Source organism: Streptomyces triticagri, from assembly GCF_003429565.1.
GTDB lineage: Bacteria > Actinomycetota > Actinomycetes > Streptomycetales > Streptomycetaceae > Streptomyces > Streptomyces triticagri.
Genome location: NZ_QUAK01000087.1, coordinates 1 through 55,193, shown reverse-complemented (window position 1 = coordinate 55,193; position 55,193 = coordinate 1). Strand labels below are relative to the sequence as shown.

Sequence of the window (55,193 nt, the reverse complement as noted above, 5' to 3'; positions counted from 1 at the left end):
GCCGGGCTGCTGCTCGACGACGCGCACGGGCTCGGCGTGCTCGGCACCGGCGGCCGCGGTGCGGCGCAGGCGGCAGGGCTCGCCGGCGCACCGGACGTGGTCGCCACCGTCACCCTGTCCAAGTCGCTCGGCAGCCAGGGCGGTGCCGTGCTCGGCCCCGCCCGGGTCATCGCCCATCTGCTCAACACGGCACGGACGTTCATCTTCGACACCGGCCTCGCGCCGGCCGCCGCGGGAGCCGCCCGGGCCGCCCTCGGCGTGCTCCGCGCCGAGCCGGCACGGGCCGAGCGAGCCCGGCAGGTGGCGCACACCCTGTACACCCGGCTCACCGGCGCGGGATTCGACTCGGCCCGCCCGGACGCCGCCGTCGTGTCGGTGCGGGCCCCTTCACCCGCGGCCGCGGTCCGTTGGGCTGCGGACTGCCGAGCCATGGGCCTGCTGGTCGGCTGCTTCCGGCCGCCGTCGGTGCCGGACGGCATCTCCCGGCTGCGCCTCACTGCCCGCGCCGACCTCACGGACGAGGCGATCGATCGCGTCCTCACCGTGGTCACCGAAACCGCCCCCGAAGGCGCACGCGACGTGTAGGACGCGAGACGACGAGACGCCCGCACCGCGGAAGGTGCGGGCGCCGGTGGCACCGATCTCACTCTGTGCAGGGGCCGGTTCAGTCGTACGTACGGAAAGCCTCGCCCCGGACGGCGCCGAGGAAGGTGTCCCAGGTCGTCGGGGAGAACAGCAGCGCGGGACCCTCGATGTGCTTGGAGTCGCGCACCGCGAGCATCCCGCTCAGCGGACCGCGCTCGAGACCGGCGGTCTCGATGCAGTTGTTCATGCCGGTGCTGCGGCTGCTGCGCTGCCACCGCGCACCGTGTGTCGCGCTGTTCAGAACCGTGCTGGAGAGTACGTGCCGAGGCGGCTTGGTCATCGTGCCTCCTTACGCGCCACCACCCGTGCCGGCGATGAAGTCCAACGTGTCCTCTGCCGAAAGTGCGTGCTCCTGCAGGGAGTTGAAGGCCTCGGAATAGGCCCTGAGGTCTTCTTTCCGCTCGAGGTAGAGGCTACTCGTCAAGTGGTCGAGAACCACGACGTCAAGGTCGGCGATGTTCGGAAAGGAGAAGATGACGAAAGGGCCGGTGAGGCCGATATGGGCGCCCGCGGCGAACGGCAGCACCTGCAGTCGGACATGAGGGCGCTGCGCCACCTCCACCAGCCACTCCAGTTGACGGGTCATCACTTGATAGCCGCCCACCGGTCGGCGGAGCACGGCCTCGTCGAGGACGGCGCTCAGCTCCAGCGGCGGATCCCCGTTCAGCACCTCTTGCCGCGCCAGGCGCACCTCGACGAACTTGTCGATCCGGCTCTGCGCCACCCCGTCGAGCGCAGCACGGGTGACCGCCCGCGCATAGTCGGGTGTCTGGAGCAGGCCCGGCACCACCGAGGTCTCCAGCGTGCTGATGCGGTAGGCCTGCGCCTCCAGGCTGATGAAGTCCCGGTACTCGGGCGGCAGCAGCCCCTTGTATGCGTGCCACCACTGGTGCCGGGTGCCACGCTCGTCGTCCGAACCGGCCAAGGCCTCGAGCAGCGCCCGTTCCTGAGGATCCGTCACCTCATAGACGTCGAGCAGCAGTCGTACGTCCGCGGGCTTGGCGGCACTGCGGCCGGTCTCGATCCGGCTGACCTTCGACTGGTGCCAGCCGACGAGCCGGGCGGCCGCTCCGCTGGTGAGACCGGCGCGGTCGCGCAGGGTGCGCAGTTCGGCGCCCAGCTTGCGGCGGCGCACCGCCGGACCGTAGTGCATGCCCGACTCCTTCCGGCCGCTCGATCCGCATTCCGGGCGGCGCTTCTGGGACGTCAGTCTCCCGCTCGTCCGCCGCTGCGTCAGTCCGGCGGCCAAATACGGTCTTCCGTCGCAGAGTTCACCGCTTCGAGCGACAGATATATGCATATCCTGGCGGATCGTCGCCCCCGACCGCCCCGGAGTGGGAGTCTGGCGCGAAGCACCAGTCCGGTGCCGTTCCGGCGCAACTCCGCTGCGCGCCGAGAGCCGGCTCCGGTGGGAAAGGGACAGCGTCGCCATGGCAGATCTCCAGGAAGCATCCGTCACTCTGCCGAGCGATCCGGCCTCGGTGTCCGCGGCCCGCAAGCACGTGTCGGCCGTCCTCGCCGAATGGGGCCTGCCCACCGAATCCGACGTCCTCGACACGGTCCGCCTGATCGTCTCGGAGCTGGCGACGAACGCGGTCCAGCACACCTTCGGCAAGTCGCCCACCTTCACCGTCGATCTCCAACTCGAGCGGGACGAACAACTGCGCATCGGCGTCACCGACAGCCACCCGCGCTGGCCCCAGCGACTGCCCGCCGCCGTCCAGCAGGACAACGGCCGCGGCATGGTGATCATCCGGTGGCTCACCGCGGAATGCGGCGGCCGGCTCTCCGTGACCCCCACTCCCGACGGCGGCAAGACCATCTGGATCGCCCTCCCCTGGACGGCCCCCGTCAAGGGCTGAACGAGGCCAGGGGGCGCCGGGCGTGCCCCCTGAGCGCACCGGCGTAGGATGATCAATCTGTCGTGCGGACCCGCATCGGTACGCCGCCGGGGCCTCGTGTGCGGGACAGGTCGCGCGGCTTCGAACGTGTAGCGGAGGCGGATGTGTTGATCACTGTCGCGGATGTGGAAGCTGCGGCCGAGCGGATCGCGGGGCATGTGGTGCGCACGCCGACCGTGCCGAGTCCCGGGCTGTCCGATCTGCTCGGCGCTCCCGTCACCACCAAGCTCGAACTCCTGCAGCGCACCGGCTCGTTCAAGGCGCGCGGCGCGACGTCCCGCCTGCTGACACTCGACGAGAGCGAGCGGGCCGCCGGAGTGGTCGCCGTCAGCGGCGGCAACCACGGCATCGCGATCGCCGTCATGGCCGGAGCACTCGGCATCGAGGCGACCGTGGTGATGCCCCGGTCCGCGCCCACCCGTGCCGTCGAGACCGCCGAGGGCGCCGGCGCGAGTGTGATCCTCGCCGACACCATGGACGGCGCCTTCGCCCTCGTCGAGGAGCTGCGTACCAAGGGGCTCACCCTGGTCCATCCCTTCGACGACCCCGTGGTCGTCGCCGGACAGGGCACGGTGGGCCTGGAGTTCGCCGAGGACGCAGGCGAACTGACCGACGTCGTGGTCAGCATCGGCGGCGGAGGCCTGATCGCCGGTGTGGCCACCGCCCTGCGGGCACGACGCCCCGGCCTGCGGGTCTGGGGCGTCGAGACGGAAGGTGCACTGGCCATGACCGAGGCCCTTGCTGCAGAAGGGCCGGTCCCGGTCGAACTGTCCTCGATCGTCTCGACGTTGAGCGCCCCGAGCGCCTCGCAGCTCACCTACGAACACGTCCGCGCACTGGTCGAGGACGTCCTCACGGTCAGCGACGCCGACGCGGTGCAGGGAGTGCTCGATCTCGCCGAACACGCCAAGGTCTGGGCCGAGCCGGCCGCCGGATGCCTGCTCCCGGCCGCCCGGCAGATCCTGCAGCTGGTCGGACCGGACGCCCGGCTCGGCCTGGTGGTCTGCGGAGGCAATGCGACCACCGCCGATGTGAGCACCTGGGCCGCGCGCTTCGGCCTGCGCTGAAGGCGGGGCCCGAGAAGTCCCGTACGCGGCCCGGCTGTCGAAGGGGCCGCCCGGGAGCGGGCAGTCGAGTCGACGGACCCGATCCGCCCGCCCGCGAGCGCCTCGCGTACGCCGCCGTCACCGGCGTACGGATGCCGGAGCGCGGGACCCGCGCGCCCCGGTCAGCGGACCCGGCCGTACCAGACGCCCTTGGTCCAGATCTTCTGCTTGCGCACCACGTCGCCGGTCTTCGGCGAGTGCCAGATCCGTCCCTTCCCGGCGTAGATGCCCACGTGGTACACGCTGCGGCCGGAGTGGAAGAACACCAGGTCGCCGCGTTGGCGCTGGCCGGCGGAGATCTGCCGGGTGTGGTTGTACTGCTGGGCTGCGGTCCGCGGCAGCTTCTTGCCGGCCCGCTTGAAGGCGTACAGCGTGAGCCCGGAGCAGTCGAAGCGGCGGGGGCCGGCGGCTCCGTAGCGGTAGGGGGAGCCCTTCTTCGAGGCGGCGATCTGGAGGGCCTTGGTGGCGTGCGAGGCGGCCTCGGCCTCGGTCGCGGCTCCCGGTACCGCGACGGTGCCGCCGATGGCGGCGAGAGTGAGGGCCGAGGCGGTGCCGGCCCGGGTGAGCAGGGAAGGAACACGGTGACGCGCAGTCATGCGCAACCCTTCGTCAGCCGCCTGTGAAGGATGACCTGTCGGATTCGGGCCAACGAAGATGCCCGGCCGCTGTGCGGCTTCACCCCGAGGAGCTGGACGCTCCGTGTTGCTCGGGTCCTCCACTCCTGCCGGTCCACTGCTGTCGACCTGACATCCGGGCGGCGGCAGGACTCGGCGTCCGCCCGGACCGCCCCGCCGCTGATGGCGGGGGCTTGTCGTCGGAAGGGATCCTGGCGCATCAACCGGTCCGATTCCCGGTTGAAACGGCGGTATGTGAAGCTCCTCACCGATGGCCTGAACGGGTGGACAGCAGCGCTTTGTTGATCTTCGGTGTTCGTCGGGGGAGGCCTCGACCTGCGGCGGAATGTGAGATTCCGGTCCGCCGTCTCCTGCGGGTCGCAAATCGTCTGGTCGCTCCGGACGGGACAGGAATACGTCGTGCGGGTGAGCCCGTCTGGCCGAACCGGTTGGTGGCGCGGCCGCCTGACGAGCGCTCAAACCGGCCTCGGGGGTACCCGTCTCGCCGTCGCAGGCGCGTTCGCCCGTGTTCCGGCCTGCGGCGGACGTCAGTTGGGCGGCTTGGGCGGCACCGCGACCCGCCCTGACCGCCGTTCACCGTCGAGGATGCGCAAGGCCCGGGCGAGCGTGGCGGCGTGGATCTCGGTTTCGCCGCGTGTGTGCATCCGATCCAGCGCCTCGCGCAGCGCGACGGACTTCGTGACCAGGGCCTGTGCCGCACGCAGTCCGCTGTAGGTGTCGCGGCCGCGCGCCGGGTTGATCCGCCCGATCAGGTCGAGGACTTCGAGATAGCGGTCGATCAACTCACCCTCGGCACGCGTCAGTGCGGGCAGCGCGGGCGGCTCCGGTGGCAGCACGGCGGCGTCACCCCCGGCCCGGACCGGCGAGTTGGGCGGAACGGTTCTCGACGATCCGGTCGACCAGTCCGTACTCCAGGGCCGCCGGCGCATCGAGGATCTTGTCCCGCTCGATGTCTGCGGAGATCTGCTCGGTGCTGCGGCCGCTGTGCCGGGCGAGCATCTCCTCCAGCTGCCGCCTGGTGCGCTGGAGTTCGTCGGCCTGGATGGCCAGATCGGAGGTCTGGCCCTCGATCGGTTCGCTGAACGACGGCTGATGGATGAGGACGCGCGCACTCGGAAGTGCCAGTCGTTTGCCCTCGGTTCCGGCCGCGAGCAGGACCGCGGCGGCCGATCCGGCCTGCCCCAGGCACACCGTCTCCACGTCGCAGCCGACGAACCGGATGGTGTCGTAGATCGCGGTCATCGCGCTGAACGAGCCGCCCGGCGAGTTGATGTACAGCGAGATGTCCTGATCCGGCGCGGCGTGCTCCAGGTGCATGAACTGGGCCATCACATCGTTGGCCGAGGTGTCGTCGATCGCGGTGCCGAGAAACACGATGCGCTCCTCGAGCAGCTTGGAGTACGGGTCCCTGGTCCGCGTGCCCGAGCTGGTGCGCTCGGTGAACTCGGGCAGGACGTGGCGGGCGGACGGTCGGTTCATGGCGAGGTGCCTCCTCCGTCGGTGCCGGGCTGCGACCGGATCCGGTCGCAGCCCCGGGTTTCTGTAAAAAATGTACAGGACGTACGTGACGTTATGATGGGGAGCATGGCCTACGAGATTCCGGTGACGCAAGCCCGGGCGGAGCTCGCCGACCTCATCAATCGCGTCGTGTACGGCGGTGAACGCGTCGTCGTGACCCGCCACGGCAAGCCGCTCGTCGCCCTCGTATCGGCCGCCGACCTGGAGAAACTCGAGGAGCTGCCGGGACCGGCGGAGGAAGTGGTGGTCCGCTCGGTGTCGGCCGTGGACACCTCGGGCTCTGCCGCCGGCGAACAGCAGCGCTTCGGCATCACGGCCGAGCACCGGGGGCCGGGCGCCACGTAGCGCGCGCGGACGTGTGACCGTGCCCCGGTTCGCTCAGCGAGGTGAGGCCAGTACGCGGGTGCGGTGGTGCTCGCCGTCGGAGAGGAAGCCGGCCATCGACCGGCCCGCCTCGCCCACGGCCGTACGGTCGGCCCGCGAGAAGCGGCGCAGCGGGGTGACCGTGACCGTGCCGCCCTCCGTGGTCCACGTCGCGGCGACCCGGCCGTCGAGCAGTACCACCCGCTCACCGGCCACCGAGAGGCCGCGGTGCGCGTCGTCCACGATCCGGCGCCGGTCCTGGTAGCCGAGCAGCGCATTGTCGAAGGCCGGCAGGAACCGCACCGGGGCCGGGGTGTCCGGATCGGGGCGCGGTGCGTCGGGCAGATCGAGCAGTTCGCGGCCCCGCTCGTCGCGGAAGCTCACCAGCTCGTCCCGGGCGCCCGCCACCGCGGCGGGCAGTCCGGCCAGACCGGACCAGGCACGCAGGTCGGCGGTGGCGGCAGGCCCGAACGCGGCGAGGTAGCGCAGCACCAACGCCCGGCCGACAGGGTCGCCGCCGTCCGTACCGGTCGGGTCCGCCGGGTCGATGGGGCGTCCGAGCCACGACGTCAGCAGGACGTTGCGCACGCCTGCCTTGGTACGCCACAGGCCCCGGGGCGGGATCTGGGCGACCGGGACCAGGGCCGGTACGAGCAGTTCGCCGAGCGCGCGCGGATGCGGTGCCGGACGGCTCCCGGTCACCTCGCGCACCAGTTCCGACATCGTGCGCGGCTCGCCGTCGGACATCAATTCCCGTCCGTCGGCCGCGAGTTGCTCCAGGTCCGCGCCGCGCAGTTCGTCGCGGTACGTCGCGAGGACGCGCTGCCGCAGCATCGGTTCATGGCGGGCTCGCCAGGCGAGCGCGTCGTCGGCCGTGACCAGATGGACGGTGCGGCGCATCAGATGGGTCCGCACCAGGCGCCGCTCGACCAGGAGATCCGACAGGGTCGCGGGAGCGAAGGAGCGCAGTCGCGAGAAGAGCGCGACGAAGGGCTCCTGCGGCTCCTGTGCCTGCAGCCCGCCGAGCAGCCGTACGGCGTCGTGCACCGGGACGTCGGACGGCTCGAGCAGCAACTGCCGGGCGAGGGTCGCCCGGTTGAGGGCTCGGGTGTCGAGGGCGTGCGCTGGTGCGTTGCTCATGCTGCCGGTGGGCCCTTCGGGTCGTGCCCGGTGGCCGGTGCGGCTGCCGGACGCGGACGGGAGGTCACCGTCGCAGGCAATGCGGACAGCTGGTGACCGCTGTGCGTGCGAATCCGGCCGCCGGGTGCCGGCCCGTGCGGTCCGTCCCGTACGACGAGACCGTGCGCCCCCGTCCGCTACAGCGGGGGCACACGGCCGGCTGGTGTCGAGTCCTGCGGTCGGAATGCGGCGGGGCGGGTCCGGTCAGGACACCGATACGCCCTGCTGCGTGCCTCGAACGGCGGCCTCGGGTGACTCCGCGGCGAGCGACGTGGGCCCGCTGCGACGCGTACGGGCGCCGATGAGTACGGCCGCGAGGCCGACGGCGGCCCAGATACCGAGGGTGACAGCCGCTCCGGCGCCGCCCGCGCCGTCGAAGAACGCCACCGAACGCATCAGCGTGCCACCGGCGCCGGGCGGCAGCCACTGGCCGATCAGGCCGGCCGGCTCGGGGAGGAGTTCGGGAGCGGAGGACACACCGGAGAAAGGATTGCCGAGCAGCACCATGAGGAGCGCACCCACGCCGATGCCGGCCGGTCCGGCCAGTGCCGCGAATCCGGCCACCGTCGCACTGACGGCCAGCGCGGCGAGCCCGAACGCCCCTGCTTCCGCCCACCAGTTGCCCGCGACCACGCCGAGCCAGCTGTGCGTCAGGGCCGCCGCGACGGCACCGGTCGCCGCGGCCGTGGCGACCAGTGCCAGAGCGGCCCGTACGCCTCGGAGTCCGAGCACGGTCACGACCGCACCGGCGGCCACACCTGCGATCGACATCGGCAGCACACTCGCGCCGAGGGCCGCGCCGCGCGGGTCGGCGGCCGGGGCCGCGACCACGTCGTCGGTCTGCACCTGGGTGCCTTCGGGGGCCCCTGCGGTCACCGCCTCCGTCAGCAGCTGGGCCACCACGGGTCCGGCGGCGGAGGCGGTCAGGAGCTTCGGGCCGCTCGGGGTCACCACGACCGCGCCGTATACGGTCCGGTCCTCGATCGCGTCCCGGGCGGCGGCCTCGTCCGCGTACCGGTGGACCTCGAACGCCCCGTCCCGCGCCTCGAGTTGCTTCGCCGCGCCGTCCGCTGCCGCCGCCGGTCCGGCGACGCCGACCGGCAGCTCGTGCGGCGCGGTCCGTGCCGCGGGCCAGGCGAAGGCCCACAGGGCGAGCGCGACGATCATCGGGACCAGGACGATCACTGCCGCCGTCCGGCGGCCGTTGCCGGTCAGGCGGGGGCCGTCCGGGGCCGGGGCCGGGGAGCCTGCGGGGGTAGCGGATGTGGCGGACATGGCCGGGCCTCGCTTCGGTGTATAGAGAATGATCGTTCGTTTTTTGTTCTGCCCTCACTGTCCGCGCAGAGGCGTCGCTTGTCAAGAATGAATGTTCGTTTTAGGTTGAGGTCATGGCCCGCGTATCCCAGGCACACCTCGACGCCCGCCGCAGGCAGATCCTCGACGGGGCGGCGCGCTGCTTCGCGCGCAACGGCTTCCACGCCACGTCCATGCAGGACGTGCTGCGCGAGGTGGACCTGTCCGCCGGTGCGGTCTACCGCTATTTCAGCGGCAAGGAGGAGCTCATCGGCGCGATCGTCGGCGAGGTGCTCGGCGCGATCCGCGAGGCCTTCGAGGAGGCGGCGGGGCAGACTCCGCCGCCGCCCCCGGACGTCCTCGTCCCGCAGGTGCTGACGATGGTGCTCGGCATGGGCAGGCGGATGGGCGCCGGTGACGAGTCGGCCTTCCCGCGCCTGATGGTCCAGGTGTGGACCGAGACGCTGCGCGACGAGAAGCTCGCCCGGTTGATGCACGAGGGGTACGACGCCGTGCGCGGGGCCTGGGTGCGCACCGTCGTGGCGTACCAGGAAGCCGGAGTCATGCGCAGTGATGTGCCGGCGGAGCATGTCGCCCGGACGATGATCGCCATGGCGCAGGGGTTCGCGGCGCAGCGTGCGCTGTTCGGGGAGGTGCCCGTGACCGTGCTGCAGGACGGACTGCGGGCGCTGATGTCGATGGACGCCGACGGTGCGCCGGCACGGCGGGAGCCGGCTGAGGCGCCGGCGGGGGACTGATTGGCCGGCCGGACAGTTAACGTGCCGGAAAAACTTCGGCATTAGCGTGCAACCCCTCCCGCGGGACGAGCCGTTTCGCCGCTGGATCGACGTACCGACATGACGACAGAGCCATGCCCCGGTACGGCATCGGAGCGACCGGCACGATCCGCGGATCCGCCATCGGGCGGGCACCGACGGACAATGAGGTGGCACGCGTGCAACTGACCCCGCACGAGCAGGAACGCCTGCTCATCCATGTGGCCGCGGACGTGGCGGAACGGCGCAGGGCGCGCGGGCTCCGGCTCAACCACCCCGAGGCGATCGCCCTGATCACCTCGCACCTGCTGGAGGGCGCACGCGACGGCCGCACCGTCGCCGAACTCATGGCCTCCGGCCGTACGGTGCTCACCCGCGACGAGGTCATGGACGGCATCCCGGAGATGCTGCACGACGTCCAGGTGGAGGCCACCTTCCCGGACGGCACCAAGCTGGTCACCGTCCACGACCCGATCGTCTGACGGGGAGCGCGCCATGATCCCCGGAGAGATCCTGTACGCCGAAGAGCCCGTGCCGCTCAACGAGGGCCGTCCGGTCACCCGCCTCACCGTGCTCAACTCCGCCGACCGGCCCGTCCAGGTCGGCTCCCACTACCACTTCGCCGAGGCCAACCCCGGCCTGAGCTTCGACCGCGCGGCAGCGCACGGCAGGCGGCTCGGCATCGCCGCGGGCACCGCCGTCCGCTTCGAACCCGGCATCCCCGTGGAGGTCGACCTGGTGCCCATCGGCGGACACCGCCTCGTACCCGGCCTGCGGGGCGAAACCGGAGGTGCCCTCGATGGCTGAGCTGACCCGCGCCGCCTACGCCGACCTGTTCGGCCCGACCACCGGCGACCGGATCCGTCTCGCCGACACCGATCTCCTCGTCGAGATCGAGGAGGACCGCTCGGGCGGGCCCGGCCGGGCCGGTGACGAGGCGGTGTTCGGCGGGGGCAAGGTGATCCGGGAATCCATGGGCCAGTCCGCCGTCACCCGGGCCGAAGGCGCACCGGACACGGTGATCACCGGGGCGGTGATCCTGGACCACTGGGGGATCGTCAAGGCGGACATCGGCATCCGGGACGGCCGGATCACCGGGATCGGGAAGGCCGGCAACCCGGACACCATGGACGGCGTCCACCCGGACCTGGTCATCGGGCCCGAGACCGAGATCATCGCGGGCAACGGGCGCATCGTCACGGCCGGTGCCGTCGACGCCCATGTCCACTTCATCTCGCCGACACTGGCCGACACCGCACTCGCCTCGGGAGTCACCACCCTGGTCGGCGGCGGCACCGGACCCGCCGAGGGCACCAAGGCCACCACGATCACACCCGGCTCCTGGCACCTGGACCGGATGTTCCGCGCGCTCGACTCCGTACCCCTGAACATCGGTCTGCTCGGCCGTGGCAACACCATGTCCCGCGAGGCGATGCACGCCCAACTGCGGGGCGGAGCACTCGGGTTCAAGATTCACGAGGACTGGGGAGCGACGCCCGCCGTGATCGACGCCTGCCTGAGCGTCTGCGAGGAGACGGGCGCTCAGCTGGCGATCCACACGGACACGCTGAACGAGGCAGGATTCGTCGCCGACACCCTCGCCGCGATCGACGGCCGCACCATCCACGCGTACCACACCGAAGGTGCGGGCGGCGGTCACGCCCCCGACATCATCACCGTGGTGTCCGAACCTCATGTGCTGCCGAGCTCCACCAACCCGACCCGGCCGCACACCCGCAACACCGTCGAGGAACATCTCGACATGCTGATGGTCTGTCACCATCTCAACCCGGCCGTGCCCGAGGACCTCGCCTTCGCCGAGTCCCGCATCCGGCCGACCACCATCGCCGCCGAGGACATCCTGCACGACCTCGGCGCCATCTCGATCATCTCCTCCGACTCGCAGGCCATGGGGCGCATCGGTGAAGTGGTGCTGCGCACCTGGCAGACCGCGCACGTGATGAAACGCCGCAGGGGAGCGCTGCCCGGCGACACCCGCGCCGACAACCACCGCGTACGCCGCTACGTCGCCAAGTACACGATCAACCCCGCGATCGCCCAGGGCATCGACGCCGAGATCGGCTCGGTCGAGACCGGCAAGCTCGCCGATCTGGTGCTGTGGAACCCGGCGTTCTTCGGCGTCAAACCCCAACTCGTCCTCAAGGGCGGGCAGATCGCCTACGCACAGATGGGCGACGCGAACGCCTCCATCCCCACCCCTCAACCCGTACTGCCCCGGCCCATGTTCGGCGCACACGGCAAGGCGCCCGGAGTGAACTCGCTGAACTTCGTCTCCGCCGCCGCGATCGAGGACGGCCTGCCCGAACGACTCGGCCTCGACAAGGAGTTCACCGCGATCAGCAGCACCCGCGGCGTCACCAAGGCCGACATGCGGGAGAACGACGCACGGCCCGAGGTCCGGGTGAACCCCGACAGCTTCGCCGTCACCATCGACGGCGAGCAGGTGGAGCCCGCGCCTGCCGCCGAACTCCCCATGGCCCAGCGGTACTTCCTCTTCTGAGCTGTGCGCCCCCGCTCGACCGCCGGGCACGACGTGAACACGAGGCACCACCATGAGCAGATCCGCGCTGTTGATCCTCGCGGACGGCCGTTTCCCCGCCGGCGGGCATGCCCACTCCGGCGGGGCGGAGGCGGCCGTCGCCGCCGGGCGGATCACGGACGCCGTGAGCCTGCACGCGTTCTGCCGGGGCCGGTTGCACACGGCGGGACTGGTCGCCGCCGCGCTGGCCGCCGCGGCCGCGGACGGCGTCGAACCGCTCGCGCTCGACGAGGCCGCCGACGCCCGCACCGCGTCCGCCGCGCTGCGCACCGCATCACGCAGGCTCGGCCGCCAGCTGATGCGAGCCGCCCACGCGGCCTGGCCGGATCCTCAACTCGACGCCCTGGCAGCCGCGTTGCCCCGCGGTGCACATCAGCCCGTCGTGCTCGGTGTCGCCGCGCGCGCCGGGGGTCTCGGCCCGCTGGACGCCGCCCACTGCGCCGCGTACGAGAGCGTGGGCGGCCCCGCCACCGCGGTGGTCAGGCTGCTCGGCCTCGATCCGTTCGACGCCACCGCCGTACTGGCCGGGCTGGGGCCGGACCTCGACACGGTGGCCGAACGGGCCGTCACGGCAGCCCGATCGGCCGCAGTACAGGGCGTCGAGGCGCTGCCCGCCGCAAGCGCCCCGCTGCTCGACATCGGCGCCGAGACCCACGCCGCCCGAGCCACCCGGCTCTTCGCATCCTGACCGGCAACGACTTGACGGCGCGTCATACACGGCCCTCGCAGCCGCCCGACACCCGGCCGCTGCGAACACCACCCCCGAACACCGCCCCCGAACACCGGTCCCACACAAGGAAGTTCACATGCATCTCGACCACCCCACCACCTTCCCGCAACGTCACACCCACAGCTCGCCCGTGCGCTCCGACGGCAGCAGGCGGGCGCTGCGCATCGGCCTCGGCGGGCCCGTCGGCTCCGGCAAGACCGCCACGGTCGCCGCCCTCTGCCGCGCCCTGCGCGAGGAGTTGTCAATCGCGGTCATCACCAATGACATCTACACCCGTGAGGACGCCGAGCACCTCCTGCGCGAAGCCGTACTGCCGCCCGAGCGGATCACCGCGGTGGAGACCGGGGCCTGCCCGCACACCGCGATCCGCGACGACATCTCCGCCAATCTGGAGGCCGTCGAGGACCTTGAGGACGCGGTCGGCCCGCTCGACCTCGTGCTCGTCGAGTCCGGTGGCGACAATCTGACGGCCACCTTCTCGCGCGGACTCGTGGACGCCCAGATGTTCGTGATCGACGTGGCGGGCGGCGACGACATCCCGCGCAAGGGCGGCCCCGGTGTGACGGGCTCCGACCTCCTCGTCGTCAACAAGACCGACCTCGCGCCGCACGTGGGCTCGGACCTGGACGCAATGGCGCGCGACGCCGCCGAGCAGCGCGGCGAACTGCCCGTGGTGTTCCAGTCGTTGCGTTCCGAGGACGGCGTGAAGACCGTCGCGGACTGGGTACGGGAACGGATCGCCGCCTGGATCGCGGCGTGACGGTCACCAGCACCTCCGGCGCATCCCGTACGGAACCGCCCGCCCCGCCCGGCGACACCTCCCGGGTCAGCGCAACGGCCCGTATCGAGGCCCGCCCCGACGGCCGCGGCGGGACCGCGCTGCCGCTCCTGGCCGGCGCCGGCCCGCTCGCCCCCCGGCGCACCCGCGCCCCGGTGCCCGGCGAGGCGCATGTGACGCTGGTCGGCGCGATGAGCGCACCGCTCGGCGGCGACCGGCTCGCCGTCGAGGTCGGCGTCGCGCCCGGTGCCCGCCTCCGGGTCACCGCCTCCGGCGCCACTCTCGCCCTGCCCGGAGCCGGCTCGGATCCCGCCGACTACCGCATCCGTCTGACCGTCGGCCAAGACGCCACCCTGCACTGGCTGCCCGAACCCCTTGTCTCCGTGTGCGGCAGTGCGTTGCGGCAGACAACGTGCGCCGAACTGGCCCCGGGCGCCCGGCTGTTGCTGCGCGAGGAACAGGTGCTCGGCCGGCACGGCGAGCCCTGTGGCCGCCTCACCACCAGGCTCACCGTCCGCCGCGCCGGACGCCCGCTGCTCGACCAGGAACTCGACTGCGGGCCCGGCGCCCCTCCCGGATGGGACGGCCCGGCGGTGCTCGCCGGCCACCGTGCGATCGGCCAACTGCTCCTCGTGCAACCGGAGTTCGAGTCCGGTCCGGTGCAGCCGCAGACACTCGGCGAGTACGCCGCACTCACTCCGCTCGGGGGCCCCGCGGCGCTCGTCACCGCCGTCGCCCCGGACGCCCTGACCCTGCGCACGATCCTCGACGAAGCGGCGTCCGACCTGCTCAACGACCGTTTCGAGGCGGTTCGTTCCTGACTCCTGAGCGGTACTGACCTGACCGGTTATCGGATTGGCAAAGAAGCCGTTCCCCGTCTGTTGTCAGGGACCCCACAGACGCAAGGATCCCCGGGTACGAAGTACGCAGCACATGATCAGGGGGAGGTATCACTTGAGACGCACAGCAGTGCTCGGCTCGGCCGGCACACTGCTCGCGGGCGCACTCATAGCGAGCGCGGTGGTCGCACCCACGGCGAACGCCGACAGCGACCACCACAAGGACCCGGAGCAGCGCGGAGCGGCCATCGCCGCGAAGCGCGCGGCCAAGACCGGGATCGACTGGAAGGACTGCCCCGAGGACTGGGGGCTCGCCAAGCCCGTCCAGTGCGGCTGGGTCAGCGTCCCGGTCGACTACGCCAAGCCGAACGGCAAGCAGATCAAGCTCGCCGTGGACCGGGTCGGCAACACCGGCACCAAGAAGGAGCGCCAGGGCTCCCTCGTCTACAACCCGGGCGGCCCGGGCGGATCGGGTCTGCGCTTCCCGCTGCGGATCCCCGACAAGGCCCCGCTCTGGGAGAAGACCGCCAAGGCCTACGACTTCGTGGGCTTCGATCCGCGCGGCGTCGGCCACTCGGCACCGATCTCCTGCATCGACCCGCAGGAGTTCGTCAAGGCACCGAAGGCCGACCCGGTCCCCGACTCGGAGGCCGACAAGCGCGCCCAGCGCAAGCTCGCCGCCGAGTACGCGGACGGCTGCAAGGAGCGCAGCGGCGAACTGCTGCCGCACATGACCACGCCCAACACCGCACGCGACCTGGACGTCATCAGGGCCGCGCTCGGTGAGAAGAAGCTGAACTTCCTCGGCGTCTCCTACGGCACGTACCTCGGCGCGGTCTATGCGACGCTCTTCCCGGGGCACATCCGCCGCATGGTCGTGGACAGTGTGGTCAACCCGTCGCGGGAGAAGATCTGGTACCAGGCCAACCTGGACCAGGACGTCGCCTTCCAGATGCGCTGGGACGACTGGAAGAAGTGGGTCGCCGAGAACGACGACGTCTTCGGCATCGGGGACACCCCCGAGAAGGTCGAGGACCAGTGGCTGAAGCTGCGCGCCAAGGCCAAGAAGGAGCCGCTCGGCGGCGTCGTCGGACCGAACGAGCTCATCAGCTTCTTCCAGAGCGCCCCGTACTACGACTCGGCCTGGGTACCCACGGCCGAGACGTGGAGCAAGTACCTGGCCGGTGACGAGCAGGAACTCATCGACGCGGCCTCGCCCGACCTGTCCGACACCGAGGGCAACGCGGCCGCGGAGAACGGCAACGCCGTGTACACGGCGGTCGAGTGCACCGACGCCAAGTGGCCCTCCAACTGGAAGAAGTGGGACCGCGACAGCACCCGGCTGCACGAGGACCACCCCTTCATGACGTGGGCCAACACCTGGATGAACCTGCCCTGCGCCACCTGGGGCGTCAAGCAGCAGACTCCGGTGAACGTCAAGTCCGGCAAGGGTCTGCCGCCGGTACTGATCGTGCAGGCCACCCGTGACGCGGCCACGCCGTACGCGGGCGCCGTCGAGCTGCACAAGCGGCTCAAGGGCTCCCGCATGATCACGGAGGAGAACGCCGGCTCGCACGGGGTGACCAACCTGGAGAACCCATGCATCAACAAGCGGGTCGACACCTACCTGCTCACCGGTAAGACCGACCGGCACGATGTGACGTGCGACCCGCACGCCACTCCGAAGCCGGAGAAAGCGGGCGGCAAGTCGTAGAAACGGCCTGCCAGTAGGCCGTGGGCAGGAGCCCGCTCCCGCCCGCTCTGCGCGGCACGACGAGGGGCGGCCGGTTCCAACCGGCCGCCCCTCCCGCGTACTTGGCCGTCCGTCGTCAGCGCTTCGGCAGCCGCGGGAACCTGCCACCCCGCTCCTGCTCGGCGGCCCGTGCCGCCTCCTGCTCCTCGGCCTTCACCTCGGCCGCGTACCGGTCCACGTACTCCTGGCCGGACAGCTCGAGCACCGCATACATGATCTCGTCCGTGACCGCCCGCAGCGCCGCCTTCTCGTTCGCCAGTCCCTCGTACCGGGAGAACTCCAGCGGCTCACCGAAGCGGATCGACACCCGGTGCATCCGCGGCAGTTTCTGGCCCGGCGGCTGCGCCTCGAAGGTGCCGATCATCGCGCACGGCACCACCGGCACACCCGCCTTGAGCGCCATCGCCGCCACGCCCACCTTGCCCTTGTAGAGCCGCCCGTCGTGCGAGCGGGTGCCCTCCGGGTAGATGCCGAGCAACTCGCCCTTGTTCAGCACCCCGAGGCCTTCGCGGATCGCCGCCTGGCCCGCCTCGCGGCCGGAGCGGTCCACCGGGATCTGCCCGGCACTGTGGAAGAACGCCGCGGTCAGCCGCCCCTTGATGCCCGGACCCGTGAAGTACTCGGCCTTGGCGAGGAAGGTGATCCGGCGCCGCAGGATGGCCGGCATCAGGAAGTGGTCGGCGAACGACAGGTGATTGCCCGCGACGATCGCGGCGCCCTCGTCGGGGATGTTCTCGAGCCCCTCGATCCGCGGACGGAACAACAGCCTCAACAACGGCCCGAGCAGCACGTACTTGAGCACGTAGTAGAACACGGCTTTGCTCCTCACTCTGCGGTACCGGCTCGCCGGTCGCGTCCAGGGGGCGCCGGGCCGAACATGGCCGGTCGATCCTAGCCCGAAGGCGCCGGATCGCTGAGCGGACGGGGACCGCCCGGGCGATGAGCACAGGTCCCACCGGACCCGCACTCATCGCCCCGCAGTCCTCAGTCCCGGGCCGATCCGGCCGCAGTCACCGCCTCGGCCGCCAGGTCGAAGAGCCGGGCATGCCCGGCCGGGCTGCACGGCGCCTCCGGATTCCACGGCACGATCCGGGCCCTCGCCTCGAGCGCCTGCCAGGCGGCGCTGTCCCGTAAGGCCGCGAGCGGCGTCGCATTCGCCCGGACGTCCACGAGCAGGATGTCGGGGCGCAGCGCCTCGGCCGCGTCGAGGCCGAGCGTCGCCCAGTTCGCACCCGGGCCCTCGGGCGGTGCCGCCAAGGTGACCCCACAGGCCGTCAGGGCCCGCAACTCCGGCCAGGCCCCGGGACGCGCGAGATGCGCCTGATCGTCACCCGCGGGGGAGAGGGCGAGCACCCGCGGCCCCGGGCTCACGGCGGCGGTCGCGTCCCGCAGCCGCTGCCGGGCCCGCCGCAGTGGTTCGAGCGAGTCGTCCGCATCGGTGGCACCGAGCGCGCGGGCCAGGTCCGCGAAGCGCTCGCGCACGGCATCCAGGTCATGGGCCTGACCGACGTCGATCACCGCCACCGGGACCTGCTCCTCCAGATGTTTGGCGGTGTCCGGATCGATGCCGTAGACCTGACCGCCGCCGTACGTGACCGCCACCACCAAGTCCGGCCGCTCGCCGAGGAGTCGGTCGAGGTCGATGTCACTTCCCGCGCCCAGATAGCCGATCTCGTCGAGCGGCAGTGCACCGGACTTGGCGCGGTCGGGCGCCGCACCGTCGTGATGGGAGCCGTAGATCCCCACGGGACGTATGCCGTGGTCCCACAGCGTCGCACCCGCCTGGATGTAGGCGATCACCCTCGTGGGCCGATGCGTCGACCGCGACAGCTGTCCGCGGTCGTCCTGGAACTGCCACTCGCTCTCCTGCATGGCGTCACACGCCCCCTGTCGTCCTGTTCGTCTTCGTACGCCGGAGCCCGGACCGGGATCCGGCCGTGTCCGTGAGCCTGCCCCCGGGCCGCCGGAGCCACCCCTTCCGCCGACGAGTCCCGCGCACTCGTTCGAGGGACCACGCCGTGTGGTGCCTTGCCGGCCCGCCCCGGTCGGGATCCGCTGTGCCTGCCGTACCGCAAGGAAGACCCGCAACAAGCCCCTGGAGTGCCCGGATGCGTCTGCACGCCGTCACCGCCGTCACCGCCGTCACCGCCGTCGTCACCGCTCTGCTCGCCCTGGCCGTATCGCCGGCCGCGGCTGCTGACGGGGGCGCCGCGGATCCGCAGGAGCCTGCGGGCCTGTTCCTGACCGTCTCCGGCTCCGACCGCACCTGGATCCGCGGGGTCGAGCTGCGCTGCACACCGGAACCGGCCGGCAGCCACCCTCGGGCCGCCGAGGCCTGCGCGGCGCTGCACGATGCGGACGGAGACCCCGGCGCCCTGGCCGGCGAGCCGCGACCGTGCACCAAGGAGTACGACCCGGTCACCGTCACCGCGAAGGGCACCTACGACGGGACGCGCGGGAGATACCGGATGCGCGGCACGGCACCGGTGGAGCTGGACTGGTCGAAGACCTTCCCCAACGCCTGCGCGATGCACGCCGCAGCCGACCCGGTCTTCGACTTCTGACCGGTGCCGGTGCGCCGCAGGCCGGCGAGGGGCGGAATCAGGTGGGCCGGGACACGGTCATGGCCAGCGTGACCAGGCCGAGCACGACCCAGCCGAACCACAGCCAGCCGTTGCTCCCGAGGGCGGCGGTGTACGCCGTCACGGTGACGAGACCGCCGACGGTCAGCGCCCCCATCGTCTTGGTGGATCCGGGCATCTCGAACCCTCCTCCCGTGGTCCCCGGCGGAAGCCGGGAACCGCGACCAGGACTTCATGGTCACCCGGACAGCCCACTTTCCGCTAGGCAGCGGACAGCACCCGGCGGGCGACTGCCCGCGAAGATCGGGAGACGATTGGGAGACGCCGCCTAGCGGCTGCGCGCCTGCAGGGACGCGAGATAGGCGTTGTACGCCTGCAGCTCCTGGTCGCCGTCCCGGTCCGCGGCGCGGTCCTTGCGGCGGGCCTGCCGGTCCTCGGAGCGCTTCCACTGGTAGACGAGCGCCACCAGGACCACCACGGACGGGATCTCGCTGAACGCCCAGGCGATGCCGCCCGCCGCCTGCTGATCGCCGAGCGCGTCGAGGCCGAGCGAGGCCGGCGGATGCAGATACGCGCCGACCATCGGCTCCGACGCCATCATCAGTGCGATCCCGAAGAACGCGTGGAACGGCATCCCCGCGAACAGCTCGAGGATCCGCATCACGTACCCCGGCCGGTGCGGTCCCGGGTCCACGCCCATGATCGGCCAGAAGAAGACCAGGCCGACCACGAGGAAGTGCACCATCATCGCGATGTGCCCCGGCTTCGACTCCATCAGGAAGTCGAACAACGGCGTGAAGTAGAGCCCGTACAGACTCGCGATGAACAGCGGAATGGTGAACGCCGGATGGGTGATCACCCGCAGATAGCGGCTGTGCAGCAGCAGATTGAGCAGCTCGCGCGGCCCCTTGCGGCCCCGCGGTGCCACCGGCAGTGCCCGCAGCGTCAGCGTGATCGGGGCGCCCAGGAGCAGCAGGATCGGGGAGAGCATGCTGATGACCATGTGCTGCACCATGTGCACGCTGAACATGACCATGCCGTAGTCATTGAGCCTGGTCAGCATCACCAGGGCGATGGTGAGGACGCCGGCCACGAACGCCACCGCGCGGCCCACCGGCCAGGAGTCGCCGCGGCGGGTGAGCCGTACGACCCCCCACAGATAGAGCACCAGGGCGAGCACGCAGCCCACCAGAAAGAAGCCGTCCCACGACGGCTGCAGCGCCCGGCCAAGCGTGAACGGCGGCAGATCCGTCATGCCGTGTCCGCTGTGGTCCATCCGCTCACTCCTGATTCGTGCCTGTTGTCCGCACCAGACTAGAACCGCCCCCGGCCGCTGCTGCGGGCGGGGGCGGTGCTCGGGGGCGTCTCCCCGAGGGTCAGGTCGCGGGCAGCGGCGTCACAGTACGCACTCGGCCTCGGCGTACCGCGCGTCCGGCACCGTCTTCAGCGTCTCGACGGCCTCGGCGAGCGGGGACATCACGATCTCGGTGCCCTGCAGGGCGGTCATCATGCCGAACTCGCCGCGGTGCACGGCCTCCACGGCATGCCAGCCGAAGCGGGTCGCGAGCACCCTGTCGTACGCCGTCGGCGTCCCACCGCGCTGCACATGGCCGAGGATGACGGGGCGGGCCTCCTTGCCGAGGCGCTGCTCGAGCTCGATGGACAGCTGCCGGGCGATGCCGGCGAACCGCTCGTGCCCGTAGATGTCCTTGCCGCCCTCGTCGTACTCCATCGTGCCCGCGCGGGGCTTGGCGCCCTCGGCGGCGACCACGATCGCGAACTTCTTGCCGGCCTCGAAGCGGGCGCCGACCTGCTTGGTCAACTCCTCGATGTCGAAGGGGCGTTCCGGTACGACGATGGCGTGCGCGCCGGCCGCCATGCCGGAGTTCAGAGCGATCCAGCCGGTGTGCCGGCCCATGACCTCGACGATCAGTACACGCTGGTGGGACTCGGCCGTGGTCTTGAGGCGGTCGAGGGCCTCCGTCGCGACGCCCACCGCGGTGTCGAAGCCGAACGTCACATCGGTGACGGCGATGTCGTTGTCGATGGTCTTCGGGACGCCGACGATCGGCAGTCCGCCGTCGGACAGCAGGCGCGCGGCCTTGAGCGTGCCCTCGCCGCCGATCGGGATGATCGCGTCGAGACCGAGCTCCGCGAGATGGCCCTTGGCGCGCTCCACACCGTCCCGCAGATGGGCGGGCTGGACACGGGACGAGCCGAGGATGGTGCCGCCGCGGGCCAGGATGCCGCTCACGGCGTCCAGGTCGAGCTTGCGGTAGTCGCACTCCAGGAGGCCCTTCCACCCGTCGTGGAAGCCGATGACCTCGTCACCGTGGTCGACGACGGCACGGTGCACGACCGACCGGATGACTGCGTTGAGGCCGGGGCAGTCGCCGCCGGAGGTGAGCACACCAATACGCATGGCCCAGAAACCTTTGCAACGTGGGCGGATGACCGGACCACGTCGTCCGGCTAAGACCCCGTCACCTTACTAGCGCCGGGTGACGGGGCCGAATTGGTCCACTCCGTGGGCGGCCGGGCCTCAGGCCGGCGTGGTCGCCGCGGTGATGCGCTCCGCGCGCAGCTCCTCGTACCAGCGGTCGTCGGTCGGCGGCAGTGCGTTCACATCGAGGGCCAGCTTGAGCAGCAGGTCCGCGATCTGCGGGTTGCGCGCGAGCACGGGCCCGTGCATGTACGTGCCGAACACCGTGTCGTTGTACGCGCCTTCGGTGCCGTCGCCGGTGCCGTTGCCCTGCCCGAGCCGGATCCGGGCGAACGGACGGGCGGTCGGGCCGAGATGGGTGATGCCCTGGTGGTTCTCGAAGCCGGTCAGCTGCGGAAGCCCGAGCGGCTGGTCGATGTCGCCCAGGACGTCGCCCACGCAGCGGGCGCCCTCACCGCGCGTGGAGACCACGTCGAGCAGGCCGAGGCCGGGCTCGCGCTGACCGAGGTCGTTCACGAACTCGTGGCCCAGGATCTGGTAGCCGGCGCAGACGGAGAACACGATCGCGCCGTTGGACACCGCGTGGTTCAGGCCGCCGTCCCGACGCAGCCGCTCCGCCGCGAGCCGCTGCGGCCGGTCCTCGCCGCCACCGATCAGATAGATGTCGCCGGAGGTCGGCACGGCCTGGTCGCTGCGCACGTCGTACCGCTCGACCTGCAGACCGCGCTGCCGCGCGCGGCGCTCGACCACGAGGACGTTGCCCTGGTCGCCGTACGTGCTCAGGAGGTCCGGGTAGACCCAGATCACGCGCAGGCTGTTGTCGCTCATGCTGTTTCGTCCTTACCGTCAGTTGCCGACGCGCCGGCGCAGGTCCTGGAACGCGGTGTAGTTCGCGATGGCCTCGATCCGTCCGGGCGGGGCCAACTGCACTGCCTCGTCGGCCGTTTCGCACACCCGGAAGTCGAGCCCGGCCACCTCGAGCCGGACCGCCAGGTCGAGCCGGCGGTCGCCGATCACGAAGATCGGGTGCCCCGCCAGGCGGGTGTAGTCGACGTCCCACAGCCAGGAGGTGTCGGTGCCGTCGGCGCCGCGGGCGTTCACCGAGAGGATCACCGGGGTCGGCGGCGGATCGATCAGGGAGAAGGTCTCCAGCCAGCCGGCCGGGTTCTTCGCGAGCAGCAGCCTGAGGTCGCGGCCCATGAACTGCACCACGTCGTAGCGGCCGGCGACCGCCTGCACCTGGTACATCCGCTCGAGCGCGACCTGCGGCGGTACGCCGAACACCGCGGCGACGGCGGCCGAGGTCGCGGCATTCGCCTTGTTCGCCCGGCCCGGCAGCTGGAGGTGGATGGGCCAGGCCGAGCCGTGCGGATCGAGTACGTGGTCGCCGTTCAGCGCCCAGCTCGCGGTCGGCCGGCGGAAGCCGCACTCGCCGCAGAACCAGTCGTCGCCCGGGCGCTGCATCACACCGCCGCAGGACGGGCAGGACCAGGCGTCGTCCTTCCACTCCTGGCCGGCCGCCACCCACACCACGTTCGGCGAGGAGGAGGCGGCCCAGACGACCAGCGGGTCGTCCGCGTTGGCGATGACGACCGCCTTGGAGCCGGACAGGCCCTCGCGCCAGCGCTCGGCCAGCATCCGGGTCTCGCCCGCCCGGTCCAGCTGGTCGCGGGAGAGGTTGAGCAGCGCGATCGCCTTCGGCGTGACGTCACGGGCCACGCCCGCGAGGTACTTCTCGTCGACCTCGATGATGCCGAACTTGGCGTCGGAGCCGCCCGCGAGGGCCGAGGTGATACCGGCCGGCATATTGGCGCCGAGGGCGTTGGACACCACCGGTCCCGCCGCGCCGAGTGCCTCGGCGATCAGCCGGGTGGTGGTGGTCTTGCCGTTCGTCGCGGAGACAAGCACCACGTCGAGGTGGGTGGCGAGCCGACCCAGCAGATCGGGGTCGAGCTTGAGCGCCACGCGGCCGCCGATCACCGATCCGCTGCCGCGCCCCGCGGCCCGCGACACCGCCGCGGCCGCCTTGCCCGCCGTCACGGCCAGCTTGGCCCGCGGCGACAGCGGGTCCGTGTTGCCTGCCATCGTCCCTGTTCCTCCTTGCCTCCGGCGCCGCGCCTGCCCCCGGCACTGGTCGGGGCTCAGCCTACCGAGCTCCGCACGCAAGCCCGAACGGCGCCACCGCTCACCGAGAGGAAGAGGGGGGAACGTACCCTTACGCGCATGCGACACGGTGCGATCCCGGGCAGCTCGGGACGGGTGCGGCCCCTGACCCTGTTCGGCGCATCCGCGCTGCACTCGCCCTGCGACGAGGTGACGGACTTCGGCCCCTCGCTCGCCGCCCTGGTCGAGGATCTCTTCGCGACCATGTACGCGGCACGGGGCGTGGGCCTCGCCGCCAACCAGATCGGTGTGCCGCTGCGCGTCTTCGTGTACGACTGCCCGGACGACGAGGACCGCCGCCATCTCGGCCATGTGGTCAATCCGCGGCTCGTCGAGGCGGACGGCGTCGAGGTGCGCGGGCCGGAGGGCTGCCTCTCGCTTCCGGGCCTCGAGGCCGGCACGGTGCGCCACGACCACGCCCTGGTCGAGGGGGTCGATCTGCACGGGGAGCCGGTACGGGTGGAGGGCACCGGCTTCTTCGCCCGCTGTCTGCAGCACGAGACGGACCACCTGGAGGGGCGGATCTACCCGGACCGCCTCAGCGGCTGGCGCCGCGCGAAGCTGCTGCGCTCGGTCCGGCGTGCGCCGTGGGGGAACGGGGCGGCCTAGAACCCCGGACCGCCCACCCGGTCGCCCGCCTCGGCGAGCCGTCCCCACAGCAGATCCGCCAGGCTGCGTACCAACTGGGCGCGGGAGCAGGGCCGTTCGCCGAGCCACCAGTCGCCCGCGGCATGCATCATGCCGACGATGCCGTGGCCCCAGACCCGGGCCAGCTCCTGCCCCTCCGGTCCGAGATCGACGCGTTCGGCGATCACGAGGGCGAGCTCCTCGCCGAGCCGGCGCAGCAGCGGCGCCGAGTGCAGACCGACGTCGAAGCCCTGCTCGGCGTCCTTGCCGCTCTCCGGCGGGTGCATCAGGAAGCGGTAGACCTGCGGTCGGGCCTCGATCGCCGCGAGATATGTGTCGAGGGTGCGCTCCACGCGCTCACGGCGGTCGTTCGGAGCGTCGAGTGCTGCGCGCAGGGCGTCGAGGAGGGCGTCGGTGTGCCGTACGGCGAGGGCGCGGTAGAGCCCGCCCTTGTCGCCGAAGTGCCGGTAGAGGATCGGCTTGGTGATGCCGGCCTCGGCCGCGATGGCGTTCATCGAGGCGCCGGGCCCGTCCCTCAGGACCACGCGGTCGGCGGCCTCGAGCAGCTCGCGGCGCCGGCGCTCGGCCGACCGTTCCTGGTCGGTCCGCTGAGTGGTCTCCATGGTGGTCTCCCCGCCCGTGCGATTGCGTGACGCACGCGCAACGTAACACCATCGCCGATTCCGCATCGGGCCAGGAGCGGGTGCCTTGGCGTGGGACTTGACGTGAGTACTGGCGGGTAACATACTCTCGTTACCGCAAGTAACCAGGTGTTGGAGGGGACATGGCCGAGTTCACCATGGAGCTGAACGACGAGCAGAAGGAAGTCCGGGACTGGCTCCACGGTTTCGCCGCCGATGTGATCCGCCCCGCGGCCTCGGAATGGGACGAGCGCGAGGAGACCCCCTGGCCGGTCATCCAGGAGGCCGCGAAGCTCGGCATCTACTCCCTCGACTTCTATGCCCAGCAGTTCTTCGACCCGACCGGGCTCGGCATCCCCATGACGATGGAGGAGCTGTTCTGGGGCGACGCGGGCATCGCGCTCTCCATCGTCGGCACCGGCCTCGCCGCCGTCGGCGTCCTCGCCAACGGCACCGAGGAGCAGATAGGCACCTGGGTCCCGCAGATGTACGGCGACGCCGACGACGTGAAGGTCGCGGCCTTCTGCTCGTCCGAGCCCGACGCCGGCTCCGACGTCGCGTCCATGCGTACCCGCGCGGTGTACGACGAGGCCAAGGACGAGTGGGTCCTCAACGGCACCAAGACCTGGGCCACCAACGGCGGGATCGCCAATGTCCACGTGGTCGTGGCGGTCGTGGACCCCGAGCTCGGCTCCAAGGGGCACGCCTCGTTCATCGTTCCGCCGAACACCCCCGGCCTGTCCCAGGGCCAGAAGTTCAAGAAGCACGGCATCCGCGCCTCGCACACCGCCGAGGTCGTCCTCGAGGACGTCCGGATCCCGGGGCACTGCCTGCTCGGCGGCAAGGAGAAGCTGGACGAGCGGCTCGCCCGCGCCCGTGAGCGGGCGAAGGCCGGCGGCGAGAGGGTCAAGAACGCGGCGATGGCCACCTTCGAGGCCTCCCGCCCCGCGGTCGGCGCCATGGCGGTCGGTACCGCGCGGGCGGCGTACGAGGAGGCGCTCGAGTACGCCAAGACCCGCAGCCAGTTCGGCCGCCCGATCATCGACAACCAGGGTGTGGCCTTCCAGCTCGCGGACATGCGCACCTCGATCGACGCGGCCCGGCTGCTGGTCTGGCGCGCCTCCTGGATGGCGACGACCGGCAAGAAGTTCACCTCGGCCGAGGGCTCGATGTCGAAGCTCTACGCCAGCGAGACCGCCAAGAAGGTGACCGCCCAGGCCGTCCAGATCCTCGGCGGCAACGGCTTCACCCGCGAGTACCCGGTCGAGCGCATGCACCGGGATGCGGCGATCTACACGATCTTCGAAGGCACCAGCGAGATCCAGCGCCTGGTCATCGCCCGCACCCTGTCGGGACTGCCGATCCGCTGACGCGCCCGTCGCGCGACCGCACGTGACGGCGCCCTCCCGGCTTTCCGGGAGGGCGCCGTCCGCTGCGTCAGTCGGGCGGCGCGCAGCGGTCGACGGCGTCGGCGAGGCTGTCCGCGATCCGGGACAAGGTGCCGATCGCGGCCCGCTGTTCCTCCTCGCTCAGGCCGGCGGCCGTGCTGCGCTCGAGGTCCGACCAGATTCTCTCGACCTGCTCGCGCAGCGCGAGGCTCGCGGCGGTGGGCTCGACGATCGTGACGCGTCCGTCCATCTCGCACGGCCGCCTCCGGACGAATCCGGCGTTCTCCAGGCGCTTGACCGTACGGGTCATGGTGGCGGCGTCCGAGCCCAGGACCCGTACGAGATCGGTCTGCCGCTGCGGGCCGAGGTCCCACAGCTGCATCATGACCAGCTCCTGCCCGGGGTGGAGGCCGACGCGGCGCAGCAGCTGTGCGGCGTGCAGGCGGTGCAGCCGGGCCACCCGGAACACCGCATGGTTCAGGGCGCCCGCGCCGGTCGGGGACGGCGGCGGAGTGCGGGGTGAGTCGGCTGTGCCGTTCCCCTCATCTGCGGGATCCGGTTCCTTCGCCATCTCGCATGTGGCCCTTCGTCATTCACTGTCCGGCCAGGCGGAGTCTACCTCCGCGGCGCTCGGCTCGCCTGTGGGTGGATTGCGGGGTGCAAGTAGCTGTGATCCATGGACAGTTCACTTCCTTGTGTGGCTCAGCTCACATACGCACAGGAATGCGTCGGCCGGTTTACCTGTTCGGACAGGCAATGAGCAGGTAACGCCGACCGAGGAAGCCGATCATGACTACTGCCTTCGACCCGTACGACCTCTCCGGTACGCCCCTCACCAACCGCACGGTGATGGCTCCCATGACCCGCAGCCGCGCCTTCGGGCCCGGCCTGACCGCGACGGACCTGATGGCGGAGTACTACGCGCAGCGCGCCGGTGCCGGCCTCATCGTCACCGAGGGCACCCAGCCGTCCGTCGTCGGCCAGGGCTATCCGGACACCCCCGGCATCCACAGCGCGGAGCAGATCGCCGCCTGGCGCAAGGTGACCGACGCCGTGCATGCGGAAGGAGGCCGGATCTTCCTGCAGATCATGCACGCCGGCCGGATCGGGCACCCGAGCCTGACCGGCCTCACCCCGGTGGCGCCGTCCGCGGTCCGTCCCGCAGGGCAGGTGTACACCCATGAAGGGCCACTCGACTTCGTCACCCCGCGCGAGCTGACCGCGGACGAGGTGACGCAGACCGTCGCCGACTTCGCGGCCGCGGCGCGCAATGCGATCGAGGCCGGCTTCGACGGTGTCGAACTGCACGGCGCCAACGGCTACCTGATCCACCAGTTCCTCGCCCCGGGCAGCAATCGGCGCACCGACGCCTGGGGCGGCAGCCCCGAGGCCCGTATCCGATTCGCGGTGGAGACCACCAAGGCCGTGGCCGAGGCGATCGGCGCGGAGAAGGTCGGTCTGCGCATCTCGCCCGGCAATCCGTACAACGACATGGACGAGGGCGACCCGGCCGACTACGAGGCCACCTACGCCGCCCTGGTGGACGAGCTCGCCCCGCTGGGCCTGGCCTATCTGCACCAGCTGGAGGTCGCCGGCGCACGCGACCTCGTGGGACGGCTGCGCAAGGCCTGGCCGGGCACCTTCGTGCTCAACCCGTTCACCGGGGACGACCCCACCGGGCCGGACGCGCTCGCGCTGATCGAGGACGGCACCGCCGACCTCGTCGCCTTCGGTGCGCTGTTCCTCGCCAACCCCGACCTGCCCGCCCGGCTCGCCACGGGTGGCCCGTTCAACACCCCTGACCGCGCCTCGTTCTTCGGCGGGGACCAGCAGGGCTACACGGACTATCCGGTCGCCGGCTGACGGGCGCGGCGCGGGGGTGCGGGTGCCACGGGGCACCCGCACCCCGTGGGTCAGGCCGGCAGCACCGCTTCGATCGCGGCGACCAGCTCGGCGGCCTCCGGCTCGGTGCGCGGGCGGAAGCGGCCCACGACCTCACCGCGCCCGTTCGCCAGGAACTTCTCGAAGTTCCACTGGACGTCCCCGGCCTCGCCGTCGGCATCCGGGGTGCGGGTCAGCTCGGTGTAGAGCGGGTGCCGGTCCGGGCCGTTGACGTCGGTCTTCGCCAGGAGCGGGAAGGTCGTGCCGTACGTCGTCGAACAGAAGGTCTCGATCTCCTCCGGCGTGCCCGGTTCCTGGCCGGCGAACTGGTTGCAGGGCACGCCGACCACGGTGAACCCGCGTGCCCCGTACTGCTGTTGCAGCCGCTCCAGGCCCGCGTACTGCGGTGTGAGCCCGCACTTGGACGCCACGTTCACCAGGAGCACCGCCTTGCCCTCGTACGCGCCGAGCGTCGTCGGGTCACCGGACAGGGTGTGCAGGGGGATGTCGTACAGGCTCATCAGCTCTCCTCCGGAATGCGTGCGGTCCTCGCCGCCATCCTGCCGGAGACGCCGGCCGGTCCGGGAAGCGGGCGGGGGAGCGGGGTGTCCGCCGATGCCGAGCCCAGGCGGTACGAGCGAGCGTCGCTCCAACCGTCCGGGCCGAAGACTCCGAGCAGGATCTCGGCGACCCGGGAGACCAGCGGGAGTGCCGGGGCGAGACGGGACTCGAGCGCGTCGTACGCGGTGCGCCAGGTCGCCGGGCCCTCGTGGTTGGCGAGCGTGAGATGGGGGTCGAGCCCTTCGCCGAAGATGCCGCGGTACGGACGGGCCTCCGGCCAGCGGGTCGTGAGAGCGGAGGTCAACGCCCGTACCGGTGCGCAGGGTTGGGGATCCAGGTACAGGACACCCGGCCAGCGCAGGAAACGGGTGAAGGACAGCTCGAACGGCGCGTGGGCGCCGAAGAGTTCACGAAGTTCGCGGTCCACTTCGGCGTCGATCCTGCTGCGGTGCAGGAACGGATAGAGCACGGTGACATGCGCCGGCGGCAGTCCGGGGTGCACCAGCGCGTCCGCCTCGGGCACCCGGATGGTCAGCGAGGTGTCACCGTGCACATCGGGCCAGCCGGACTCCGCGGCGCGGGACGCGGCTGTCGGGGGCTCGGGGCGCGCGGGCGGTACGGCTCGGTCGATGCGGGTCACGGTGCGCCATCGTGGCATGGGGGTGGTGCGGGGCGAGGCCGGGTCCCCTGACCGGCAGGATCGTCCCGGCGAGTGCCGCGTCTCAGGGTCAGCGGGCGATGTGCGGTGTACACGTATACGGGCGGCCTACGCCTCTCGGTGGCGGAAGTGCACCGGATGTACCGCGATCGCAGTACGGCAGTCCGGTCATTGGGGCGGATCAGAAGGCCCGGTTCCGCCCGGACCATGGAGAACGTCACCTCGATGACCGCCGGAGCTGCGTGGTCGTCGGGTCCCTCCTGTCCGTGTCCCTTCGCCAGGAAGCTTGGTTCCCGTGGCTACGTTCCTTTATCGCCTGGGCCGGCGCGCATTCCGCCGTCGCGGCCTCGTCGCCCTGCTCTGGGTGGCACTGCTCGTGGGCGCCGGCGTCGCGGCATCGACCGCGCCCGCGCCCCCCGACGATTCGTTCGCCATGCCGGGGACCGAGTCCCAGAAGGCCTTCGACCTGCTCGACGAACGCTTCCCCGCGGCGAGCGCGGAGGGTGCCCAGGCGCGCGTCGTGATCCGCGCACCCGACGGCGAGAAGATATCCGGCGCCGACGGCAAGGCAGAGGTGTCGAGCCTGGTGGCGGCGCTCGGTGACGGCCCGCAGGTGGCCGGCGTCGCCGACCCGTTCAAGGCCGATGCGGTCAGCAAGGACGGGACGACCGCCTATGCGTCCGTGACCTACAAGGTCAACGCGATGGAGCTGTCCGACGAGGCCCGGGACGCCCTGACCAAGGCGACCGACGACGCCCGTGCGGCCGGCTTCACCGTGGAGACCGGCGGCGACGCGGTGATGGCCGAGGAGGAGATCGGCGGCAGCGCCGAACTCATCGGCATCGGTGTGGCCGCAGTCGTCCTCCTGCTGACCTTCGGCTCGCTGGTGGCCGCCGGGATGCCGCTGCTGTCCGCGATCATCGGCGTCGGCATCGGGGTCTCCGGCATCGGGGCCCTCGGCAGCGCGCTCGACCTGTCCGCGACCACCTCCACGCTGGCCATGATGATCGGCCTGGCGGTGGCGATCGACTACGCCCTCTTCATCGTGTCCCGCTATCGGGCGGAGATCGCCGAGGGCAAGGAACCGGAGGACGCGGCGGGCCGCGCGGTCGGCACCGCCGGATCGGCGGTCGTCTTCGCCGGACTCACCGTGATCGTGGCACTCGCCGGCCTCGCCGTCGTCAACATCCCGATCCTCACCAAGATGGGTCTGGCCGCGGCCGCGACCGTCGCCATCGCCGTCCTCATCGCGCTGACCATGACGCCCGCGCTGCTCGGCTTCGCCGGACGCAAGGCGCTCAGCCGCAAGGACCGCAAGGCCGCCCAGGCGGTCTCCGAGGGCCACCGGTCCGCCGAGGGACGTCCGAAGCTCGGCACCCGCTGGGCCGGATTCGTACTGCGCCGCCCGGTGACCGTGCTGCTCACCGCCGTACTCGGTCTCGGCGTGATCGCCGTGCCCGCGTCCAGCATGGAGCTCGGGCTGCCGGACGAGGGCACCGCGGCCCCGGACACCACCCAGCGCAAGGCCTACGACATGCTGTCGGAGTCCTTCGGCGCCGGCTTCAACGGCCCGCTGATGGTCACGGTCGACGCCCGTGGCGCGGACAACGCCCAGGGCGCGGCGGACGCCGTAGGCAAGGCCATCACCGACCTCGGCGAGGCGGCGGCGGTCACGCCCGCCACGTTCAACGAGGCCAAGGACACCGCCACCCTCACGGTGGTGCCCAAGACCGGCCCGAGCGACGCGGCCACCGAGGACCTGGTCAAGTCGATCCGCTCGCTCGCCGACGGCATCGAGTCGGACACGGGCGCCGAGATGCTGGTCACCGGCATGACGGCGATGACGATCGACTTCTCGCAGACCCTGGACGACGCGCTGATCCCGTATCTGGCGCTGGTGGTCGGCCTCGCCTTCCTCCTCCTGATGCTGGTGTTCCGCTCGGTGCTCGTCCCGCTCAAGGCCGCTCTCGGCTTCCTGCTCTCGGTCGCGGCCGCGCTCGGCGCCGTCGTCGCCGTCTTCCAGTGGGGCTGGCTCGCGGACCTGGTCGGGGTCGACCAGCCCGGACCGATCATGAGCATGATGCCGATCTTCATGATCGGCGTGGTCTTCGGTCTGGCGATGGACTACGAGGTCTTCCTGGTGACCCGGATGCGCGAGGCGCACGTCCACGGCGAGAGCCCGGCGCAGTCCGTGATCACCGGCTTCACGCACGGCGGCCGGGTGGTGGCCGCGGCCGCGATCATCATGATCAGCGTCTTCTCCGGCTTCATCATGGAGAACGACGACATGATCAAGATGATGGGCTTCGGCCTCGCGATCGCCGTCCTCTTCGACGCCTTCGTCGTCCGGATGGCCATCGTGCCTGCCGTACTCGCGCTGCTCGGCAGCAAGGCCTGGTGGCTGCCCAAGTGGCTGGACCGTGCGCTGCCCAACGTCGACGTCGAGGGCGAGAAGCTGCACAAGGCGCTCGACGGCGACACCCCGCCCACCGCACCCCAGGAGCGGGAGCCCGCGGGCGCCGGCGTCTGACCGGATCAGGGCTCTGGCCGGCGCGGTGTCCCGAGGACGCCGCGCCGGTTCGTCGTATGCGCCCGCTGTCATGTGTCGACACTCTCGGGCACCCGGGGATACAGGGCGGTGACGAGGTCGAACAGATGCGCCTCGTTCCCCGAGAGGCCCGCGCGGTCGAGGGCCGCGTCGACCTCCGCGATCGGGCCGTCGAGCAATGGCCAGGAGTCGGGCACCCGCTCCGGGGCGAGAAGCGCGGAACGGGCGGTCTGAAGCAGCCTCACATAGGCCTGTGCCGCGGCCACTTCGAGGTCGTTCATCATGGGGTGCTCCCTCGCGTAGTCGATTCGTTGCGCACAGTCTTGCGCGAGGGTCTGACAATCGGCCGCGACAGCGCTGTGACCAGGGCTGCAGGGGGATTTGGGGAGCTTCGACCGCATCGGTCGGCGGCGGGGCGGGAGTTCTGTGGAACCAGAGGATTTCACCGGCTCCCCGAATCCCCTCTCGGCGCGCCGCCTCCCCTAGAGTTCGACCATGTTCAAAGCCGGGGTGGGATTCTTCGCGTTGTTCGGGCTGGCCTGGTGGGCGGCCGCGCTGAGTGCGTTCGACAGTACGGCGGTGGTTGCCGTAGCGGCAGTTGCGGGCGTGGTCCTCAGCGCGCTGCTGATGGTGGCCGCGAAGAGACTGCTTCCGGAGTCCGCCGGCGGTCGGCTGCCCAAGGAGCAGGGGCGTGCCTTCGGGCGGATCAACCTCGTCCAGTGGGTCGTGATCGCCGTGATCGTGGTGGTGTGCGGCCGGGCAGGGGTCCCGGAGTTCATCCCGGCGCTGGTCGCGATCGTGGTCGGGGTGCACTTCCTGCCGTTGGCGGCCGTGTTCGGACAGCCGCACATGCGGGTGCCCGGTGTGCTGCTGATCGTCGCCGGCGCCGCGGGCTGCGGCATCGGCCTTGCCGACGGCTCGCCCGAGACGATGCGGCTGGCCGTCGGATCGCTCGCCGCCCTCACGCTGTGGGGCACCGCGGCCTGGACGGTCATCGGGGCGGCACGCTCACCGGAAGAGGCCTGAGAGCCCGACAGGCGGTGGTGGTACGGCCGAAGCACGTACCACCACCGCCTGTCGGCAGGTCTACGGCGGTCAGCCCGCCAGGGCGCTCTTCACGTCGTCCAGGACCGTGCGGGCCGCGATCGGTCCGCCGGCGCTGTTCCACGCGGAGCCCTCGATGACCACCACGTGGCCCTCCTTCTCGGCCTTCAGACCGGAGAAGTTGGGGACCTTCTTCGCCTCCTTGTAGGCCTTCTCACCGGCCGCCTTGTCGCCGAGGGCGCCGAGGAACATCCAGTCCCCGTCGATGGTGTCGAGCTTCTCCAGGCTCACCGGCTCGCTGCGCCCCGCGCTCTCGCCCTGCTGGTCCTTGGGCCGCTCGAGGCCGAGCGTGGCGAGCGTGGAGCCGACGTGGCCCTCGCCCTTGCCGACCACCGAGGGCGCGCCGTCCTGCCAGCGGATGACACTGGTCACGGCCTTGGCGTTCTTGCCGAGACCCTTCTTCGTCTTCGCCACGTCCGCGTCGAAGGTCTTCAGGAGTGCGTCGGCCTCGGAGGACTTGTTGAGGACGTCGGCGGTGGCCTTGAAGGCGACCTTCCAGTCCTCGTTCAGCTTGGCGGTCAGCACGGTCGGGGCGATGGCCTGCAGCTTGTTCAGGACCCGCTTGGAGCCGACCGTCTCGTCGAGGACGATCAGGTCCGGCTGCAGCGTGGCGAGCTTCTCCAGGTCCGGCTCCGCGACGGTGGCCACCACGTCGGCCTTGGAGGCCTTGTCGGCCAGGTAGGTCGAGACGCCCTCCTGGCCGCGGCCGGCGGTGGCGCCGATCGGCTCGATCCCGAGCGCCAGGGCGGCGTCGAGCGTCGGCTCGCTGAGCGTGACGACCTTCTTGGGAGCCTTGGGCACCTCGACGCTCTTGCCGTTGGCGTCCTTGACCTTACGGGTGTCCGAGCCACCGGCTGCCTTGTCGGACCCGGAGTCGTCGTCGCTGCCGCATCCGGCGAGAACGAGTACGCCGGCCACCGCGGTGGCGAGGAGAGCGGTACCGCGACGGGCACGAGGGGTGAACATGAACTTCGGCTCCTAGGTGATGGGTTGAGCCCCGTGGGCACGGGGGGTGTTCTTCTCGGGGAAAGCGGATGTGGGGGGTGGCGGTCGTGGGGTGTGCAGCGGCGGTCAGCCGTACGTCCCGAGGACTTCGACCAGGCCGTCGGCGAGCGAGCCGCGCCAGCAGGCGTAGTCGTGGCCGCCGTGGTACTCGGTGAGCCGGACGCTCCGGCCCTTGGCGAGCAGGGCGTCGCGCAGCGCACGGCTCTGCCGGACCATCTCGCCCTCGTGCCTGCCGACGTCCAGGCGTACGGTCACGGGGCGAGGCTCCGCGTCCGCGACGAGTCCGACCAGCCACGGGACGGCGCCGTCCGCCGTCTTCGGCACGCCGGGCGCGAGCCCGGGCCGCCACCACAGCGAGGCCGACTGGGCCAGTACGTGACCGAACCGGTCGGGCCGCACATGTCCGGCGTAGAGCGCGGTCATGGCGCCGAGGCTCTGCCCCGAGACGAGCGTGCGGGACGGGTCGGTGGTGATGCCCCAGCGTCCGGCTGCCCAGGGCAGCAACTCGTCGGCCAGGAAGCGCACATAGCTGTCACGTGCGCCCAGTTCGCTCCAGCGGGTGCGGTTGTCCACCGCGTCCGGCGCCAGCACGGCGAACGGCGGCACCGCCCGGTCGGCGATCAGCGCGTCCAGGGTGTCCTGCAGGCCCAGTTCCCCGAACCACATGTCGCCGTCGCACAGGACGAGCACCGGCAGTCCACCGGCCGGCGCGGCGCCGGGCGGCAGATAGACCCACACGTCACGCTCGGCTCCGAGCGCGGCGCTGCGCTGCCGGTGGCGCTCCACACGGCCCCGCTCGATGCCCGACCGCCGCTCGGCCCAGGGTTGCGGCGGAGCGTCCGGCAGGGCGAAGACGGAGCTCGCCGCGTCCCGCCAACGGGACGGAATCGTATGCGGGTTGAGCGGATCGGCCTCGCCGTGGCGGGACAGCGCGCGCAGCCGGTTCTGCACCTCGTCGGCCGAGGCCGGCGGCGGTCCGGGTGAGATGTCGGCGACCAGCTGGTACGAGCCGCGGTGCTCGCTCGGCAGCCGCAGACACAGATGCCAGATGTCGGTGTCCGGCACCCGGTGCAGGAGCGAGCCCGCGAGATGGTCCCGGTCGATCAGCCGGTTCGCGAGCAGCAGCACGCGCCGGGTGGCCCGGTGGCCGAACCAGAGGAACGTGACCGCGCAGTGGCCGGGGTCGTCGGGCAGCGGCTCGACGAGCGGGGTGCCGTTCTCGCGGGCGTGACGGGTGAACTCGGCCACCGCGGCGGCTCGTTCACCGGGGCTCGCGTGCTCGATGCGCGCGATGAGGCGCTCGACGGCCGGGCTGGTGAGGGTGCGCGGGACTTCGGCCGCGAGGCCGGTGCCGTCCTGCGGGGGAGCGGGGCTCGTCACCGCAGCTCACCTCCCGTACGGGCCAGTTCGACGAGCCGCTGCACGGTCTCGCCGGGGCTGGGTGTGGCGGCCATCTCCTGGGCGACGGCGCTTGCCGCCTCCCGCAGATCGGTGTCCGAGAGGAGGCGTTCCACGAGGTCGGGGGTGAGGTCGTCCGGGCCGTCCGGGACGATTCCGCAGCCGCGGGCGCGGACCGCAGCGGCGTTCGCGGGCCGGTCGGCGCCCTCGCCGAGCACGATCTGCGGGAGCCCCGAATCGAGCGCGGTCAGGGTGGTGCCGGCGCCGCCGTGGTGGATGACCGCATCGCTGGCGGCGAGCAGCGAACTCAGCGGCAGCCAGTCCACCGGGCGTACGTTCTCCGGGAGTCGGCCCAGGTCGGTGAGGTCGGCGCCGCCGAGGGCGAGGACGAACTCGGCGTTGATCTCGCGTGCCGCGTCCACCACCCACTTCATCGGGGACACCCCGTCGACCACCGGGCGCACCGTGCCGAGGGTGACCGTGATGCGAGGCCTCGAGCGCTGTTCGTAGAGCCAGTGCGGCAGGTTCGCGCCGCCGTTGAACGGCACGAAGCGCTGGAACCAGCGGCGCGGCTCCCGGGTGGTGGACATGCTGGGCGGTGCCACGTCGAGCCAGGCGGAGATCGGATCGGGGCCGGCCAGACCGTGGCGTTCGTACCCCGCTGCCAGGGCGTCGTTCATCATGCCGACGTGCGCCGAGGTGTGCCCGAAGCCGACCGCGTGCAGCACGGACGGTACCTTGAGGCGGGCGGCGACCAGCTGGCCCACCACGCCGTTCGGAGTGTGCACGACCAGGTCGGGGGAGAAGGACTCCGCGGTGGCGACCATCCGGTCGGCCATCTCCTCGCTGAAGAAGGAGAATCCCTTGCCCTTCGGTGGCGCGCCCCGCTCGCCCGGCGCCGGTGGCTTCTTGCCGCGCCGGTCCCGCTCCATCTGGGCATACAGGGCATCGGGGTCGATTCCGGGAGCGCAGTCCACGGCGAGCAGGCCGGCCTCGGCGGTGCGCTGCACGGCCGATCCGCAGGTGCCGAGCAGGACGTCGTGCCCGGCGGCCCGCAGGGCATGGGCGAGCGGAACCAAGGGGTACAGGAGCCCGAAGAAGGGCGGACCGGCGAAGAGGACGCGCATCGTCTCCCGCTTTCTCGTTTCGATGGCGGTGGGGGTCGGTCGACGTCCGGGGCGGGTCCGTCCGTCGGGCAGCCGCACTTGTGGGGCCAACTCCCCACCCGGGAAGGGGAATCGGGCGCGAAGCTTGGCCGATTCCGGATCCGGTGTGACAACTGGAAGTTAGCTTAGCCTAAGCTAACCTGCATGGTGAATGGATCCCCACCCCGGACCAGAGGTCTGCGCCGGCTCATGGCCGCCTGCCGCAGCAAGCCCCGACTGCTGAGCGCGGTGGTGCTCAGTTCCGTCTTCGGCACCGGCCTCGAGGCCTTCGGGCCGCTGATCGCGGGTACGGCCGTGAACGACGCGGTCGCGGGACGCAGTCACCGTACGGTGGAACTCGCCGTCCTGCTCGTCGTCCTCGCCCTCGTGCAGTTCGGCGCCGAGTTCACCCGCCGCTTCTACGCCGGGAAACTCGCCCTCGCCGTACAGCACCAGCTGCGCACCCAGGTCTTCGACTCCGTGCAGCGCTACGACGGAGTCAAGCAGGATGTGCTCCGTACCGGCCAGGTGGTCTCCCGCGCCAACAGCGATCTGCAGCAGATTCAGGTCATGCTCGGGATGCTCCCCATCCCGATCGGCGTGACCACGCTCTTCATCGCCTCGGTGACCGCCATGCTGTGGCTCTCCGCCCCGCTGACCGTCGTCGCCCTCACCGTCGTGCCGTCCCTCGCGCTCGTCGCCGCCCGCAGCCGCAAGCGCCTGGTCCCCGCCACCCGGGCCGCCCAGGCGCAGGCGGCCGCCGTCGCCGAGCACGTGGAGGAGACCGTCACCGGCGTACGCGTCGTCAAGGGCTTCGGACAGGAGGACCGGGAGACCGACCGCCTCGCGCACACCGCGCGCGGACTCTTCTCCCGCCGCGTCCTGGTCGCCCGGCTGCAGGCGGGCGCCACCGCCACCATGGCCGCACTGCCCGCCGCGGGACAGGTCGGAGTGCTCGCCCTCGGCGGCTGGCTCGCCCTGCGCGGCACCATCGACGTCGGCACCTTCCTCGCCTTCGCCGGCTATCTGACCCTGCTCGCCGGACCCGCCCGACTGCTCGCGAACTTCACGGTCACCGCCCAGCAGGCCCGCGCCGCCGTCGAGCGGGTGCACGAACTCATCGACGCCACCCCGGACATCACCGACGCCCCCGACGCCGTCGACGTCCCCGGCGGCCCCGATGACCCGCTCGAGCTCGAACTGCGCGACGTCACCTTCGGCTACGCCCCCAGCGACCCCGTACTCAGCGACCTCAGCCTGACCGTGGGCGCCGGCGAGACCCTCGCCGTCGTCGGACCCTCCGGCTCCGGCAAGTCCACCGTCTCGCTGCTCGTCAGCCGCTTCTACGACCCCCAGTCGGGCAGCGTGCGCCTCGGACCGCCCGGCGCCGCCGCCGACCTCAAGTCCCTCCGCCTGGCCTCGCTGCGCACCACCGTGGGCAGCGTCTTCGAGGACCCGTTCCTGTTCTCCTGCTCGATACGCGAGAACATCGCCCACGGCCGCCCCGACGCCACCGACGACGAGGTGCGCGCCGCGGCCGAAGCGGCGCACGCACACGGATTCATCACCGAACTCCCCGACGGATACGACACCGAGGCCGGCGAACGCGGCAACCGCCTCTCCGGCGGCCAGCGACAGCGCATCGCCCTGGCCCGCGCCCTCGTCGCCCGCCCCCGGCTCCTCGTACTCGACGACGCCACCTCGGCCGTCGACCCGGCCACCGAGAGCGAGATCCACGACGCCCTGCGCACCGCCACCGAGGGCCGCACCACCGTCCTGATCGCGCACCGCCGCTCCACCCTCTCGCTCGCCGACCGCATCGCCGTACTCGACGAGGGCCGCCTCGTCGACATCGGCACCGAGGCCGAACTCACCGAACGCTGCCCGCTGTTCAACGAACTCCTCGCCGGCGCCAGCGGATCCGTCGACGAGCGCATCGCGCCCGCCACCGACAGCGACCGGCTGACCGCCGAACTCTGGCCGCGGCCCGCCGAGTCGGAGCAGCCTGCCGCCCCGGCACCGGGCACACCGTCCGCAGCGGACGACGACCCCGAACTCGACGAGCGTGAACTGCGCACCCCCGTCAGCCGGTTCGGCCTCGGCGCCCTGCTCCGCCCGGTCCGCGCCGCGCTCCTCGTCGGCCTCGCCCTGCTCGCCGTCGACACCGCGGCCGGCACCGCCCTGCCCCTACTCGTCCGGCACGGGCTCGACGACGGAGTCGGCGAAGGCGACGGAACGACCCTCGCCCTGTACGTCGCGCTCGCCGCCGTCGCCGTGGCGCTCGCCTGGTGCGCCTTCAATGTGCAGGCCCGCGTCACCCGCCGGGCCGGCGAACGCGTCCTGTACGGACTGCGGGTGCGCACCTTCGCCCAACTGCAGCGCCTCGGACTCGACTTCTACGAGCGCGAACGCGGCGGCCAGGTGATGACCAGGATCGTCAACGACATCGACGCGCTCGCCCAGTTCCTGCAGGCCAACCTGGTCACCTCGGCCGCCTCCGCGGCCACCCTCACCGGCGCCGTCTGCGCCATGCTGATCGTCCACCCGCCGCTCGCCCTCGCCGCCCTCGCGCTGCTCCCGCTCGTCGCCGTCGCCACCGCCGTCTTCTGGCGGCTCTCCTCCGCCGCGTACGACGAGGCCAGGCGGCGCATCGGCGAGGTCAACTCCAGCCTCCAGGAGAACGTCAGCGGACTGCGCACCGCCCAGTCGCAGGGCCGCGAACAGGCCGCCGCCGCGGACTTCGACAAGCTCTCCGACGCCTACCGCGCCGCCCGGCTCAAGGCCCAGCGCTACGCCTCCGTCTACTTCCCCGCGATCAACCTGTGCGCCGAACTCTCCAAGGCCCTGGTGCTGTTGGTCGGCGCCCACCGGGTCGCATCCGGCGACCTCAGCTCGGGCATCCTGGTCGCCTTCATGCTCTACCTGGGCATGTTCTTCTCCCCGATCCAGCAGCTGTCCCTCGCCTTCGACAGCTACCAGCAGGCCTCCGTCGGCCTGCGTCGCATCGTCCAACTGCTGCGCACCGAACCGGCCGTACTGCGGACCGACGACCCGGCGCCGCTGCCCGACCGGCTCGCCGGCGCCGTCGAACTGACCGCCGTGGAGCACCGCTACCCGAACACCGGCCGCCCCTCGCTCGCCGAGGTCTCGCTGCGCATCGAGCCCGGCGAAACGGTCGCCCTGGTCGGCGAGACCGGCGCCGGCAAGTCGACCGTGGTCAAACTGCTCGCCCGGTTCTACGACCCGGACGCCGGGTCCGTCACCGTGGACGGCACCGACGTACGGCGCTGGGACCCCTCCGCGTACCGGCGGCTCATCGGCTATGTGCCGCAGGAGGCGCATCTGTTCACCGGGACCATCGCCGACAACATCCGCTACGGGCGGCCCGACGCGAGCGACCACGAGGTGGAGGCCGCCGCCCGCGCCGTCGGCGCCCACGAGGTGGTGGCCGCCCGGCCGTACGGCTTCCACCAGCCGGTGGCCGAGGGCGGGCGCTCGCTGTCCGCCGGCGAGCGCCAGCTGATCGCCCTCGCCCGGGCCGAACTCGTCGACCCCGGACTGCTGTTGCTCGACGAGGCGACCGCCGCCCTCGACCCGGCCACCGAACGCGCCGTGACCGCGGCAGGCGACCGGCTCGCCACCGGCCGCCGCACCACCGTCCTGGTCGCCCACCGCATGTCCACCGCGTCCCGCGCCGACCGGATCGTCGTCCTCGACGACGGCCGCATCGCCGAACACGGCACGCACGAGGAACTCCTCGCCGCCGACGGCCGCTACGCCGACCTCTGGCGACGCAGCGGCTCCGGCGACACCCCCGCGCCCGCACCGGACGAAGCCGTCCCGGTCCGCGGCTGACCCCACCCGTACCCGCCGACCCGCGCACGCCCCCCACATCCGAACGACTCAGGAGTGATCCGACCGTGAAGGCACTCGTCCTCGCAGGTGGCACCGGAAGCCGCCTGCGGCCGATCACGCACACCTCCGCCAAGCAACTCGTCCCCGTCGCCAACAAGCCCGTCCTCTTCTACGGCATCGAGTCCCTGGTCGCCGCCGGCATCACCGACATCGGCATCGTCACCGGCGACACCGCCCAGGAGATCGAGGCGGCCGTCGGCGACGGCTCCGACTTCGGCGCCCGCGTCACCTACCTCGCCCAGGACAAGCCGCTCGGCCTCGCGCACGCCGTACTCATCGCCCGGGACTGGCTCGGCGAGGACGACTTCGTGATGTATCTCGGCGACAACTTCGTCGTCGGTGGCATCACCGAACTCGTCGACGGGTTCCGCACCAGCCGGCCCGACGCCCAGATCCTGCTCACCCGGGTCAGCGACCCGACCGCCTTCGGCGTCGCCGAACTCGACGCCGAAGGACGGGTGGTGGACCTGGAGGAGAAGCCCGCCGCGCCGCGCAGCGACCTGGCCCTGGTCGGCGTCTATCTGTTCTCGCCGGCCGTGCACGAGGCCGTACGCTCCATCAAGCCGTCGGCGCGCGGCGAACTCGAGATCACCGATGCCATCCAGTGGCTGGTCGACGAGGGGTGCACCGTCACCCCCACCATGATCACCGGCTACTGGAAGGACACCGGGAACGTCACCGACATGCTCGAGGTCAACCGGTCCGTCCTCGAAGGCGTCGAGCCGGTCCGCCACGGCACGGTCGACGAGACGAGCGAACTCGTCGGACGGGTCAGGATCGAACCGGGCGCGAGCGTCGTCCGGTCCAGGATCGTCGGCCCCGCGGTGATCGGCAGCAACAGCGTCATCACCGACTCGTACGTCGGCCCCTCCACCTCAGTGGACGACGACTGCGTGATCACCGGCAGCGAGCTGGAGTTCTCCATCGTGCTCGGCGGCTCCCGCATCGAGCACGCCGGACGTATCGAGGGCTCCCTGATCGGCCGTGGCGTGCAGGTCACCGGGGTGCAACGCGCCCCGCGCGCCCACCGGTTGGTCCTCGGTGACCACAGCCGCGCCCAGCTCACCGCCTGACGCCACACCACCGCCCCGGCCGCGGCAAGCCGCCCGCGCCGGAGCCCGAACCGAGAGTCCCCCATGCGTCTGCTCGTCACCGGGGGAGCCGGCTTCATCGGCTCCCACTTCGTCCGCTCGCTCCTCGCGGACGACGACCCCCGCACCGTCACCGTCCTCGACCTCCTCACCTACGCCGGCAACCGCGCCAACCTGGCGTCCGTCGCCGACGACCCGCGCCTGACCTTCGTGCACGGCGACATCCGCGACCGGCCGCTCGTCGACTCACTGCTCGCCGAACACGACGCGGTCGTGCACTTCGCCGCCGAATCCCACGTGGACCGCTCGATCGCCTCCGGCACCGACTTCGTCTCCACCAACGTCCTCGGCACCCAGACCCTCCTCGAATCGGCCCTGCACCACGGCATCGACCGCTTCGTGCACATCTCCACCGACGAGGTCTACGGATCCATCGAGTCCGGCTCCTGGACCGAGGAACAGCCGCTCGCCCCCAACTCCCCGTACTCCGCCTCCAAGGCGGGCTCCGACCTGCTCGCCCTCGCCTACCACCGCACCCACGGCCTGGACGTCCGCATCACCCGCTGCTCCAACAACTACGGGCCGTACCAGCACCCCGAGAAGGTCGTCCCGCTGTTCACCACCCGGCTGCTCGACGGAGGACGGGTGCCGCTCTACGGCGACGGCAAGAACTCCCGCGACTGGCTGCACGTCGACGACCACTGCCGGGCCGTACGCCTGGTCCTCGACGCGGGCCGGGCCGGCGAGATCTACCACATCGGCGGCGGCACCGAACTGACCAACCGCGAGCTCACCGAGCGCCTCCTTCAGGCCTGCGGCCGCACCTGGGACAGCGTCGACCACGTGACCGACCGGCCGGGCCACGACCTGCGGTACAGCGTCGACTGGTCCAAGGCCCGCGACGAACTCGGCTACCGGCCGCACCACGACCTGGCCCCCGGCCTGGCCGAGACCGTCGACTGGTACCGCACGCACCGCGACTGGTGGCAGGAGACGGCCCGGTGATCCGCCACCTGGTCATCGGCGCCACCGGCATGCTCGGCAGCGAACTCTGCGCCCTGCTCGCCGCCGAGGGGGAGTCGTACGCCGCACTCGGCCGGCCGGACCTCGACCTCACCGACGAACGAGCCGTCCACGCGGCCCTCCGCGCCCTCACCCCGGACGTCGTCGTCAACTGCGCGGCCTGGACCGACGTCGACGGCGCCGAGTCCGACGAGGACGCGGCGACCCGGGTGAACGGCGACGCGGTGCGCGGACTCGCCCGCGCCTGCGCGCACACCGGAGCGCGCCTGCTGCACGTCTCCACCGACTACGTCTTCGCCGGCGACGACCCCGACCCGCGCGCCGAGGGCGCCCCCACCGCACCCCGTACCGCCTACGGCCGCTCCAAGCTCGCCGGCGAGCAGGCCGTACTCGACGAACTGCCCGACACCGGCACCGTCGTACGCACCGCCTGGCTGTACGGAAGCGGCGGCCGCAACTTCGTCAGCACGATGATCGCCAAGGCCCGCGCAGGCGAGCCGGTGCGCGTCGTCGACGACCAGCACGGCCAGCCCACCTGGGCCAGGGACGTGGCCGGCCGGCTCCTCGAGCTCGCCGGGACCCCGCACCCCGGTGTCTTCCACGCCACCGCCGGCGGCCGCACCACCTGGTACGGGCTCGCCCGCGCCGTGTACCGGCACGTCGGCGCCGATCCCGCGCTCGTCTCGCCGCAGCGCAGCGCGGAACTCCGACGCGCCGCCGTACGACCCGAGTTCAGCGTCCTGTCGCACGATCGCTGGGCGGCCGTGGGCCTCGCACCACCGCGCTCCTGGGCCGACGCACTCGCCGAGGCGATGCCGACCCTCACCGATTCCATCAGCCCCACGTCCCCCACCGACCGAGAAGGAGCAGCAGCGTGCACTCGCTGAGCATCGAAGGGGCATGGGTCCGCACCCCACCCGTGCACCACGACGACCGCGGAAGCTTCCACGAGTGGTTCCGCGACGACGCCTTCCGGCAGGCGGTCGGCCATCCGGCACAGCTCGCCCAGGCCAACTGCTCGGTCTCCCGGCGCGGCGCACTGCGCGGCGTCCACTTCGCGGACGTGCCACCGGGCCAGGCCAAGTACGTGACCTGCGTGGCCGGTTCGGTGCTCGACGCGGTCGTCGACCTGCGCACCGGATCGCCCACCTACGGCCGTTCGGAGACCGTGCTGCTCGACGCCCGCGAAGGCACCGCGGTCTACCTCTCGGAGGGAATCGGGCACGCGTTCCTGGCCCTCAGCGACGAGGCGACCGTGGTCTACCTCTGCTCCACCGGATACGCGCCCGGCCGCGAGCACGGGGTGCACCCGCTCGACCCCGAGATCGGCATCGACTGGCCGGCCGACATCGCCCCGGTGCTCTCGCCCCGCGACGCCGCGGCCCCGATGCTCGCCGAGGCCGAGTCCGCCGGTCTGCTGCCGACGTACGAAGAGTGCCTGCGGCAACGCCACTCGCTCACGGACAAGGCGCACCCGGTGCCGGAGGCATCCCGTTGACCACCACGACCGCACCACCGCCCCCTCGGGTCGAGGCGGAGCCACAGCGCCGCACCCGGCGGTCCGTACGGATCGCCGGTCTGGTGCTCGGGCTCGCCCTCCTGGTCGTCGCGGTGGCCGCCGGCCTGGCGGTCGGCACCCAGCGCATCCCGCTCTCCGACGTCTGGACGGCCCTGGTCGACCACTCCGGCACCCGGAACGACCGGATCGTGCGCGAACTGCGGCTGCCCCGCACGCTGATCGGGGTGGCCGCGGGCGCGGCGCTCGGCCTGGCCGGCGCCCTGATGCAGACCCTGACCCGCAATCCGCTCGCCGACCCGGGGCTGCTCGGGGTCAACGCGGGAGCCTCGGCCGCCGTGGTCACCGCGATCAGCGTGTTCGGCGTCGGCACCTTCTCCGGATACCTCTGGTTCTCGCTGGCCGGCGCCGCCGTGGCCGCCACCCTGGTCAATGCGCTCGGCGGCAGCCGTGCGGCCACCCCGGTCCGGCTCGCCCTGGCCGGCACGGCGGTCAACGCGGCGCTCTTCGGATACGTCAACGGCCTGCAGCTCGTCGACCTCGGCGCACTGGAGACCATGCGCCACTGGTCGATCGGCTCGCTCGCCGGCCGCGACGCCCAACTGCTGCTCAACGCGCTGCCGTTGCTCCTCACCGGCGCCGTGCTCGCGCTCGCACTCTCCGGACCGCTCGGTGCGCTCGCGCTCGGCGACGACACCGCCAAGGCACTCGGCGCCCACACCGGACGCACCCGCGTCCTGTCCATCGTCGCCATCACCCTGCTCTGCGGAGGGGCGACCGCGGTGTGCGGACCGATCGGCTTCATCGGCCTGATGATCCCGCACGCGGTACGGCCGTTCTGCGGCACCGATCCACGCTGGCTGTTCCCGTACTCGGCGCTCTTCGCCCCCTCCCTGCTGCTGTTCTCGGACGTGGTGGGCCGGATCGTGGTGCCGCCGTCCGAGATCGAGGTCGGCATCGTCACGGCCTTCATCGGCGGCCTGCTCTTCATTCATCTGGTGCGGCAGCGGAAGGTGGCCAAGCTGTGACTCCCGTCGGACACGCCCCCGATGGCCTGGAGGTGCGCCGCAGTCATCTGCGCACCCGCACCTGGTCGATGCGGTACGACCGCCGGGCCGTCCTCGTCTGCGCGGCGCTCCTCGTGGTCGGCGCGTTGGCGACGGTCTTCGCCATCGGCACGGGACGGTACTCCCTGACACCGGTCGAGGTGGTCGAGACGCTGGCCGGCGGCGGGCCGCCCGGAGCCGAGTTCATCGTCCTCGACCTGCGCCTTCCCCGGGCACTCGACGCGATCCTGGTCGGATTCGCCATGGGGATGTCCGGTGCCGTCTTCCAGTCCCTGTCGCGCAACCCGCTCGGCAGCCCGGACATCATCGGCTTCGGCAACGGCGCCTCCGCGGGCGCGCTGGTGGCCATCATCATGTTCGACCTGGGCAGCGCGCAGACCGCGCTCGGCGCGGTGGTCGGCGGCTGCCTGACCGCCGCCGCCGTCTATCTGCTCGCCTGGAAGCGCGGGGTGCACGGCTACCGTCTGGTGCTCGTCGGCATCGGCGCCTCCGCCGTACTCGGCTCTGCGACCAGCTTCCTCTACGTACGCGCCGAGATCGGCAAGGCGGCACAGGCGGCGACCTGGATGGTGGGCTCGCTCAACGGCCGCGGCTGGAGCGATGTGACCATCGCCGCGATCGGCCTGATCGTCCTCGTCCCGGTCATCCTGGCCAACGCCCGCCGGCTCACCCTGCTCGAGATGGGCGACGACACGGCGGCGGCCCTCGGCGTACGCCCCGAACGCAGCCGGGTCACGCTGCTCGCGGCCGGCACCGGACTCACCGCGATGGCCGTCGCGGCCGCCGGGCCGATCCCGTTCATCGCCCTGGCCGCGCCGCAGTTGGCCCGCCGGGTGACCCGCTCGGCCGGCCCGAACGTACTGCCCGCGGCCTGGATGGGCGCCGTCCTGGTCGGCGCCGCCGACCTGCTGACCCAGCGCATCTCCAGCTCCGCACTGCTCCCCGTCGGGGTGGTGTCCGGAGTCGGCGGCGGTGTGTACCTGGCCTGGCTGCTGCTGCGCGAACGCAAGTCGGGGAGGCTCTGAGCAGGAGTCAGGGGGCTCTGGGCACGGGCCGTTCCCGGACGGGGGAGCGGCTCACTACGATGGCGCGATGACTACGCTCTGGGACCGTGACGCGCCTGGTGTGATGGAGCTGCCCTCCGGTGCGATGGTCCGCGGTCGCGGACTGCGCCACCCCCTGCCGACCGGACCGCAGCCGACCTTCTCCGTCACGCTGCTCGGCAAGGAACCGCCGCCAGCCGACTGGGAGACCCGCTGGATCCGCTGGCCGGACTTCCGCCTGCCGGCGGATCCGGCACAGGTCCGCACCGTACTCACCGAAGCGCTGCGGCGCGCCCCTGCCGAGCGCGTGGAGATCGCCTGCGGCGGCGGCATCGGCCGCACCGGCACCGCCCTCGCCTGCCTCGCCGTCCTGGACGGCGTACCACCCGAGGACGCCGTCGCCTACGTACGCCGGCACTACCACGGGCACGCCGTCGAAACCCCCTGGCAGCGGCGGTACGTGCGGAACTTCGCGCCGGAGTCCGCCGACGGGGGCTCCGGCACTCCTCCTACGGCTCGATGAGTTCGACTACGGCTCGATGAGTCCGACCCGGATCGCATAGCGGGTCAGCTCGAGGCGGTCCCGAAGCCCCAGCTTCTGCAGCAGATTCGCGCGGTGCCGCTCCACGGTCTTGCTGCTGATCACCAGGAGATCGGCGATCTCCTGCGAGGTGTGCCCCTCGGCCACCAGCTTGAGGATCTCCTCCTCACGGTCCGTGATCGCCTTCTCCGGCATGGAACCGCCCTGCCGCGCGCGGTCCAGATAGTTGCGGATCAGGGCCGCGACCGCTCCCGGATAGATGAACGGCTCGTCCCGCATCGCGGCCCGGCAGGCCTCGAGCAGATCCCGGTCGGCCACCGACTTCAGCACATAGCCGCTGGCACCGGACTTCAGCGCCTCGAAGAAGTACTGCTCGTTGTCGTACATCGTCAGAATCAGAATGCGCAGGTCGGGCAGCAGCCGGGACAGCTCACGCGCCGCCTGCAGTCCGGTGAGCCGGGGCATCGCAATGTCGAGAATGGCCAGATCGGGCTGGTACTCGCGGGCCTTCTCGATGGCCTCCGCGCCGTCCCCGGCCTCGGCCACCACATGCAGATCGTCCTCCCCGTCCAGGATGAGGCGCACCCCGCGGCGGACCAGCGCATGGTCGTCCGCGAGCAGAATGCGGGTCGTGGATCCCTCGGCCATGGTCAGCTTCCCCCGTTCTTGACGGGTACGTGCAGACGTACCCGCGTACCGCGGCCCGGAGCCGGCCCTATCACGAGCTCGGCACCGACCAGGAGTGCGCGCTCGCGCATGCCGCGGATCCCCGCGCCCTCGGCCGCCGCGCCGATCCCGATGCCGTCGTCGGCCACGAGCAGGTCGACGCCGCCGGGCGCGGTGCGCAGCGTCAGCTCCGCGCGCCTGGCCTCCGAATGCCGCACGGCATTGGTCAGACCCTCCTGCGCGACCCGGTAAAGGACCAGCTCCGTCTCGTGGTCCAGAGCCGGCAGATCGGAGTCGAAGTGGCGCTCGACCGTGAGATCGGTGTGCTCCGCCATCTCGTTGGCCAGCGCCTTGAGCGAACTGATCAGGCCGAGCTCCTCCAGGACACCGGGCCGAAGGCGCCGCGCGATGCGCCGGATCTCGTCCAGGCTGGCCCGCGTCGTCTCCTGGACCTGGTGCAGCTGTGGCCGCAGGTCGGAAGGGGCCTGGTCGGCGACCCGCTTCAGCTCGAGCAGGACCGCGGTCAGCGTCTGGCCGATCTCGTCGTGCAGCTCCTGGGCGATCCGGCGCCGCTCCGCCTCCTGGGCGGAGAGCGCGAGCCCGCTGCTCGCCGCCCGTTCGGCCTCGAGGCGGTCGAGCATCGTGTTGAACGTCTGGATGAGCCCGGCGATCTCGCCGTGTCCCGACACCACGGGCCGCCGCCCGGGACGCAGCAGATCCGTGGTGCTCATCGCCCGGGTCAGCCGCTGCAGCGGAGCGAGACCCACTCGGAGCAGCGCGGCGTTCGCCGTCAGCATCGCCGCGAGCCCGCCGGCCAGGATCAGGGCCTCGGTCAGCAGGACCGGCGTGGAGATGGTCACCGGGCCGAGCAGCAGCAGGCCGGCGGCGGCGAACAGCACCGTCGCGTTGAGCAGGAAGATCCGCCAGAACAGGGACACGGAGCAAGGCCTCCTCGGGGTCGGGAGCGGGAGCGCAACCGCAGCATCGCGGCGGCCCTCAGTGTCCCCTGTGCCCCGCCCGTCCAGGACAGGCGGGGGCGCCTCGGCGGGCCGGTGCTCCGCATGGCCCGCGCGCACGACGCCCGTTCAATGTGCGCCGATTCCGGCGCCGCTGTCCATCCGGCGCGGCACCCATCCGCCACCCCCTCTGCAGGTCGCTCCCCGCCCCATTTGGGTGTCGGCCCCGATGGCCCCGCAGGTCCCGTCGGGTGAGGGTAGAACCCGGACAACTGGACCGGGAGGAGTCCCTTCTGCGGAGTGCTGCGGACGGCGGCCCACTACAGGAGGGAGGCGGGTATGACTCTGACCGCCTGGATGGCCGTCGTCGTGTTCGCAGCCGTCTATGTCCTGATCGCGACCGAGTACGTGCACCGGGTCGCGGCGGCTCTGGGCGGCGCAGTGGTGATGCTCGTCATCGGCGCCACCGACCCCGAGCACGCCTTCTACTCCGAGCATGCCGGGATCGACTGGAACGTCATCTTCCTGCTGCTCGGGATGATGCTGATCGTGGCCGTGCTGAAACGCACGGGCATCTTCGAGTACATCGCCATCGCGGCGGCCAAACGGGCCCGGGGCAGACCCTTCAGACTGATGGTGCTCCTGGTCGTGGCGACCGGCTTCCTGTCCGCCTGGCTGGACAACGTCACCACGGTGCTGCTCATCGCACCCGTCACCATCCTCGTCTGCCGCAAACTCGGCCTGCCCGTCGTCCCCTACCTCATCGCCGAGGTGATGGCCTGCAACATCGGCGGCGCCGCCACACTCATCGGCGACCCGCCGAACATCATGATCGCCTCCCGTGCGGGTCTGTCGTTCAACGACTTCCTGCTGCACATGACGCCGATCGTGATCGTCCTGATGGTCATCTTCTGTCTGATGTGCCGCGTCATGTTCCGCAAGGCCTTCCGGCAGGTGGACGAGGACAAGGTCCACGCCGTGATGGAGATGGACGAACGCGACGCGATCACCAATCCGCGGCTGCTCGCGGTGAGCTCGGTCGTGGTGCTCCTCGTCATGACCTGTTTCGTCCTGCACACCACCCTGCACGTGGAGCCCTCGGTCGTGGCGATCAGCGGCGGGCTGATCCTGCTCGCGATATCGCGCCTCGACTCCGGCGAGGTCGTCAAGGACGTCGAGTGGGAGACCCTCGCGTTCTTCGCCGGACTGTTCGTGATGGTCGGCGCGATGGTGCAGACCGGCGTGATCGGCCAGATCGGCGAGGCGGCGGCCAACGCCACCCAGGGTGAACTGCTCGGCACCTCCATGGCGTTGGTGTTCGGCTCCGTGATTCCCTCCGCCGTCATCGACAACATCCCGTTCGTCGCCTCGGTCAGCCCCATCGTCACCGAGATCGTCGAGGCGGCCGGCGGTATGGAGAAGGCGGAGATGCTCTGGTGGTCGTTCGCCCTCGGCGCCGACCTCGCCGGCAACGCCACGATCATCGCCTCCTCGGCGAACGTCGTCGTCATCGGGATCGCCGAGCGCGAGGGGCATCACATCTCGTTCTGGCAGTTCAGCCGTATCGGGCTGATCGTCACAGCGGTCACCGTCAGCGTCGCGGGTCTGTACGTATGGCTCCGCTACTTCGCCCTGGCCTGACGGTGGCAGAGCACATGACAGGGCCTTCGGGAGGAGACATGACCGAGTCCGAGAACCGTCGTCTCGGCGACCTCGAGAAGCGCATGGAGCGCGAGGACCCCGAGTTCGCACGTTCGCTGGCCGACGGGCGGCCGCGCAGCCCCCGCGAGTACCGGCGGGGCCGAGCCTGGCTCGTCCTTGCCGTGGCGGTCGGCTGCCTCGGATTCGGCATCGGCATCGGGCACGGCCTGCTGCTGGCCACGGGCCTCGTCGTCGCAGGCATCGCCGGCCACCTCTTCGACCCGCAGCGCCGTCGACCGCACGGACCAGGACCCGACATCGGCTGATCCCCGCACCCTGCTCACCGGGCACCGGCCATACGCCCCACCGGTGCCCCGCCAGCCGACGGAGGCCACGACATGACACTGCAGCAGCTGTACCTGGTGCTGCTCATCGCCGGCGTGGTGCTGCTCGCGAGCATCGCCGCCGCCCGCACCGCCCATCGGCTCGGACTGCCCAGCCTGCTGCTCTTCCTCGCCGTCGGCGTCATCATCGGCGAGGACGTCCTGGGGCTGCCCTTCGACGACGCCCAGCTCGCCCAGGCCCTCGGCACCTCGGCGCTCGCCGTGATTCTCGTCGATGGCGGTCTCACCACCCGCTGGGCGGACGTGCGCCGCCTCCTCGCGCCCGCCGGCGTGCTCGCCCTCGCCGGGGTGGCGATCTCCGTCGGAGTCACGGCCGCCGGCGCCCACTACCTGCTCGGCATGGACCTGCATCTCGCGCTGCTGCTCGGCGCGATCGTCTCGTCCACGGACGCCGCCGCCGTCTTCGCCGTGCTCAGATCGCTGCCGCTCCCGCACAAGGTCACCGCGCTCCTGGAGGCCGAGTCCGGTTTCAACGACGCCCCGACGATCATCCTCGTCCTGGTGTTCAGCACCTCGCTCGCCGATCTGCCCGGCCCGGCGGCCATCGTGGGCAATGTGTTCTTCCAGCTGTCCGTGGGCGCCGTGCTCGGTCTGCTCATCGGGTGGATCGGTGTCATCGCACTCCGGCACATCGCGCTGCCCGCCACCGGCCTGTATCCACTCGCGACCGTCGCCTTCGGCATCCTCGCCTTCGCGGCCGGCGGCGCCGCCGGCGCGAGCGGCATCATCGCCGCCTATCTCTCCGGACTTGTGCTCGGCAACTCCAAGCTGCCGCACCGGGCCGCGACCCGCTCCTTCGCCGAGGGCGCAGGATGGCTCGCCCAGATCGGGCTCTTCGTGATGCTCGGGCTGCTCGTCACGCCCAGCGAACTGCCGCCGGCCATCCTGCCCGCGCTCGGCGTCGGACTGATCCTGCTGCTCGCCGCCCGGCCCGTCTCGGTGGCCCTCTGCCTGATCCCGTTCCGTACGCCGTGGCAGGAGCAGGCCTTCATCTCCTGGGCCGGGCTGCGCGGCGCCGTGCCCATCGTGCTCGCCACGTTCCCCATCGTGGCCGGCGTGGACGGCGCCCGTGACCTGCTGAACATCGTCTTCGTACTGGTCGTGGTCTTCACCCTGGTCCAGGGCCCCACCCTGGCCGCGCTCGCGCGGCGCCTCGGGCTCACCCACGGCGGGCAGCTGCGCGACATCGAGGTGGAGACGGCGCCCCTCGACGTGCTCGACGCCGATCTGCTCACCGCCACCGTGCCACCCGGATCACGCCTCGCCGGTGTGGCCGTCTTCGAGCTCAGGCTGCCGCGGCCGACCGTCCTCACCCTGATCGTCCGGGACGGCACGACGCTGGTCCCCGACGCGGCCACCGTGCTGCGGACCGGCGACGAACTGCTCCTGATCACCACACCGGCCACCCGCGAGGCGACGGAACGGCGGCTGCGCGCGGTCGGCCGCCGCGGCAAACTGGCCCGCTGGCTCGGCGAGGTGGGCGCACCGGAATCGGTGGACCGGGCGGGAAACGACTGACCGGGGCCCGCGGGAGACCGCGGCCCACCCGCCGGCGGCCGGTCAGGACTCCCGGCACTCCGGGTGACCCCAGCTGGTGGCGCCCTTGGCAATCTGCTCCCCGGCCGCGTACGAGCGTCCGCAGGAGCAACGGCCCGCGAACTTGGCCTTGATCACACCGGATCCGCCCCGGCGGGCGCCCGCCTTCTTCTGCGGCGCCCGGCGCCGGGTCGCCGCACCGCCCGAACCACCGCCGCCCGTCATCGCGTCGAGGCGCGGGCCCGGCACCTCCGCGGTGCCGTGCGCGGTCCCGAAGGCCCGCTGCTCGGTGGCCGCGTCGCTCGCCGCGGCGTCCGCGATCGCGTTGAGCGGATCCCCGTCGACCTGGTGCGCGGGTACGTAGCGGAACTCGACGTCGCGGCCGGTGAGCAACTCGTCGATGCGGATGACCAGTTCGCGGTTGGCGACCGGCTTCTTGGACGCGGTCAGCCAGCCGTTGCGCCGCCAGCCGGCCAACCACTTCGTGACCGCGTTCATGGCGTACTGGGAGTCCATCCGGACCTCGAGCGGCACGGCGGGATCCGTGGCCTCGAGCAGCTCCGCGAGAGCCGTCAGCTCCGCGATGTTGTTGGTCGCCGTGCCCAGCGGCCCGGCCTCCCAGCGCTCGGGCCGGCCCGCGGCGTCGGCGACGACCCAGCCCCAGCCGGCCGGACCCGGATTCTTCTTCGCGGCGCCGTCACAGGCCGCGATGATGCGTTCGGACATCCCCCGATCATGCCAGGGTCCGCGAGCGGGTCGGACCGTACGGGGGGTTCAGCGGCGTACCGCCGTGACCGCCCAGGTCCGGTGCAGAATCTCGAGGACGTCCCCAGGGAACCGGGTGCGCAGCACCGACTCCAGCGCATCGGTGAAGCGGTCCACCTCGGCCTCCGCAAGGCTCGCGCCGACGCCCGCACTCGCCCTGATGCGCCCGGTCCAGGCCTCCGGCGTGTACGGGACGTCGAGGTCGAAGGAGAAGGTCTCGATGCCGCCGAAGCCCGCCACCGCGAGGTCGGTGAGCCAGCGCGGGTACAGGCCCGTGCCGCCGCCGTACGCCCAGTCCGGATTGAACTCGGTGATCAACTCCTCGGTGGCGGCCACCGCATTGCCCGGCAGCGGCAGCCAGTCGAAGTGGGCGATCACCACACGGCCACCGGGGCGCAGCAGCCTGCGCACCTCGGCGGCCGCCCGCGGCGCATCGAACCAGTGCCAGCACTGACCGGCCGACACCACGTCGTAGCCGCCGCCCGCGAGTCCCGTGTCCTCGGCCGTCGCGACCCGGTGGGTGACGTTCACGCCCGCCTCGCGGTCCAGTGCTTCGGCCTGCTGCAAGAGGGGTGCCGCCGGGTCCACGCCTGTCACGCGTCCGCCCGCCAGGGCGAAGAGCCGGGCGAGGGTGCCGGTGCCGGTGCCGAGGTCGACGACGTCCCGGCCGTCCACGGCGACGCCCCGCTCCGCGAGCCGGGTGACCAGTTCCGGCGGGAACCCCGCGCGGTGGCGGGCGTAGTCGTCGGCCGTGCGACCGAAGTCGGGACGTGCCTGCTCAGCCATCGGTGCTCTCCCTCCGTCCCGGCGGCCACCGGGGCGCGTCCATGATCGAACGCGCCGCGAGGCCGATCAAGAGGGCCGGGCGGGCCGGCGTCAACTGCGCCTCCACCGGGCCGAGTCCGGCGCACCGGACGAGCCCGACGCCGCCCGCACCCCCGCGCGCGTTTACCCCTCCGCGGCGCCGGATAGTGTGCGCCTCGGCCGCAACAGTGCGCAGGGCGAGGGGAATCGGCAGGTCATGGTGCGTCAGCAGGTCCGTTGGCAGTGGATTTCGGGGGCGGCGGCCGTGCTGGCGGTGGTGGCCGGATGCACCGCCGGGCAGGACGGAGCCGCACCGGGGGCGGGCGACGGCAAGCCGTCCGCATCCGATTCTCCGGCCGAAGGCGCCGGCGGCGGCCCGGCGGAAGGCACCACCACGCTGCCCGGCATGCCCTCGGCCCAGCGGGCACGGTCACAACTCGACGCCCTGCGGGTGGCGGAGCAGGCCTCGATGACCGGCTACAGCCGAGCCAAGTTCCCGCACTGGGCCGAGCAGGGCGAACGCTGCGACACCCGCGAGACGATCCTGGAGCGCGACGGCGAGGACGTACGGCAGAACGACGAGTGCCGGGCCGTGTCCGGCACCTGGGTCAGTGTGTACGACGACAAGTCGTTCACCGACTCCGGCGACCTCGACATCGATCACATGGTGCCGCTCGCCAACGCCTGGCGGTCCGGAGCACGCGACTGGCCCCAGGAGCGGCGCAAGGCCTTCGCCAACGACCTGACCCACCCGCAACTCCTCGCGGTGTCCGCCGCCTCCAACCGCTCCAAGGGCGACCAGGGCCCCGACGAGTGGCAGCCGCCGGCCCGGACGTACTGGTGCCTGTACGCACGCGCCTGGACCTCGGTGAAGTCGACGTACGAGCTGACCGTCACTCAGGAGGAGAAGAACAAGCTCGGCGAGATGCTGGACACCTGCCCGTCCTGAACAGCTCCGGCCCGCCCCCGCCGGACGCCCTGCTCGGCCATGCGGAGCAGTTGCACTGCGCACCCGCACGCACGCGCTTAGAACCGAACCTGAGTCATACTCCCCAACCCCCTTCGACAGGGAGGAAGGTCGGTGCGCGCTGTGAAGTCGCGTATCTCCACCGCAGGGCTGTCTCTCTGCTCCGCGGCCCTGGCCGGCCAGCTGCTGGCCGCCTCACCCGCCCTCGCACAGCAGGACCGTGCCCCGAGCGCCGCGGAAGAGGCCTGCACGGCAGGTTCCGGTGCGTACCAGTGGCAGCTCGAGAAGAAGCTCGGGCTCAAGGAGGACGGAGTCCAGACCACCGAGGACTGCGTCGCCATCCGCAAACTGCAGCAGCGCCTCGGCATCGAGCCGGCCGACGGCAAGGCCGATCTGAAGACCTACCGGCTGCTCCTCGTCGACGAGGTCAGGAAGAACCCCAACGCCCAGGGCAGGTGTCCCGTCCGCGAGTACCGGGTGACCTGCGTCGACCTCAACCGGCAGATCCTGTGGGTGCAGACGGGCAAGAAGGTCGTCTTCGCGCCCGTGCCGATCCGCAGCGGCAAGGACGGCTACGAGACCCGGCTCGGCTGGCACAAGATCTACCTCAAGCGTGAGCGGCACTTCTCGACGATCTACAACAACGCCCCGATGCCGCACTCGCAGTTCTTCAACGGCGGGCAGGCCTTCCACGGCACCGAGTCCGACCTCTTCAAATCCGGTTCGCACGGCTGCGTCAACATGTACGCGAACGACGCCAAGCGGCTGTACGAGCTGCTGAAGGTCGGCGACCGGGTCTATGTGTGGGGCACCAAGCCCGGCACCGGCAAGCGCGACGGCGGTGTCCTCCCCGACGACGTGCTGATCGCCCAGGGCTTCGGCTCGGACGGCATCACCGAGGACCCGGCCGTGGACGAGCCCCTGACCGCCCACGACATCGCGGAAGCCGTACGCGAATAGGAGGGTGATCCGCAATAGGAGGGTGATCCGCGACCCGTACGGCGAACGGGGCGGGCGGAGCGGCTCACCGGCCGCTCC

General features: G+C 71.6%; 57 protein-coding genes and 1 riboswitch (1 of these 58 running past the window's edge). Of the genes, 31 read left to right on the top strand and 26 right to left on the bottom strand.

All coding sequences use genetic code 11. The features are described 5' to 3' along the window. Positions 1 to 585: the 3' end of an 8-amino-7-oxononanoate synthase gene (locus tag DY218_RS16255; protein ID WP_128556754.1), read on the top strand. 588 nt of this gene lie to the left of the window's left edge; only the last 585 of its 1,173 coding nucleotides appear in the window; its start codon lies off the left edge, out of view; its stop codon occupies positions 583 to 585. A gap of 79 nt (positions 586 to 664) precedes the next feature. On the opposite strand, the gene DY218_RS16250 is transcribed toward DY218_RS16255, so the two are convergent. Together DY218_RS16250 and DY218_RS16245 are read right to left on the bottom strand one after the other, a co-directional pair. After that, positions 665 to 925, bottom strand: coding sequence for a DUF397 domain-containing protein (locus tag DY218_RS16250; RefSeq protein ID WP_128556753.1), 261 nt, complete (start codon positions 923 to 925; stop codon positions 665 to 667). A gap of 9 nt (positions 926 to 934) precedes the next feature. Further along, entirely contained in the window at positions 935 to 1,798 is an 864-nt protein-coding gene (locus DY218_RS16245) for a helix-turn-helix domain-containing protein (protein ID WP_128556752.1), read from the bottom strand. 277 nt (positions 1,799 to 2,075) lie between these two features. Between DY218_RS16245 and DY218_RS16240 the strand changes: the two genes are divergently transcribed. Next, on the top strand, positions 2,076 to 2,507 hold the full coding sequence (locus DY218_RS16240) for an ATP-binding protein (RefSeq protein ID WP_128556751.1): 432 nt from the start codon (positions 2,076 to 2,078) through the stop codon (positions 2,505 to 2,507). Positions 2,508 to 2,653: 146 nt separating this feature from the next. Next, positions 2,654 to 3,613, top strand: a complete 960-nt coding sequence (locus DY218_RS16235) for a threonine ammonia-lyase (RefSeq protein WP_128556800.1) — start codon at positions 2,654 to 2,656, stop codon at positions 3,611 to 3,613. A 161-nt stretch (positions 3,614 to 3,774) separates the two neighbouring features. On the opposite strand, the gene DY218_RS16230 is transcribed toward DY218_RS16235, so the two are convergent. The 3 genes from DY218_RS16230 to DY218_RS16220 all read right to left on the bottom strand — a co-directional run bounded on the left by DY218_RS16230 (position 3,775) and on the right by DY218_RS16220 (position 5,766). Further along, complete coding sequence (locus DY218_RS16230) at positions 3,775 to 4,248, bottom strand: C40 family peptidase (protein ID WP_128556750.1); 474 nt, start codon at positions 4,246 to 4,248, stop codon at positions 3,775 to 3,777. Between the two features lie 3 nt (positions 4,249 to 4,251). After that, a riboswitch (cyclic di-AMP (ydaO/yuaA leader) is annotated at positions 4,252 to 4,399 on the bottom strand. Between the two features lie 415 nt (positions 4,400 to 4,814). After that, positions 4,815 to 5,123, bottom strand: a complete 309-nt coding sequence (locus DY218_RS16225; protein WP_128556749.1) for a hypothetical protein — start codon at positions 5,121 to 5,123, stop codon at positions 4,815 to 4,817. A 7-nt stretch (positions 5,124 to 5,130) separates the two neighbouring features. Continuing rightward, complete coding sequence (locus DY218_RS16220; RefSeq protein WP_128556748.1) at positions 5,131 to 5,766, bottom strand: ATP-dependent Clp protease proteolytic subunit; 636 nt, start codon at positions 5,764 to 5,766, stop codon at positions 5,131 to 5,133. 105 nt (positions 5,767 to 5,871) lie between these two features. Between DY218_RS16220 and DY218_RS16215 the strand changes: the two genes are divergently transcribed. Continuing rightward, positions 5,872 to 6,150: a type II toxin-antitoxin system Phd/YefM family antitoxin gene (locus tag DY218_RS16215; RefSeq protein ID WP_128556747.1), complete on the top strand. Its 279-nt coding sequence runs from the start codon at positions 5,872 to 5,874 to the stop codon at positions 6,148 to 6,150. 33 nt (positions 6,151 to 6,183) lie between these two features. Here DY218_RS16215 and DY218_RS16210 read toward each other — a convergent pair whose 3' ends face one another. Both DY218_RS16210 and DY218_RS16205 read right to left on the bottom strand, forming a co-directional pair. Further along, positions 6,184 to 7,308 (bottom strand): winged helix DNA-binding domain-containing protein, encoded by a 1,125-nt coding sequence (locus DY218_RS16210; protein WP_128556746.1) that lies wholly within the window; start codon positions 7,306 to 7,308, stop codon positions 6,184 to 6,186. 243 nt (positions 7,309 to 7,551) lie between these two features. Continuing rightward, on the bottom strand, positions 7,552 to 8,514 hold the full coding sequence (locus DY218_RS16205; protein ID WP_128556799.1) for an ABC transporter permease: 963 nt from the start codon (positions 8,512 to 8,514) through the stop codon (positions 7,552 to 7,554). A 221-nt stretch (positions 8,515 to 8,735) separates the two neighbouring features. Between DY218_RS16205 and DY218_RS16200 the strand changes: the two genes are divergently transcribed. The 8 genes from DY218_RS16200 (at position 8,736) to DY218_RS16165 (ending at position 16,037) form a co-directional block, all read left to right on the top strand. Further along, complete coding sequence (locus tag DY218_RS16200) at positions 8,736 to 9,398, top strand: TetR/AcrR family transcriptional regulator (protein ID WP_128556745.1); 663 nt, start codon at positions 8,736 to 8,738, stop codon at positions 9,396 to 9,398. Positions 9,399 to 9,595: 197 nt separating this feature from the next. Further along, the gene (locus tag DY218_RS16195; protein WP_128556744.1) at positions 9,596 to 9,898 is read left to right on the top strand and encodes an urease subunit gamma; all 303 of its coding nucleotides are present in this window, start codon (positions 9,596 to 9,598) and stop codon (positions 9,896 to 9,898) included. A gap of 13 nt (positions 9,899 to 9,911) precedes the next feature. Next, a complete protein-coding gene (locus DY218_RS16190; protein WP_128556743.1) occupies positions 9,912 to 10,223 on the top strand; it encodes an urease subunit beta in 312 nt (103 codons plus the stop codon). After that, positions 10,216 to 11,937, top strand: a complete 1,722-nt coding sequence (locus DY218_RS16185; protein WP_128556742.1) for an urease subunit alpha — start codon at positions 10,216 to 10,218, stop codon at positions 11,935 to 11,937. Before DY218_RS16190 ends, DY218_RS16185 begins: the two co-directional genes overlap by 8 nt. Positions 11,938 to 11,989: 52 nt before the next feature. Further along, complete coding sequence (locus tag DY218_RS16180) at positions 11,990 to 12,664, top strand: urease accessory protein UreF (protein ID WP_128556741.1); 675 nt, start codon at positions 11,990 to 11,992, stop codon at positions 12,662 to 12,664. A gap of 118 nt (positions 12,665 to 12,782) precedes the next feature. Further along, a complete protein-coding gene (gene ureG, locus DY218_RS16175) occupies positions 12,783 to 13,466 on the top strand; it encodes an urease accessory protein UreG (protein ID WP_128556740.1) in 684 nt (227 codons plus the stop codon). Positions 13,467 to 13,549: 83 nt separating this feature from the next. After that, positions 13,550 to 14,305: an urease accessory protein UreD gene (locus DY218_RS16170; protein WP_233521635.1), complete on the top strand. Its 756-nt coding sequence runs from the start codon at positions 13,550 to 13,552 to the stop codon at positions 14,303 to 14,305. Positions 14,306 to 14,438: 133 nt separating this feature from the next. After that, on the top strand, positions 14,439 to 16,037 hold the full coding sequence (locus tag DY218_RS16165) for an alpha/beta hydrolase (protein WP_233521633.1): 1,599 nt from the start codon (positions 14,439 to 14,441) through the stop codon (positions 16,035 to 16,037). 115 nt (positions 16,038 to 16,152) lie between these two features. Here DY218_RS16165 and DY218_RS16160 read toward each other — a convergent pair whose 3' ends face one another. After that, complete coding sequence (locus tag DY218_RS16160) at positions 16,153 to 16,890, bottom strand: lysophospholipid acyltransferase family protein (RefSeq protein WP_128556738.1); 738 nt, start codon at positions 16,888 to 16,890, stop codon at positions 16,153 to 16,155. A gap of 170 nt (positions 16,891 to 17,060) precedes the next feature. Further along, the gene (locus tag DY218_RS16155; RefSeq protein ID WP_128556737.1) at positions 17,061 to 17,948 is read right to left on the bottom strand and encodes an ABC transporter substrate-binding protein; all 888 of its coding nucleotides are present in this window, start codon (positions 17,946 to 17,948) and stop codon (positions 17,061 to 17,063) included. A 236-nt stretch (positions 17,949 to 18,184) separates the two neighbouring features. Here DY218_RS16155 and DY218_RS16150 point away from each other — a divergent pair, with 236 nt between their 5' ends. Further along, positions 18,185 to 18,640: an SSI family serine proteinase inhibitor gene (locus DY218_RS16150; protein ID WP_128556736.1), complete on the top strand. Its 456-nt coding sequence runs from the start codon at positions 18,185 to 18,187 to the stop codon at positions 18,638 to 18,640. Positions 18,641 to 18,677: 37 nt separating this feature from the next. Here the strand turns inward: DY218_RS16150 and DY218_RS34565 are convergent, their stop codons facing one another. From DY218_RS34565 to DY218_RS16130, 5 genes are all read right to left on the bottom strand, one after another. Next, positions 18,678 to 18,836: a hypothetical protein gene (locus DY218_RS34565; protein ID WP_199566751.1), complete on the bottom strand. Its 159-nt coding sequence runs from the start codon at positions 18,834 to 18,836 to the stop codon at positions 18,678 to 18,680. Positions 18,837 to 18,986: 150 nt separating this feature from the next. Beyond that, positions 18,987 to 19,934, bottom strand: coding sequence for a cytochrome c oxidase assembly protein (locus DY218_RS16145; protein WP_128556735.1), 948 nt, complete (start codon positions 19,932 to 19,934; stop codon positions 18,987 to 18,989). Between the two features lie 120 nt (positions 19,935 to 20,054). Then, entirely contained in the window at positions 20,055 to 21,080 is a 1,026-nt protein-coding gene (locus DY218_RS16140; protein ID WP_128556734.1) for a 6-phosphofructokinase, read from the bottom strand. Between the two features lie 120 nt (positions 21,081 to 21,200). Further along, complete coding sequence (locus tag DY218_RS16135; RefSeq protein ID WP_128556733.1) at positions 21,201 to 21,929, bottom strand: type 1 glutamine amidotransferase; 729 nt, start codon at positions 21,927 to 21,929, stop codon at positions 21,201 to 21,203. Between the two features lie 18 nt (positions 21,930 to 21,947). Next, positions 21,948 to 23,186 (bottom strand): MurT ligase domain-containing protein, encoded by a 1,239-nt coding sequence (locus DY218_RS16130; RefSeq protein WP_128556732.1) that lies wholly within the window; start codon positions 23,184 to 23,186, stop codon positions 21,948 to 21,950. A 138-nt stretch (positions 23,187 to 23,324) separates the two neighbouring features. On the opposite strand from DY218_RS16130, the gene def reads away from it, so the two are divergent. Then, a complete protein-coding gene (gene def, locus DY218_RS16125) occupies positions 23,325 to 23,873 on the top strand; it encodes a peptide deformylase (RefSeq protein WP_128556731.1) in 549 nt (182 codons plus the stop codon). Here def and DY218_RS16120 read toward each other — a convergent pair. Beyond that, positions 23,870 to 24,514: a TetR family transcriptional regulator gene (locus DY218_RS16120; protein WP_128556730.1), complete on the bottom strand. Its 645-nt coding sequence runs from the start codon at positions 24,512 to 24,514 to the stop codon at positions 23,870 to 23,872. The two genes, def and DY218_RS16120, sit on opposite strands and share 4 nt — an antisense overlap. 161 nt (positions 24,515 to 24,675) lie before the next feature. Between DY218_RS16120 and DY218_RS16115 the strand changes: the two genes are divergently transcribed. After that, positions 24,676 to 25,902, top strand: a complete 1,227-nt coding sequence (locus DY218_RS16115) for an acyl-CoA dehydrogenase family protein (protein WP_128556729.1) — start codon at positions 24,676 to 24,678, stop codon at positions 25,900 to 25,902. Positions 25,903 to 25,969: 67 nt separating this feature from the next. Here the strand turns inward: DY218_RS16115 and DY218_RS16110 are convergent, their stop codons facing one another. Further along, a complete protein-coding gene (locus DY218_RS16110; protein ID WP_128556728.1) occupies positions 25,970 to 26,491 on the bottom strand; it encodes a MarR family winged helix-turn-helix transcriptional regulator in 522 nt (173 codons plus the stop codon). Between the two features lie 218 nt (positions 26,492 to 26,709). On the opposite strand from DY218_RS16110, the gene DY218_RS16105 reads away from it, so the two are divergent. Further along, on the top strand, positions 26,710 to 27,783 hold the full coding sequence (locus DY218_RS16105) for an alkene reductase (protein ID WP_128556727.1): 1,074 nt from the start codon (positions 26,710 to 26,712) through the stop codon (positions 27,781 to 27,783). Between the two features lie 50 nt (positions 27,784 to 27,833). On the opposite strand, the gene DY218_RS16100 is transcribed toward DY218_RS16105, so the two are convergent. Both DY218_RS16100 and DY218_RS16095 read right to left on the bottom strand, forming a co-directional pair. Beyond that, complete coding sequence (locus tag DY218_RS16100; protein ID WP_128556726.1) at positions 27,834 to 28,322, bottom strand: glutathione peroxidase; 489 nt, start codon at positions 28,320 to 28,322, stop codon at positions 27,834 to 27,836. Further along, a complete protein-coding gene (locus tag DY218_RS16095; protein WP_233521632.1) occupies positions 28,322 to 29,002 on the bottom strand; it encodes a 2'-5' RNA ligase family protein in 681 nt (226 codons plus the stop codon). The genes DY218_RS16100 and DY218_RS16095 overlap by 1 nt, the downstream gene beginning before the upstream one ends. A gap of 313 nt (positions 29,003 to 29,315) precedes the next feature. On the opposite strand from DY218_RS16095, the gene DY218_RS16090 reads away from it, so the two are divergent. Next, on the top strand, positions 29,316 to 31,550 hold the full coding sequence (locus DY218_RS16090) for an MMPL family transporter (RefSeq protein ID WP_128556724.1): 2,235 nt from the start codon (positions 29,316 to 29,318) through the stop codon (positions 31,548 to 31,550). A 68-nt stretch (positions 31,551 to 31,618) separates the two neighbouring features. Here the strand turns inward: DY218_RS16090 and DY218_RS16085 are convergent, their stop codons facing one another. Continuing rightward, entirely contained in the window at positions 31,619 to 31,849 is a 231-nt protein-coding gene (locus DY218_RS16085; protein ID WP_128556797.1) for a hypothetical protein, read from the bottom strand. Between the two features lie 214 nt (positions 31,850 to 32,063). Here DY218_RS16085 and DY218_RS16080 point away from each other — a divergent pair, with 214 nt between their 5' ends. Next, on the top strand, positions 32,064 to 32,594 hold the full coding sequence (locus DY218_RS16080; RefSeq protein ID WP_128556723.1) for a hypothetical protein: 531 nt from the start codon (positions 32,064 to 32,066) through the stop codon (positions 32,592 to 32,594). Between the two features lie 69 nt (positions 32,595 to 32,663). Here DY218_RS16080 and DY218_RS16075 read toward each other — a convergent pair whose 3' ends face one another. The 3 genes from DY218_RS16075 to DY218_RS16065 all read right to left on the bottom strand — a co-directional run bounded on the left by DY218_RS16075 (position 32,664) and on the right by DY218_RS16065 (position 36,202). Beyond that, positions 32,664 to 33,638 (bottom strand): ABC transporter substrate-binding protein, encoded by a 975-nt coding sequence (locus DY218_RS16075; RefSeq protein WP_128556722.1) that lies wholly within the window; start codon positions 33,636 to 33,638, stop codon positions 32,664 to 32,666. Positions 33,639 to 33,743: 105 nt separating this feature from the next. Then, the gene (gene fes / locus DY218_RS16070; protein ID WP_128556721.1) at positions 33,744 to 35,057 is read right to left on the bottom strand and encodes an enterochelin esterase; all 1,314 of its coding nucleotides are present in this window, start codon (positions 35,055 to 35,057) and stop codon (positions 33,744 to 33,746) included. After that, a complete protein-coding gene (locus tag DY218_RS16065; protein WP_128556720.1) occupies positions 35,054 to 36,202 on the bottom strand; it encodes a nucleotide disphospho-sugar-binding domain-containing protein in 1,149 nt (382 codons plus the stop codon). The genes fes and DY218_RS16065 overlap by 4 nt, the downstream gene beginning before the upstream one ends. A gap of 183 nt (positions 36,203 to 36,385) precedes the next feature. Between DY218_RS16065 and DY218_RS16060 the strand changes: the two genes are divergently transcribed. The 8 genes from DY218_RS16060 to DY218_RS16025 all read left to right on the top strand — a co-directional run bounded on the left by DY218_RS16060 (position 36,386) and on the right by DY218_RS16025 (position 46,398). Continuing rightward, positions 36,386 to 40,075 carry an ABC transporter ATP-binding protein gene (locus tag DY218_RS16060; protein ID WP_128556719.1) on the top strand — a complete coding sequence of 1,230 codons (3,690 nt, stop codon included), beginning with the start codon at positions 36,386 to 36,388 and terminating at the stop codon, positions 40,073 to 40,075. 65 nt (positions 40,076 to 40,140) lie between these two features. Then, on the top strand, positions 40,141 to 41,208 hold the full coding sequence (locus tag DY218_RS16055) for a glucose-1-phosphate thymidylyltransferase (protein WP_128556718.1): 1,068 nt from the start codon (positions 40,141 to 40,143) through the stop codon (positions 41,206 to 41,208). A 63-nt stretch (positions 41,209 to 41,271) separates the two neighbouring features. Beyond that, positions 41,272 to 42,231 carry a dTDP-glucose 4,6-dehydratase gene (gene rfbB, locus DY218_RS16050; RefSeq protein WP_128556717.1) on the top strand — a complete coding sequence of 320 codons (960 nt, stop codon included), beginning with the start codon at positions 41,272 to 41,274 and terminating at the stop codon, positions 42,229 to 42,231. Next, positions 42,228 to 43,136, top strand: a complete 909-nt coding sequence (rfbD, locus tag DY218_RS16045) for a dTDP-4-dehydrorhamnose reductase (RefSeq protein ID WP_128556716.1) — start codon at positions 42,228 to 42,230, stop codon at positions 43,134 to 43,136. Before rfbB ends, rfbD begins: the two co-directional genes overlap by 4 nt. Beyond that, entirely contained in the window at positions 43,124 to 43,747 is a 624-nt protein-coding gene (locus DY218_RS16040) for a dTDP-4-dehydrorhamnose 3,5-epimerase family protein (RefSeq protein ID WP_128556715.1), read from the top strand. Before rfbD ends, DY218_RS16040 begins: the two co-directional genes overlap by 13 nt. Beyond that, a complete protein-coding gene (locus DY218_RS16035) occupies positions 43,744 to 44,793 on the top strand; it encodes a FecCD family ABC transporter permease (RefSeq protein ID WP_407703634.1) in 1,050 nt (349 codons plus the stop codon). Before DY218_RS16040 ends, DY218_RS16035 begins: the two co-directional genes overlap by 4 nt. 68 nt (positions 44,794 to 44,861) lie before the next feature. Beyond that, positions 44,862 to 45,857: a FecCD family ABC transporter permease gene (locus tag DY218_RS16030; RefSeq protein ID WP_128556796.1), complete on the top strand. Its 996-nt coding sequence runs from the start codon at positions 44,862 to 44,864 to the stop codon at positions 45,855 to 45,857. 67 nt (positions 45,858 to 45,924) lie between these two features. Beyond that, positions 45,925 to 46,398, top strand: a complete 474-nt coding sequence (locus DY218_RS16025; RefSeq protein WP_128556714.1) for a protein-tyrosine phosphatase family protein — start codon at positions 45,925 to 45,927, stop codon at positions 46,396 to 46,398. A gap of 6 nt (positions 46,399 to 46,404) precedes the next feature. Here the strand turns inward: DY218_RS16025 and DY218_RS16020 are convergent, their stop codons facing one another. Continuing rightward, positions 46,405 to 47,064, bottom strand: a complete 660-nt coding sequence (locus tag DY218_RS16020; protein ID WP_128556713.1) for a response regulator — start codon at positions 47,062 to 47,064, stop codon at positions 46,405 to 46,407. Positions 47,065 to 47,066: 2 nt separating this feature from the next. Then, a complete protein-coding gene (locus DY218_RS16015) occupies positions 47,067 to 48,020 on the bottom strand; it encodes a sensor histidine kinase (RefSeq protein WP_128556712.1) in 954 nt (317 codons plus the stop codon). A 357-nt stretch (positions 48,021 to 48,377) separates the two neighbouring features. Here DY218_RS16015 and DY218_RS16010 point away from each other — a divergent pair, with 357 nt between their 5' ends. From DY218_RS16010 to DY218_RS16000, 3 genes are all read left to right on the top strand, one after another. Next, positions 48,378 to 49,679: an ArsB/NhaD family transporter gene (locus tag DY218_RS16010; RefSeq protein ID WP_128556711.1), complete on the top strand. Its 1,302-nt coding sequence runs from the start codon at positions 48,378 to 48,380 to the stop codon at positions 49,677 to 49,679. 38 nt (positions 49,680 to 49,717) lie between these two features. After that, entirely contained in the window at positions 49,718 to 50,005 is a 288-nt protein-coding gene (locus DY218_RS16005; protein ID WP_128556710.1) for a DUF3040 domain-containing protein, read from the top strand. Positions 50,006 to 50,077: 72 nt separating this feature from the next. Next, positions 50,078 to 51,601, top strand: a complete 1,524-nt coding sequence (locus DY218_RS16000) for a potassium/proton antiporter (RefSeq protein WP_128556709.1) — start codon at positions 50,078 to 50,080, stop codon at positions 51,599 to 51,601. A 42-nt stretch (positions 51,602 to 51,643) separates the two neighbouring features. Here the strand turns inward: DY218_RS16000 and DY218_RS15995 are convergent, their stop codons facing one another. Beyond that, on the bottom strand, positions 51,644 to 52,345 hold the full coding sequence (locus DY218_RS15995) for a ribonuclease H family protein (RefSeq protein WP_128556708.1): 702 nt from the start codon (positions 52,343 to 52,345) through the stop codon (positions 51,644 to 51,646). Between the two features lie 48 nt (positions 52,346 to 52,393). Then, the gene (locus DY218_RS15990) at positions 52,394 to 53,170 is read right to left on the bottom strand and encodes a class I SAM-dependent methyltransferase (protein ID WP_128556707.1); all 777 of its coding nucleotides are present in this window, start codon (positions 53,168 to 53,170) and stop codon (positions 52,394 to 52,396) included. Positions 53,171 to 53,405: 235 nt separating this feature from the next. On the opposite strand from DY218_RS15990, the gene DY218_RS15985 reads away from it, so the two are divergent. Together DY218_RS15985 and DY218_RS15980 are read left to right on the top strand one after the other, a co-directional pair. After that, positions 53,406 to 54,137, top strand: coding sequence for an HNH endonuclease family protein (locus DY218_RS15985; protein ID WP_128556706.1), 732 nt, complete (start codon positions 53,406 to 53,408; stop codon positions 54,135 to 54,137). 132 nt (positions 54,138 to 54,269) lie between these two features. After that, on the top strand, positions 54,270 to 55,115 hold the full coding sequence (locus DY218_RS15980) for a L,D-transpeptidase (RefSeq protein WP_233521631.1): 846 nt from the start codon (positions 54,270 to 54,272) through the stop codon (positions 55,113 to 55,115). Positions 55,116 to 55,193: the final 78 nt, after the last annotated feature.

What these genes read in the sequence shown, in the direction of transcription:
- DY218_RS16250 (WP_128556753.1), bottom strand. Translation starts at nt 925, where the DNA reads ATGACCAAGCCGCCTCGGCACGTACTCTCCAGCACGGTTCTGAACAGC.
- DY218_RS16245 (WP_128556752.1), bottom strand. Translation starts at nt 1,798, where the DNA reads ATGCACTACGGTCCGGCGGTGCGCCGCCGCAAGCTGGGCGCCGAACTG.
- DY218_RS16240 (WP_128556751.1), top strand. Translation starts at nt 2,076, where the DNA reads ATGGCAGATCTCCAGGAAGCATCCGTCACTCTGCCGAGCGATCCGGCC.
- DY218_RS16230 (WP_128556750.1), bottom strand. Translation starts at nt 4,248, where the DNA reads ATGACTGCGCGTCACCGTGTTCCTTCCCTGCTCACCCGGGCCGGCACC.
- DY218_RS16220 (WP_128556748.1), bottom strand. Translation starts at nt 5,766, where the DNA reads ATGAACCGACCGTCCGCCCGCCACGTCCTGCCCGAGTTCACCGAGCGC.
- DY218_RS16215 (WP_128556747.1), top strand. Translation starts at nt 5,872, where the DNA reads ATGGCCTACGAGATTCCGGTGACGCAAGCCCGGGCGGAGCTCGCCGAC.
- DY218_RS16210 (WP_128556746.1), bottom strand. Translation starts at nt 7,308, where the DNA reads ATGAGCAACGCACCAGCGCACGCCCTCGACACCCGAGCCCTCAACCGG.
- DY218_RS16205 (WP_128556799.1), bottom strand. Translation starts at nt 8,514, where the DNA reads ATGATCGTCGCGCTCGCCCTGTGGGCCTTCGCCTGGCCCGCGGCACGG.
- DY218_RS16200 (WP_128556745.1), top strand. Translation starts at nt 8,736, where the DNA reads ATGGCCCGCGTATCCCAGGCACACCTCGACGCCCGCCGCAGGCAGATC.
- DY218_RS16190 (WP_128556743.1), top strand. Translation starts at nt 9,912, where the DNA reads ATGATCCCCGGAGAGATCCTGTACGCCGAAGAGCCCGTGCCGCTCAAC.
- DY218_RS16185 (WP_128556742.1), top strand. Translation starts at nt 10,216, where the DNA reads ATGGCTGAGCTGACCCGCGCCGCCTACGCCGACCTGTTCGGCCCGACC.
- DY218_RS16180 (WP_128556741.1), top strand. Translation starts at nt 11,990, where the DNA reads ATGAGCAGATCCGCGCTGTTGATCCTCGCGGACGGCCGTTTCCCCGCC.
- ureG (WP_128556740.1), top strand. Translation starts at nt 12,783, where the DNA reads ATGCATCTCGACCACCCCACCACCTTCCCGCAACGTCACACCCACAGC.
- DY218_RS16155 (WP_128556737.1), bottom strand. Translation starts at nt 17,948, where the DNA reads ATGCAGGAGAGCGAGTGGCAGTTCCAGGACGACCGCGGACAGCTGTCG.
- DY218_RS16150 (WP_128556736.1), top strand. Translation starts at nt 18,185, where the DNA reads ATGCGTCTGCACGCCGTCACCGCCGTCACCGCCGTCACCGCCGTCGTC.
- DY218_RS34565 (WP_199566751.1), bottom strand. Translation starts at nt 18,836, where the DNA reads ATGCCCGGATCCACCAAGACGATGGGGGCGCTGACCGTCGGCGGTCTC.
- DY218_RS16145 (WP_128556735.1), bottom strand. Translation starts at nt 19,934, where the DNA reads ATGGACCACAGCGGACACGGCATGACGGATCTGCCGCCGTTCACGCTT.
- DY218_RS16140 (WP_128556734.1), bottom strand. Translation starts at nt 21,080, where the DNA reads ATGCGTATTGGTGTGCTCACCTCCGGCGGCGACTGCCCCGGCCTCAAC.
- DY218_RS16135 (WP_128556733.1), bottom strand. Translation starts at nt 21,929, where the DNA reads ATGAGCGACAACAGCCTGCGCGTGATCTGGGTCTACCCGGACCTCCTG.
- DY218_RS16130 (WP_128556732.1), bottom strand. Translation starts at nt 23,186, where the DNA reads ATGGCAGGCAACACGGACCCGCTGTCGCCGCGGGCCAAGCTGGCCGTG.
- def (WP_128556731.1), top strand. Translation starts at nt 23,325, where the DNA reads ATGCGACACGGTGCGATCCCGGGCAGCTCGGGACGGGTGCGGCCCCTG.
- DY218_RS16120 (WP_128556730.1), bottom strand. Translation starts at nt 24,514, where the DNA reads ATGGAGACCACTCAGCGGACCGACCAGGAACGGTCGGCCGAGCGCCGG.
- DY218_RS16115 (WP_128556729.1), top strand. Translation starts at nt 24,676, where the DNA reads ATGGCCGAGTTCACCATGGAGCTGAACGACGAGCAGAAGGAAGTCCGG.
- DY218_RS16110 (WP_128556728.1), bottom strand. Translation starts at nt 26,491, where the DNA reads ATGGCGAAGGAACCGGATCCCGCAGATGAGGGGAACGGCACAGCCGAC.
- DY218_RS16105 (WP_128556727.1), top strand. Translation starts at nt 26,710, where the DNA reads ATGACTACTGCCTTCGACCCGTACGACCTCTCCGGTACGCCCCTCACC.
- DY218_RS16100 (WP_128556726.1), bottom strand. Translation starts at nt 28,322, where the DNA reads ATGAGCCTGTACGACATCCCCCTGCACACCCTGTCCGGTGACCCGACG.
- DY218_RS16085 (WP_128556797.1), bottom strand. Translation starts at nt 31,849, where the DNA reads ATGAACGACCTCGAAGTGGCCGCGGCACAGGCCTATGTGAGGCTGCTT.
- DY218_RS16080 (WP_128556723.1), top strand. Translation starts at nt 32,064, where the DNA reads ATGTTCAAAGCCGGGGTGGGATTCTTCGCGTTGTTCGGGCTGGCCTGG.
- DY218_RS16075 (WP_128556722.1), bottom strand. Translation starts at nt 33,638, where the DNA reads ATGTTCACCCCTCGTGCCCGTCGCGGTACCGCTCTCCTCGCCACCGCG.
- DY218_RS16065 (WP_128556720.1), bottom strand. Translation starts at nt 36,202, where the DNA reads ATGCGCGTCCTCTTCGCCGGTCCGCCCTTCTTCGGGCTCCTGTACCCC.
- DY218_RS16060 (WP_128556719.1), top strand. Translation starts at nt 36,386, where the DNA reads ATGGTGAATGGATCCCCACCCCGGACCAGAGGTCTGCGCCGGCTCATG.
- rfbB (WP_128556717.1), top strand. Translation starts at nt 41,272, where the DNA reads ATGCGTCTGCTCGTCACCGGGGGAGCCGGCTTCATCGGCTCCCACTTC.
- DY218_RS16030 (WP_128556796.1), top strand. Translation starts at nt 44,862, where the DNA reads ATGCGGTACGACCGCCGGGCCGTCCTCGTCTGCGCGGCGCTCCTCGTG.
- DY218_RS16025 (WP_128556714.1), top strand. Translation starts at nt 45,925, where the DNA reads ATGACTACGCTCTGGGACCGTGACGCGCCTGGTGTGATGGAGCTGCCC.
- DY218_RS16020 (WP_128556713.1), bottom strand. Translation starts at nt 47,064, where the DNA reads ATGGCCGAGGGATCCACGACCCGCATTCTGCTCGCGGACGACCATGCG.
- DY218_RS16010 (WP_128556711.1), top strand. Translation starts at nt 48,378, where the DNA reads ATGACTCTGACCGCCTGGATGGCCGTCGTCGTGTTCGCAGCCGTCTAT.
- DY218_RS16005 (WP_128556710.1), top strand. Translation starts at nt 49,718, where the DNA reads ATGACCGAGTCCGAGAACCGTCGTCTCGGCGACCTCGAGAAGCGCATG.
- DY218_RS16000 (WP_128556709.1), top strand. Translation starts at nt 50,078, where the DNA reads ATGACACTGCAGCAGCTGTACCTGGTGCTGCTCATCGCCGGCGTGGTG.
- DY218_RS15995 (WP_128556708.1), bottom strand. Translation starts at nt 52,345, where the DNA reads ATGTCCGAACGCATCATCGCGGCCTGTGACGGCGCCGCGAAGAAGAAT.
- DY218_RS15990 (WP_128556707.1), bottom strand. Translation starts at nt 53,170, where the DNA reads ATGGCTGAGCAGGCACGTCCCGACTTCGGTCGCACGGCCGACGACTAC.
- DY218_RS15985 (WP_128556706.1), top strand. Translation starts at nt 53,406, where the DNA reads ATGGTGCGTCAGCAGGTCCGTTGGCAGTGGATTTCGGGGGCGGCGGCC.